Annotated in this window: 46 protein-coding genes and 1 other RNA gene (2 of these 47 cut by a window edge); 32 read left to right on the top strand and 15 right to left on the bottom strand. The window is 47.0% G+C overall.

Features of this window, described 5'->3' with window-relative positions:
- The 5 genes from ACSHX2_RS06710 to ACSHX2_RS06730 all read left to right on the top strand — a co-directional run.
- Nucleotides 1-3,673 carry the 3' portion of an Ig-like domain-containing protein gene (locus ACSHX2_RS06710; protein WP_435691825.1) on the top strand. 788 nt of this gene lie to the left of the window's left edge, so the window shows 3,673 of its 4,461 coding nt (coding positions 789-4,461); its start codon lies off the left edge, out of view; it ends in the stop codon at nucleotides 3,671-3,673.
- 485 nt (nucleotides 3,674-4,158) lie between these two features.
- Nucleotides 4,159-6,972 carry a hypothetical protein gene (locus ACSHX2_RS06715; protein ID WP_435691827.1) on the top strand — a complete coding sequence of 938 codons (2,814 nt, stop codon included), beginning with the start codon at nucleotides 4,159-4,161 and terminating at the stop codon, nucleotides 6,970-6,972.
- Between the two features lie 215 nt (nucleotides 6,973-7,187).
- On the top strand, nucleotides 7,188-9,368 hold the full coding sequence (locus ACSHX2_RS06720) for a right-handed parallel beta-helix repeat-containing protein (RefSeq protein ID WP_435691828.1): 2,181 nt from the start codon (nucleotides 7,188-7,190) through the stop codon (nucleotides 9,366-9,368).
- A 31-nt stretch (nucleotides 9,369-9,399) separates the two neighbouring features.
- Nucleotides 9,400-10,233 carry a 3-keto-disaccharide hydrolase gene (locus ACSHX2_RS06725; RefSeq protein WP_435691830.1) on the top strand — a complete coding sequence of 278 codons (834 nt, stop codon included), beginning with the start codon at nucleotides 9,400-9,402 and terminating at the stop codon, nucleotides 10,231-10,233.
- 42 nt (nucleotides 10,234-10,275) lie between these two features.
- The gene (locus ACSHX2_RS06730) at nucleotides 10,276-11,571 is read left to right on the top strand and encodes an alpha/beta hydrolase family protein (protein ID WP_435691832.1); all 1,296 of its coding nucleotides are present in this window, start codon (nucleotides 10,276-10,278) and stop codon (nucleotides 11,569-11,571) included.
- Between the two features lie 408 nt (nucleotides 11,572-11,979).
- On the opposite strand, the gene ssrA is transcribed toward ACSHX2_RS06730, so the two are convergent.
- Nucleotides 11,980-12,337: a transfer-messenger RNA gene (gene ssrA, locus ACSHX2_RS06735) on the bottom strand.
- Nucleotides 12,338-12,526: 189 nt separating this feature from the next.
- On the opposite strand from ssrA, the gene ACSHX2_RS06740 reads away from it, so the two are divergent.
- The gene (locus ACSHX2_RS06740; protein ID WP_435691834.1) at nucleotides 12,527-13,342 is read left to right on the top strand and encodes a 3-keto-disaccharide hydrolase; all 816 of its coding nucleotides are present in this window, start codon (nucleotides 12,527-12,529) and stop codon (nucleotides 13,340-13,342) included.
- A gap of 192 nt (nucleotides 13,343-13,534) precedes the next feature.
- Here the strand turns inward: ACSHX2_RS06740 and purT are convergent, their stop codons facing one another.
- Complete coding sequence (purT, locus tag ACSHX2_RS06745) at nucleotides 13,535-14,716, bottom strand: formate-dependent phosphoribosylglycinamide formyltransferase (protein WP_435691836.1); 1,182 nt, start codon at nucleotides 14,714-14,716, stop codon at nucleotides 13,535-13,537.
- Between the two features lie 151 nt (nucleotides 14,717-14,867).
- Here purT and ACSHX2_RS06750 point away from each other — a divergent pair, with 151 nt between their 5' ends.
- Entirely contained in the window at nucleotides 14,868-15,929 is a 1,062-nt protein-coding gene (locus ACSHX2_RS06750) for a ThuA domain-containing protein (protein ID WP_435691838.1), read from the top strand.
- Between the two features lie 300 nt (nucleotides 15,930-16,229).
- Here ACSHX2_RS06750 and ACSHX2_RS06755 read toward each other — a convergent pair whose 3' ends face one another.
- A complete protein-coding gene (locus tag ACSHX2_RS06755) occupies nucleotides 16,230-16,637 on the bottom strand; it encodes a Minf_1886 family protein (RefSeq protein ID WP_435691840.1) in 408 nt (135 codons plus the stop codon).
- A gap of 566 nt (nucleotides 16,638-17,203) precedes the next feature.
- On the opposite strand from ACSHX2_RS06755, the gene ACSHX2_RS06760 reads away from it, so the two are divergent.
- The 6 genes from ACSHX2_RS06760 to ACSHX2_RS06785 all read left to right on the top strand — a co-directional run bounded on the left by ACSHX2_RS06760 (nucleotide 17,204) and on the right by ACSHX2_RS06785 (nucleotide 24,268).
- Complete coding sequence (locus ACSHX2_RS06760; protein ID WP_435691841.1) at nucleotides 17,204-18,274, top strand: 6-phosphofructokinase; 1,071 nt, start codon at nucleotides 17,204-17,206, stop codon at nucleotides 18,272-18,274.
- 260 nt (nucleotides 18,275-18,534) lie between these two features.
- On the top strand, nucleotides 18,535-20,220 hold the full coding sequence (gene rpsA, locus ACSHX2_RS06765) for a 30S ribosomal protein S1 (protein ID WP_435691843.1): 1,686 nt from the start codon (nucleotides 18,535-18,537) through the stop codon (nucleotides 20,218-20,220).
- Nucleotides 20,221-20,319: 99 nt separating this feature from the next.
- The gene (gene tilS, locus ACSHX2_RS06770) at nucleotides 20,320-21,306 is read left to right on the top strand and encodes a tRNA lysidine(34) synthetase TilS (RefSeq protein WP_435691845.1); all 987 of its coding nucleotides are present in this window, start codon (nucleotides 20,320-20,322) and stop codon (nucleotides 21,304-21,306) included.
- A 121-nt stretch (nucleotides 21,307-21,427) separates the two neighbouring features.
- On the top strand, nucleotides 21,428-22,135 hold the full coding sequence (locus tag ACSHX2_RS06775; RefSeq protein ID WP_435691847.1) for a peroxiredoxin-like family protein: 708 nt from the start codon (nucleotides 21,428-21,430) through the stop codon (nucleotides 22,133-22,135).
- Between the two features lie 66 nt (nucleotides 22,136-22,201).
- Nucleotides 22,202-22,825 (top strand): acyloxyacyl hydrolase, encoded by a 624-nt coding sequence (locus ACSHX2_RS06780; protein WP_435691849.1) that lies wholly within the window; start codon nucleotides 22,202-22,204, stop codon nucleotides 22,823-22,825.
- A gap of 27 nt (nucleotides 22,826-22,852) precedes the next feature.
- Nucleotides 22,853-24,268, top strand: a complete 1,416-nt coding sequence (locus tag ACSHX2_RS06785; protein WP_435691851.1) for a class I adenylate-forming enzyme family protein — start codon at nucleotides 22,853-22,855, stop codon at nucleotides 24,266-24,268.
- A 4-nt stretch (nucleotides 24,269-24,272) separates the two neighbouring features.
- On the opposite strand, the gene ACSHX2_RS06790 is transcribed toward ACSHX2_RS06785, so the two are convergent.
- On the bottom strand, nucleotides 24,273-25,010 hold the full coding sequence (locus ACSHX2_RS06790) for a LolA family protein (RefSeq protein WP_435691853.1): 738 nt from the start codon (nucleotides 25,008-25,010) through the stop codon (nucleotides 24,273-24,275).
- Between the two features lie 94 nt (nucleotides 25,011-25,104).
- Between ACSHX2_RS06790 and ACSHX2_RS06795 the strand changes: the two genes are divergently transcribed.
- Nucleotides 25,105-27,432, top strand: a complete 2,328-nt coding sequence (locus ACSHX2_RS06795; protein ID WP_435691855.1) for an MMPL family transporter — start codon at nucleotides 25,105-25,107, stop codon at nucleotides 27,430-27,432.
- On the opposite strand, the gene ACSHX2_RS06800 is transcribed toward ACSHX2_RS06795, so the two are convergent.
- Nucleotides 27,352-28,941 carry an NAD(P)/FAD-dependent oxidoreductase gene (locus ACSHX2_RS06800; protein ID WP_435691857.1) on the bottom strand — a complete coding sequence of 530 codons (1,590 nt, stop codon included), beginning with the start codon at nucleotides 28,939-28,941 and terminating at the stop codon, nucleotides 27,352-27,354. The genes ACSHX2_RS06795 and ACSHX2_RS06800 overlap by 81 nt on opposite strands.
- Between ACSHX2_RS06800 and ACSHX2_RS06805 the strand changes: the two genes are divergently transcribed.
- Together ACSHX2_RS06805 and ACSHX2_RS06810 are read left to right on the top strand one after the other, a co-directional pair.
- On the top strand, nucleotides 28,916-29,977 hold the full coding sequence (locus ACSHX2_RS06805; RefSeq protein WP_435691859.1) for a hypothetical protein: 1,062 nt from the start codon (nucleotides 28,916-28,918) through the stop codon (nucleotides 29,975-29,977). The genes ACSHX2_RS06800 and ACSHX2_RS06805 overlap by 26 nt on opposite strands.
- Nucleotides 29,974-30,738, top strand: a complete 765-nt coding sequence (locus ACSHX2_RS06810; RefSeq protein WP_435691860.1) for a polysaccharide deacetylase family protein — start codon at nucleotides 29,974-29,976, stop codon at nucleotides 30,736-30,738. The genes ACSHX2_RS06805 and ACSHX2_RS06810 overlap by 4 nt, the downstream gene beginning before the upstream one ends.
- On the opposite strand, the gene ACSHX2_RS06815 is transcribed toward ACSHX2_RS06810, so the two are convergent.
- The 3 genes from ACSHX2_RS06815 to ACSHX2_RS06825 all read right to left on the bottom strand — a co-directional run bounded on the left by ACSHX2_RS06815 (nucleotide 30,698) and on the right by ACSHX2_RS06825 (nucleotide 32,655).
- Complete coding sequence (locus tag ACSHX2_RS06815) at nucleotides 30,698-31,363, bottom strand: class I SAM-dependent methyltransferase (protein WP_435691862.1); 666 nt, start codon at nucleotides 31,361-31,363, stop codon at nucleotides 30,698-30,700. The genes ACSHX2_RS06810 and ACSHX2_RS06815 overlap by 41 nt on opposite strands.
- A 4-nt stretch (nucleotides 31,364-31,367) precedes the next feature.
- Nucleotides 31,368-32,150: a glycosyltransferase family 2 protein gene (locus tag ACSHX2_RS06820; RefSeq protein WP_435691864.1), complete on the bottom strand. Its 783-nt coding sequence runs from the start codon at nucleotides 32,148-32,150 to the stop codon at nucleotides 31,368-31,370.
- 136 nt (nucleotides 32,151-32,286) lie between these two features.
- Nucleotides 32,287-32,655, bottom strand: coding sequence for a hypothetical protein (locus ACSHX2_RS06825; protein ID WP_435691866.1), 369 nt, complete (start codon nucleotides 32,653-32,655; stop codon nucleotides 32,287-32,289).
- Nucleotides 32,656-32,827: 172 nt separating this feature from the next.
- Between ACSHX2_RS06825 and ACSHX2_RS06830 the strand changes: the two genes are divergently transcribed.
- A complete protein-coding gene (locus ACSHX2_RS06830) occupies nucleotides 32,828-33,280 on the top strand; it encodes a 3-hydroxyacyl-ACP dehydratase FabZ family protein (protein ID WP_435691868.1) in 453 nt (150 codons plus the stop codon).
- A gap of 9 nt (nucleotides 33,281-33,289) precedes the next feature.
- Here ACSHX2_RS06830 and ACSHX2_RS06835 read toward each other — a convergent pair whose 3' ends face one another.
- Entirely contained in the window at nucleotides 33,290-34,495 is a 1,206-nt protein-coding gene (locus ACSHX2_RS06835) for an AMP-binding protein (RefSeq protein WP_435691869.1), read from the bottom strand.
- A gap of 96 nt (nucleotides 34,496-34,591) precedes the next feature.
- On the opposite strand from ACSHX2_RS06835, the gene ACSHX2_RS06840 reads away from it, so the two are divergent.
- The 9 genes from ACSHX2_RS06840 (at nucleotide 34,592) to ACSHX2_RS06880 (ending at nucleotide 42,934) form a co-directional block, all read left to right on the top strand.
- The gene (locus ACSHX2_RS06840) at nucleotides 34,592-35,845 is read left to right on the top strand and encodes a beta-ketoacyl-[acyl-carrier-protein] synthase family protein (protein ID WP_435691871.1); all 1,254 of its coding nucleotides are present in this window, start codon (nucleotides 34,592-34,594) and stop codon (nucleotides 35,843-35,845) included.
- Nucleotides 35,846-35,857: 12 nt separating this feature from the next.
- Nucleotides 35,858-36,910: a beta-ketoacyl synthase N-terminal-like domain-containing protein gene (locus tag ACSHX2_RS06845; protein ID WP_435691873.1), complete on the top strand. Its 1,053-nt coding sequence runs from the start codon at nucleotides 35,858-35,860 to the stop codon at nucleotides 36,908-36,910.
- Nucleotides 36,903-37,640: an SDR family oxidoreductase gene (locus tag ACSHX2_RS06850; RefSeq protein ID WP_435691875.1), complete on the top strand. Its 738-nt coding sequence runs from the start codon at nucleotides 36,903-36,905 to the stop codon at nucleotides 37,638-37,640. The genes ACSHX2_RS06845 and ACSHX2_RS06850 overlap by 8 nt, the downstream gene beginning before the upstream one ends.
- Before the next feature lie 10 nt (nucleotides 37,641-37,650).
- Nucleotides 37,651-37,917 carry an acyl carrier protein gene (locus ACSHX2_RS06855; protein WP_435691877.1) on the top strand — a complete coding sequence of 89 codons (267 nt, stop codon included), beginning with the start codon at nucleotides 37,651-37,653 and terminating at the stop codon, nucleotides 37,915-37,917.
- 36 nt (nucleotides 37,918-37,953) lie between these two features.
- Nucleotides 37,954-38,955, top strand: coding sequence for a lysylphosphatidylglycerol synthase transmembrane domain-containing protein (locus tag ACSHX2_RS06860; RefSeq protein ID WP_435691879.1), 1,002 nt, complete (start codon nucleotides 37,954-37,956; stop codon nucleotides 38,953-38,955).
- 24 nt (nucleotides 38,956-38,979) lie between these two features.
- On the top strand, nucleotides 38,980-39,246 hold the full coding sequence (locus ACSHX2_RS06865; protein ID WP_435691881.1) for an acyl carrier protein: 267 nt from the start codon (nucleotides 38,980-38,982) through the stop codon (nucleotides 39,244-39,246).
- On the top strand, nucleotides 39,230-40,552 hold the full coding sequence (locus tag ACSHX2_RS06870) for an FAD-dependent oxidoreductase (protein WP_435691883.1): 1,323 nt from the start codon (nucleotides 39,230-39,232) through the stop codon (nucleotides 40,550-40,552). Before ACSHX2_RS06865 ends, ACSHX2_RS06870 begins: the two co-directional genes overlap by 17 nt.
- A 142-nt stretch (nucleotides 40,553-40,694) precedes the next feature.
- Entirely contained in the window at nucleotides 40,695-41,405 is a 711-nt protein-coding gene (locus ACSHX2_RS06875; RefSeq protein WP_435691885.1) for a YebC/PmpR family DNA-binding transcriptional regulator, read from the top strand.
- Nucleotides 41,406-41,584: 179 nt separating this feature from the next.
- Nucleotides 41,585-42,934 (top strand): AI-2E family transporter, encoded by a 1,350-nt coding sequence (locus tag ACSHX2_RS06880; protein ID WP_435691887.1) that lies wholly within the window; start codon nucleotides 41,585-41,587, stop codon nucleotides 42,932-42,934.
- A gap of 61 nt (nucleotides 42,935-42,995) precedes the next feature.
- Here the strand turns inward: ACSHX2_RS06880 and ACSHX2_RS06885 are convergent, their stop codons facing one another.
- Both ACSHX2_RS06885 and lepA read right to left on the bottom strand, forming a co-directional pair.
- Nucleotides 42,996-43,676: a phospholipase D-like domain-containing protein gene (locus ACSHX2_RS06885; protein WP_435691889.1), complete on the bottom strand. Its 681-nt coding sequence runs from the start codon at nucleotides 43,674-43,676 to the stop codon at nucleotides 42,996-42,998.
- A gap of 43 nt (nucleotides 43,677-43,719) precedes the next feature.
- On the bottom strand, nucleotides 43,720-45,519 hold the full coding sequence (gene lepA, locus ACSHX2_RS06890) for a translation elongation factor 4 (protein WP_435691891.1): 1,800 nt from the start codon (nucleotides 45,517-45,519) through the stop codon (nucleotides 43,720-43,722).
- A 194-nt stretch (nucleotides 45,520-45,713) separates the two neighbouring features.
- On the opposite strand from lepA, the gene ACSHX2_RS06895 reads away from it, so the two are divergent.
- Nucleotides 45,714-46,334, top strand: a complete 621-nt coding sequence (locus ACSHX2_RS06895) for a hypothetical protein (protein WP_435691893.1) — start codon at nucleotides 45,714-45,716, stop codon at nucleotides 46,332-46,334.
- 53 nt (nucleotides 46,335-46,387) lie between these two features.
- Here the strand turns inward: ACSHX2_RS06895 and asd are convergent, their stop codons facing one another.
- Entirely contained in the window at nucleotides 46,388-47,275 is an 888-nt protein-coding gene (asd, locus tag ACSHX2_RS06900) for an archaetidylserine decarboxylase (RefSeq protein ID WP_435691895.1), read from the bottom strand.
- A 34-nt stretch (nucleotides 47,276-47,309) separates the two neighbouring features.
- On the opposite strand from asd, the gene ACSHX2_RS06905 reads away from it, so the two are divergent.
- The 4 genes from ACSHX2_RS06905 to ACSHX2_RS06920 all read left to right on the top strand — a co-directional run bounded on the left by ACSHX2_RS06905 (nucleotide 47,310) and on the right by ACSHX2_RS06920 (nucleotide 52,518).
- Nucleotides 47,310-47,924, top strand: a complete 615-nt coding sequence (locus ACSHX2_RS06905) for a hypothetical protein (protein WP_435691896.1) — start codon at nucleotides 47,310-47,312, stop codon at nucleotides 47,922-47,924.
- A 4-nt stretch (nucleotides 47,925-47,928) separates the two neighbouring features.
- On the top strand, nucleotides 47,929-49,134 hold the full coding sequence (locus ACSHX2_RS06910; RefSeq protein WP_435691898.1) for a cytochrome c biogenesis protein ResB: 1,206 nt from the start codon (nucleotides 47,929-47,931) through the stop codon (nucleotides 49,132-49,134).
- Entirely contained in the window at nucleotides 49,121-51,115 is a 1,995-nt protein-coding gene (locus ACSHX2_RS06915) for a cytochrome c biogenesis protein (RefSeq protein WP_435691900.1), read from the top strand. The genes ACSHX2_RS06910 and ACSHX2_RS06915 overlap by 14 nt, the downstream gene beginning before the upstream one ends.
- A gap of 191 nt (nucleotides 51,116-51,306) precedes the next feature.
- Complete coding sequence (locus ACSHX2_RS06920) at nucleotides 51,307-52,518, top strand: NnrS family protein (protein ID WP_435691902.1); 1,212 nt, start codon at nucleotides 51,307-51,309, stop codon at nucleotides 52,516-52,518.
- Between the two features lie 16 nt (nucleotides 52,519-52,534).
- On the opposite strand, the gene ACSHX2_RS06925 is transcribed toward ACSHX2_RS06920, so the two are convergent.
- The 3 genes from ACSHX2_RS06925 to ACSHX2_RS06935 are packed head-to-tail and all read right to left on the bottom strand — an operon-like array spanning nucleotide 52,535 to nucleotide 56,288.
- Nucleotides 52,535-53,896, bottom strand: coding sequence for a DUF2851 family protein (locus ACSHX2_RS06925; RefSeq protein WP_435691904.1), 1,362 nt, complete (start codon nucleotides 53,894-53,896; stop codon nucleotides 52,535-52,537).
- Nucleotides 53,897-53,920: 24 nt separating this feature from the next.
- Nucleotides 53,921-55,498 (bottom strand): TIGR03790 family protein, encoded by a 1,578-nt coding sequence (locus tag ACSHX2_RS06930; RefSeq protein ID WP_435691905.1) that lies wholly within the window; start codon nucleotides 55,496-55,498, stop codon nucleotides 53,921-53,923.
- Between the two features lie 13 nt (nucleotides 55,499-55,511).
- The gene (locus ACSHX2_RS06935) at nucleotides 55,512-56,288 is read right to left on the bottom strand and encodes an MBL fold metallo-hydrolase (protein WP_435691907.1); all 777 of its coding nucleotides are present in this window, start codon (nucleotides 56,286-56,288) and stop codon (nucleotides 55,512-55,514) included.
- Between the two features lie 108 nt (nucleotides 56,289-56,396).
- On the opposite strand from ACSHX2_RS06935, the gene recN reads away from it, so the two are divergent.
- Nucleotides 56,397-57,671, top strand: partial view of a DNA repair protein RecN gene (gene recN, locus ACSHX2_RS06940; protein ID WP_435691909.1) — the 5' portion only. 369 nt of this gene lie beyond the right edge of the window; 1,275 of the gene's 1,644 nt are visible here — the first part of the coding sequence; its start codon is at nucleotides 56,397-56,399; its stop codon lies beyond the right edge, outside the window.

The following is a 57,671-nucleotide window of genomic DNA, read 5'->3' on the forward strand; positions in this document are numbered from 1 at the left end:
TATATCAAGCGCTCCGTTTAATAACCAAGTCCCTTATCTATACCGCGGAACCAGCACGGAGGAAGGCATTAGTGAGCGCCTGAATACCATCATCAATGAAACGATGGAAGCGGAGCTCAGAGAGGTTACTTACATTAACCGTTTTCAGAAGGGCTGGGATGATGGCGTCAATACCAGCTCTGCAGCCTCGAGTGCGTTTAATCAATTCCCTAATGGATACGCTTTTATGTATGTGAGGTGGTCTTATATCGATGCTCAGGAGGTAATCGACACGCATAATCAGACCAATATGCTGCCGATAGTCTTTGAACGAATCGACTATTCTTACGGCTCAAAAGGAACCGCATCAACGACCGCGGTATTAAGTAATTGTTTTGATACAGCTTTTTACTCAGGGTCACTTTCCTATGGTGATGACGGTTGGGCTGTTATTCCATTTTGCCCAGCCCTGGGTCGATTGGCTGAAATTGAACCAGATATAGTGACCTCTTCTGACGGGGTTCACATGACTGACCCTCTGTATTATATGACAGCAGCGATGATGCTAACGTCATCATTGGGCTCTGATCTCGATGTTCCGAGCAGTATTCAGTCGGATAGCCAATTGGTTAATGCGTTTAACACAGGAAAAACATACATTGCCCAAAGCGCATTCTTGTCCGGAACGGGATCTCACGTACCAGATAGTAATTTGATAATTGAGACGGATTCTTTGCCAGATTTGCCGCCGAGTGGCAGCTACGGTTATCAACTTCTTGCGACGGGCGGAGTCGGTGGACTCCTTTGGGAGCTGCTGCCTGAAACAACATTGCCTGCTGGCCTGAGTTTGTCTGTAAACGGTTTACTGCACGGAACGGTCACTGAAACAGGTACATGGAGCGTCGCTCTTAAAGTAACGGATAGCCAGGGCTCTTTCCGTCAAGTTGGATTTACGCTTGCGAGTGGCATTGTTGAAGCTTCTGACATTACCGTACAACTATCGAGTTATGATCCTGCACTTATTTCACTTCCTAATGATGGTTCGGGTGTTTCTACCTACGCCTATTCCGCTCCGGTGAATGGGGCTCTGACAGGAACTGGCTATGATTTGACTTACACTCCGAATGCTGGAATCACTAGCGATGGCTTCAGCTATACGATTACTTCGGGGGGAGTCACTTCGGATTCAAAGACAGTGACGATTCAGGTGGTATTGCCAGATGGGCAGGCTGTCGGTGCGCCCGACGCCGATGATACGACTGTGCAGCTAGATGAAGACGGCTCTATCGAAATCCCTCTGACTGGATTTGATGCTGAGGGAGACTTTCTTATGGGGGATCTCGTTTCTCAACCAACCAATGGAAGAATCACTTCGCTCGTGGGGAATGTGGCGTCCTATAAACCGGATGCAAATTACTATGGTCTGGACAGCTTTACGTTTAAGATGAATGACGGAGCATTAGATAGTGCGACCGCCGAGGTCACTATCACAGTGAATCCAGTGAATGATGCGACTCCGCTAGCCACTGCTATCTCGGAATCAGTGGGCATCAATGAGTCTGTGGCAGTAACTCTGAGTGCTACGGACGTTGATAATGATAGCATAACGTATACAGTCGTCTCAGAACCTACTTATGGTGAGCTGAGTGGGACGGTGCCGAATCTCACTTATACGCCGAATACAGACTACACGGGCAACGATAATTTTACTTATGTTGCAAATGATGGCTATGGAGACAGTGAACTCGCGACGATTGCGGTCTCGGTTTTTGAGATCCCTGAAATTCAAGTAGTTGGTAGCGGTGATGGGTATGACCTGACAGGCTCGGAGGTGAGTGACTTCCGCTCGACGGGCACAGCGAAAACGTTTGATGCGGATGGTGACGATAGTTACGGCAGCACCGGATATTTCTTCGCTGGGATTGGTGACACTGCTAATGTCAACAATCAGGACTTTAGCCGTAATTCACAAGATGGACCTAGTTGGGTTACCGAGTATGCTGCTGGATCTCATTTTGCTTCGATTGCGGAATACAATACATACGATTCCATTGATAACCCAACTTTGACTCCCGCGGCGACGGTCGATGACTGGGCACGTTCTGCGATCTGTGTCGCATCTGCAGGTGAAGTGGGGGAGTGGCGTGAGACCTTGACCTTCACCGTGGATGGGACTGTTCCACCGAGTTTTCGCTTAGGCGTCATGGCTGGCAATGAACACTCTAGCGATGGCAGGTATGACCCCGCAGGCTTAAGGCTTTCCTTCGAAGGTTTGGTTTCTGCTGAAGTCACCAATTTACCTGCAGAACTGGGCATGGTATTCTTTGATGTCACGCTGCCAGCTGATTCCAATGGAACATTTTCGGTTGAGGTACAAACGCGCAGCAAGGGTCCGACAATTACTGGAATTGTATTTGATGTAGACCATAAGCTGTATTTTGCAGACCCACCGGTTGGCGACGTGAACGCGGTTAATGCTGCCTATAGCGGTTCACTGGCAGGCTCTGCGTCAGATGTGGATGGTGATGGGACCTTGATCTACTCCGTACAGGAAGGCCCAAGTTGGCTGACCGTAGCTTCTGATGGCTCGATGAGCGGGACACCTGCGGGTTCCGACTTGGGTATCAATTATTGGACACTCCAGGTAGCGAATGGCAGTGGAGAAGTAGCCACCACTCCTTTCCAAATTACGGTCGTCGACTCCCTACTCATCGGTTACGATTTCGATTCAGATGCAGCCGACTTGACAGCGGTTAGCGTGGTTCCTACTGGAGTCAGCGCCAGTTCAATTACCTCTCCGATGGGGATCTCCTTTATCACGAGTATCGGCGATAACAGTGGAGCTGATGCGCTCGGTATCGACTTCGGTAGCAGTGGTACGCTGGGCTCTATTGGCATTAGTGTAGCTGCTGCAACGACGACGACTTTCGAGGATGCTGTCGCTGGTGATGACTATATGGCATTCACTTTAAGCCCTGATGAGGGCGTTATTCTGGATCTGAGAGCGATTACATTGAAGGCAACCAAGAAAGCAGAGACTTCTGTTGATGAATACGCTCTCACAGATGCTTTGGGCAATCTCATTGGTAGCCCGGGTGCAATCACCACATTGGTTGGACTAGCCGGCGAATACGAGAGCGTGGTCTTCAGTTTCGCTGGTAGTTCCTATGAAGCCATTACTGAGGCCACAGAATTTCGAATCTATGCATGGGGGCGTGGGACTAGTAATACTAGCTCTACTCTTGCAGCGCTTGATAAAATCACTGTTTACGGAAGTCTTTATTCTGATTCGGAGTATTCAATCTGGGCCTCTGGCTACGGTTTGGGTGGTGATGATGCACTGGCAGTAGCTGACACCGAGAACGGCGGAGCTGGAGATGGCTACTCCAACTTACTTGAATTCGCTCTCGGCATGGACCCTACAGTGAATGATGCTGGTGTGAGTGAATCGAATTATACTGAAGAGGATGCAGGAACTGAGTATTTTGTCTATGAGTACGAACGTCGTACTGACTACTTAGAACTGGGTCTCACTTACTCCTTGATCGTGACGCCTGATCTCCTCACTCCTTCAGGAGAAGTGCCGAACGATGTCGAGATCGGCACAGCGGTTGATGACTACGAGACAGTCAAAACACGCTTTGAGATGACTGATTCAGCGAAGTTCATTCAGCTACAGGTCGAAATGGAGTGAGGGGTGAGTTAATTCCTCATAGCGAATATCAATTCTAGGCACGAAGTGAGTGTCTCATTGAGCCTTTGTTGGGGCTCAATTTATGTATAGGGGTTGCCAATTAAGGTGTACTTCAGTTTGCCTTTGGTTTTGAGAAAGTGATCAAACAGATCGAGGCGGTGAACCCTGAATAGTGTGGTTTTATTAAAGTTTGCCGGAAAAAATCTAGCTGATTGATGTGCCGCTCGGGCGTGAATTCTTCCCTTTACATGGTGTGAGAAGGGGGTATTTTACATGACTATTAAAAATTCATGATGTTGCGGGCTCGCCCGTTGCTAAAGATTTTTTATGTAACTCACTGTATATGAGTATCAAATAGTCTTAGGGTTTGGTGCTGGACAGGATACAATGAGTTTTTCTGAAGAAATCTGCAGAAGCCATATTTATGGTTTCGACAGCTTGTGTAATAGCTCACAAGGATCGATTTTTTCTACCACACACACACAATGAAGACTTATTTTAAGACTTGCCTCGCGCTTTGCGCATGGGCTGTCCCCACTTTTGTTCAAGCTCAGGACCTCTCAAACGATATCTTATTCGTTTCTGTAGGGGAGAGTTCAGATAATTATTCTGATGCTGCGAATCACCTCGAAAGTTTACTTGCTGGAACTGTCGCCTATAGCGATGTCCAAGTTGATACTGTTCAAAACTCAACTATCGAGACGTTAGCCGATGGTTACTATGATCAAAATTCTGCGGATGTAGCATTGCGCGCTAAAGTGGTAGAGGGATACAGGCACGTTATTTTGACACCCACAATTCATACGGTACCTACTGGGACTGTTGAATATTCGGAGTACAACGGAGGGCCGACGAATATTTATGACGATGCTCCCTACGATAATGGTTATTTCGCGCCGGAAGTGTTTTACGAGGGCTGTACCCAGTTCTCGTCTCTCATTTTAAACTCTGGAACAACGATTCCGATGATCTTCTTGCCGAACAATGCAGACCAAGATTTCAGTGAGATAGGGGAAGTGATGTACCGTGTGGCGAATGGGGTCGATATGGAGTTGATTCCAGGCTCGTATGCTGTGGAGTCTGATGGTGCTACAACAGCCGCTGAAGAACAGTATCTCTACGCTTGTACGATGTTCAGCAAGATTACCGGTCTCAATGCTGGGACATCAAGTTACAGCCCATCAGGCATCACTACCGCACGGGCCGTAAGTTTAGCTGAGACGGCCGCGGCGACAGTGAATCTTCATGCATCCACTGTGCATTACGATACAAGTTACGAAAATGATGGTGCAGTGGTGTACCGGAGCCTCGATGTTACTGAGGAGCCTTTTAACGATGTGGTCCGCTATATGTATAAAGGTTCTAGTACGCATGACTGGACGAGTGATGCTCTAGATTTGATCATCAATAGTAATGTAGATACGACGGCTGCGAGTCGTAAGTTAGGTACACGAAATGGAGTCTACTCCACAGGTGTGCGATATTGGCATCCTGATGATCTAGATCCTGATAATGCTGGTTATCAAGGCTTCAAATTTGCTTTAGAGCCCGATGAAGCGGCTTTTATGTATGTGTCAGGCTCTTGGTCTGGAGCTGATGCGCAGGATGTAATCGATCTAACTCAGTCAAACATGATCCCGATGGCGTTTGACTGGATTAAATCCTTTGCAATTGGAGGGGAAAGTGGAACTGCAGCCACACTTGATGCGCTTGATTACCATAGTTGCTCAGAATTGTATTTCAACTATGCGGAACGCGGATGGAAACTGATTCCTTTGACGATTGGTATGGGGCGTTTGAATGAGGCTACAGAGGATTTTTCAGCTTCTGAAGATGCTTTGCACTGTTCAGATTTATTGGTGTATATGAATGCATACATGATGTTGAGTTCCTCCTTGGGGACTCAGTTCCCTTTGCCAGCTGAAATCACTGCAGATGATATTCATCGTGGTTCTCACACGACAGAAGCGATTCATGAAGCCTGTTTGATAGGTCATGATGTGATCAAAGAACTCGCATTTTTGTCTGAGACTGGGGCACACGTTCCAGAGAGTGACTTGGAGGTCGAGACCAGCGCCTTGCCAGAAGTTCCGCTTGATTCATTTTTTAGTTACCAACTTTCGGCAAGCGGGGGTGATGGAAATTATAGTTGGGAATGGATTGCCGATACAGATCTTCCGGAAGGTCTCACACTTTCGAGTGACGGTGTTCTTTCTGGAACAGTGACTACTGATGAAGTATCAAGAAACGCTGTGTTTAGGGTGACCGACGGCGTGGGAGCGATGAAGAAAATTTCCTCACGTTTAGCCATCGAGTTGCCTCAGGGAGATATCAGTCAGAATACTGCGATCACACCTGCTGCTAATACTGACTATGGTACAGATACCGTTGCGACGATGTACACTGCTACTCTGACGGCTCCAGATGGCTTGGCGACATTCCGATTAGCTGTTGATTTAGTTCCTATGGCTGGGGCTTCGATCGTTAGTGACTCTAGTTCTCATTGGGGTATCAAATCAGGCACGGCTGCTGCTGCATGGGATAACACATTTGATGGTAGTCTCGGTGAGTCTGTAGATTCTGTCTCGAACATCCGAGTTGTAGATTTTTCAGCTAATGGCAGCGAGTTAACTTCTACTGATTTCACAGGTTTCAGCTTCAAGGCCCTTGAGGTATTGTCTGGTAATCATTCGAAAGATCGAGTCAAGGTTACGATAGATGCTTTATCGAATGTGAGCCAGATGAGCGCATCCCCTGAGAGTGTTGACCTACAAGCATTAGCTTCTACCTCTTCTGTAACAAACTTTAAAGTTGAGACGGGGAATGCAAATTCTTCGAACCGTTGGGCGCTCGGAGATATAGAAGTAGATTATACGATCCAAATGCCTTATGCAGATTATGACGAGTGGGTCGCCAAGTATGGGCTTTCTGGTGATAGCGCGTTAGCGACTGCAGATGTCGAAAATGGGAGCACTGGTGACGGTTACTCGAATCTTTTGGAGTTCGCGCTGGGCATGAATCCTACTCAGTCTGATGCGGGGACTCGCGAGGCGAAGTACACTGAGCTGGACGGAGAGAATTCCTATTTTGTGTATGAGTACGAACGCCGTACAGATTACTTGGAGAAAGGATTGAGCTATTCACTCATTGTCACTGAAGATTTGGCGACTCCTTCTGTAGAAGTTCCCTTTGATGTTGAAGTGGATGCGGCAGTCGATGGTTTTGAAACGATAAGGTCACGCTTCCCGATCGATGTGGAAGCCAAGTTTATTCAGCTAAAAGTTCAGCGTGATGAGTGATCATTTCTAACGATTAGGCAATTTTCAGATATCTTAGCAGCCTCTATGGGACAATTGCATAGAGGCTGTTTTTTGTGGGCTGAATTGCGTGCTATTTCGGTAATTGAGAACTTCTTGATTGAGAACTGCAATCTTCGCTCCACTATACGTGCCGTTTCCCCACTTGGAGAGTTTTCTCTCACGGGTGGTGAGGCTATAAATTAAGGAAAGAAAAAGTGTCTAAAAATTTTCGAACGATCATACTCTGTAAAAGTTTTCTCTGTGGGGCTCTCACAGCGGCAACGTATTATGTGTCGCCTGGGGGCAACGATGCGCACTCAGGAACTTCAGAACAAAAGCCATTGAAGATGGTGCAGTCAGCAGTCGATAGAATGGACTCTGGCGACACCTTGATTGTGCTAGATGGCACCTACACGGGTACTCTGAAGTTGAAGTCAGGTGTCACGATCAAAGCGAAGAACCCTCGGAAGGTCATTTTCAGTGGCGCTGAGCCATTGTCGAAGGGCTTTGAGAAGCACAAGGGAAACATCTATAAAATCAACATAGGTTTCGATCCTAAGCAGTTGTTCTACAAGAACGAACCGATGACTTGGGCGCGCTGGCCGAATATGCAATGGTCGGAGAATTGGGACGCGAGCAAGAAGTGGGCGAAATCGGCTTCAGGATCTGGGCCCGGTAAGCTGAAGAGTGAGGCATTCGCAGGAATGAAGGATTTAGACCTCGTTGGTGGCCATTGCTTTCTTCGTTATTCGAAGGGAAATAGCTGTTACAGCCGACCGATTAAATCATTCGATGGTGAGACGATGGTGTGGGATGATAGCGATTTTTATTCTGTATTCTTCACTAGTGAAGATGGTCGACGAGGTTCTCCAGCGGCGATTAGTAAGGGGAAAGCGAAGCCTAATGTGAGAGCGAAATTTTTCCTAGCAGGATCTTTAGATTTGCTTGATAGCGAAGGTGAATGGTTTGCCAAAGATGGAACCTTGTATTTTTACGCTCCAGCTGGGGTTGCGCCAAATCCATCTGATGTGTTAGTGAAAACTGCTGACTATTCGATTCTGAATGAGGAGCCTCTGAAGGATGTGCGTGTGTCAGGAATCGATTTCTTCGCAACTTCAGTGAAGCTGGCTAATCCTGAGAACCAGAAAATCATATTTGATGATGCTCAATTTAGTTATATCGGCTCAGAGCCACTGTTCCTAAACAATCCAGTAGGCATAAGAAACGCGAAGCCGATCTATGTCGAGGGGGCGATGATCGGATTTAACCGATGTCTCTTTGCTGGTGGGCATAACTCTGGATTGGAGCTGACCGGGTCCGATCTTATTGTGCAGAATTCAGTTTTTGCGGAGAATAATCGACACGCCAATTTCCAGAGTGTGGCATTGAATATACATGCGAAGGGGACTTTCAAGATCACGCATAATACGTTTTTTAACAATTGCTCAGATGCGATTAGAGTTGGTTTTTCTGATGATGCAGATACGCGCGGTAGAGAACCTGAAATCTCATACAACAACATCTGCAATGCGGGTGTTTTCAATAGTGATGTTTCTGGCGTTTACATGCCGAACCTGTCCCAGCACTGGACCTCATTTCATCACAACTGGGTGCACAATGTGAAAGGTAATGGAGTCCGACTCGATCAGGCAGGAGAGAAACTCACGGTGCATCATAATGTGTTTTGGTCTTCGAAGCGTGGGATGAATATCGAAGGTTTCGGCAACTTTAATATCTATAATAACACTTCGGTCATGAACCATGAGCCCTGCATGCTCACACGGAATGTCGTTTCCAAGCGTAAGGGGACTGGGGATGCAGTGGTGAGTAATGATACGAGCTTTCCGCCGATTAAGGACTGGAATGTACTCAACAACCTCGTCAGCAAGTTTGTGGATAGAATAGGTCCGAGTGAGGACGGTCCCTACACGCAGTCAAAGAATGAAGGGAAGCTCCACGCAGAACGGGCAAAAAATAAATCGATCGCGGTAGTGGATAGAGGAGCGATTCAGTCGAATATGACTGGCTTTAAAAATACCATCTTCAAGAATGGGAGCTTGGACGGTCTAGATCTTATTCCACAGGATGCTGTGGTACAAAATGGAGCTAGTCCGACCCCTAAGTTAGAGGCGGAACATGTCAAAGGGCTCGATCGTTTCAGAGGTGCCTATGAATACAAGAGTGAGGGCTGGTCAACTGGAAGTGACTGGATGCCTGATGGCATTACAGTGCCCACCACGATGGCTCAGTCAGAAATGTTTGCCAAAGAGTTCCGCGGGAAGTCGCTTGTTCCTAGCAGCGCAGTAGGATCCTTGCCCCGAGGACTACTCAGCTCTGAGCGCTTCCGAGCTGAAGAGGTTACTGTGATCCCGAATGGGAGAAAGAAGAAAAAGTAAGAGATAAAACCCCATTGTTAGATTCTATAAGATGAAAGCCCTATTATTCATAACATCCGCACTTATGGTCGGTGAGTGCCTGTCTGAAACTACTCCACAGGAAAAAAGCGAGGACGGTTATGTCTCGCTTTTCAATGGTGAAAACCTAGATGGTTGGTATCTCAAAATCCGTAGTGGCGATGAGGAAATGGCTCAGAAAGTTTTCTCTGTAGAAGATGGAATGGTACGTGTCTTTGGAGCGTCGTTTCCTGAGAGGTATAAAGTCGACACCGGCGAGAATGACACGCATGGCATGATGTACACGGAGAAAAAGTTTAGCCGTTACATTTTTCAATTTGAATACAAGTGGGGGACGCGAATCGCGAATAACTTTGCGAGGTGGCAATACGACGCGGGTTGTTTCTACCACGTCACTGATGATGAGATTTGGCCAACTGGTATAGAATATCAAGTTCGCTATGACCACATGCAGCAGCGTAACCATACTGGTGATCTGATTCGCCCGAAAGGAGTCGCCTACCAATGGATTTGTAATGCCGAAGGCACCGCTTTTCTCCATCCCTCGAAAGGCGGAAAGCCAGCCAAGGGAGCTGGCTGGGAGCACGCCGGGGAGCCCACGAAAAATTTCCAAGCGCTCAATGATAAATGGAATCGCTGTGAGATTATCGTGATGGGGGATCAATACACGGTTCATAAACTCAATGGTGAGGTGATTAACATAGCCGTCGATCTTAGCCCTGGCGAAGGTGTGATTGGATTACAGGCGGAAACGGCTGAAATATTTTATCGGAATATCCGTATTAAGGAGCTCAGCGCATTTATCCCAATGGAAGATTTTCTGACTCCAGAAGTGACGGAGGAATAACTGTGGGCTCCGAGCGGATTAAAAATTTATAGAAATAGCACCATGTCGAAGAGTAAGAATTCAAAAACTAAGCCTAATATTCTAATGCCAGTATTGAGTATTACCTTGTTGAGGCGTGTTACCTTAGGGATGTTCTTATCTCTACCGCTGATTGCTTCTGCTGAATTACCAGATGCGAGTAAGCCTCTGATCGAGCAGTTAGATAAACAGGTTTTTGAGGTGCCTGAGACATATTCTCACAGCTCTCATGATGTAGGTGAGGTGAAGGCTATTTTCTACGATAGCATCGACTTCCAAGGAAAACCGAAGCGTACCTTCGCCTACTTAGGTATTCCTAAAAGTGACAAGCCCTTACCTGCGATGGTGTTAGTCCATGGTGGTGGCGGTACTGCTTTTCATAAGTGGGTGAAGATCTGGAATGACCGTGGCTATGCTGCGATCGCCATGGATCTTGAAGGACATCTTCCTGAGAATCTGGCGACTGGTGGTGGGCGATTGAGCCATCCCCACAGTGGACCTTCACGCGTAGGCCGTTTTGGTGATGCTGAAAAGCCGATGACGGAGCAATGGATGTACCACGCGGTGTCAGATATCATGATCGCGCATACGCTATTGGCGTCGTTTCCAGAAGTAGATGCTGACAAGATAGGTGTCACAGGAATCTCTTGGGGTGGAATTCTAAGTAGTCTTATTTCAGGTGTGGATGCACGCTATAAATGTGCGATGCCTGTTTACGGTTGTGGTTATTTGTATGAATCACATGGGCACTTCAAAAGTGTTAGTGGCGATGCGCAGAAGTTTTGGGATCCAGCACGCCATTTTGCGAAAGGTAAGGTGCCAACTCTATGGGTCAATGGTGATACCGATGGGCATTTTTCAGTCAATAGTACCTCGCATTGTTATCAAACCACCGCGGACCACGCCTTCCTGAGTATTCATCCAGGGTTGCCACATGGTCACGGTGCTGGATGGGATCCGAAGCGAGTGTCAGAGATTTATTCCTTTGCGGATCATTATCTTAAAGGTGAAGGATCAGCGCCGGCGCGTATTACCAAGCAGCCAAGTGGGAGAACGGTCGAGCTGATTTATGAGTCAGAAGAGCCAATCAAAAGCGCGATGGTTTACTATCTAGACGAGCCTATCACTTATCGTAAACCAGCCAATAAGCCTGACGCGAAACATTCTGGGCCAGGGACGTGGAAGCAGCTAGAAGCTAAAGTAGATGCAGAGAAAATGACGGTCAGCGTAACGCTACCAGAGAGCTGTATGACTTACTACGTGAACTTGAGAGACGCGGCTGGCCGCATTAGTTCGAGCGAAGTGATTGAGGTGGAGTAATCGGCTATACTGTCTGATTTTATGCACCACCGCACAGCCTGTTGGATTGTGCGCATAGTGATCTTGAGTAAAGCCAATCCAGGTCTGTTGGGGGGGAGTTGATACTACGGACCGAATGGCCATTATAGGTAGCTTGGATTTCAGCTGGTAGGGATCGACTGTCCCCAGTCGTCCGGCGGAATTGATGCATCATCCAACATTCTAGGTGCGAACATTGGCATCATGTAACTACACGGAAATCGCCCACCTCTATAGCTTTTTAAGGTGTGTGCACAGCCGGACGACTGGGGACAGTCGGTCCCTGCCTAGAATGAGGGTGAGTTGGTCATTTTAGGACTAACATTTAAGCTATAAACAATGCAGCCTTCGTCAAAGCTACGGCTTGTGGGCCGGAGCCTTGGCGAAGGCTGGTGGAGGCGAGGGGAGTTGAACCCCTGTCCTAAATGCCTTTAAGGCAAGCGTCTACATGTTTAGCTGTCAGAATTTTTTTAGGAATGAGCTTGTCCGTCAGCCACCGTCTCAATCCGATTTTCCTGTTAAGTTTCGCTTTTCTGACCCGGAAACCCGATCATCAAGCTAGTCTGCATTAGTTTCGCGGCTGACCTTAGTAGACATGGGATCAGCGGCGTTGCTGTCAATTAAGCAGCAAGTGCGAGCTCGTTAGAGTCTGCAATTATTTGTTTTGAACGGCTTTTAAAGAGGCCAACCGATCAACCTCTACATGCAGCAAGTCCTTCCAACATCCAGTCGAAACCAAAACGCCCCCACGTTGTTAAAAGCGTGAGCCTTTGTCTTCGCTGAAACCTTTTGGGCAGCAGCAGTGGATAAGTCGCACAGGAATGTGGGAATGGCAACTGAAAAAATTAGGTCAATTTGCGTTAGATGTGTTACGAAATCGATGAGTTGAGGCTTTAGGGATGGCATCAGCGCAGGTGTTGACATAGTAAGTCACTGTATGAAATTTATTACTTTACTTGGTGCCTCAGTGGTTTGTTCAGTAACGACTCTCTCTGCTGAAGAGGGTTTTGTTCCATTATTTAATGGTGAAAATCTGGAGGGGTGGAGCTCAGCACGCAGCACTGGTGAGGGGGATACCGGTCCGTTTTCTGTAAACAAAGAGGAAAAAGTGATTCATGTCTATGCTGGTTGTGAAGCTGGTTCTAAGCAGAAAACAGATGTGCTCGTGACGGATAAAGCTTATAGCCATTATATTCTAAAACTAGAATACAAGTGGGCTGGAAATCGTTTCGCTCCACGTCCTGATTGGGATCGTGATTCAGGCCTACTCTTTCATGTACACGGTGACTTGACTAAGGTCTGGCCTCTTTCACTAGAGATGCAGATTGGTGAGTCTCCTGGTGATAAGCCAAATGGGAAGAAGACAGCTGGACGTTTTCACTCTGGGGATCTCTTTGTATTAGGGAAAAACTTGAATGCAGATACGCCGGTTACAGATAAGTACCCTGACCCAAGAGATAAGTACTACGATCCTAATTCTGAGCCAGTGACTGGCAGATCCGTGATGGCTCGTACTGGTACTGAGAAGCCAATGGGGGAATGGAATAAAATGGAGATCCAAGTTCATGGTAATGAGAAAGCGGTGTTTATTCTTAACGGCGAGACTGTATTAAAGACGTATAATTTCACCCAGAAAAATGGTCAGGGTGAAAAAGAGCCTTTAGATAAAGGTCACATCGGTTTCCAAGCTGAGTGGGCCGAGATCCTTTTCCGCAATATCGAAATCAAGGAGCTGCCAGTAGAGGCTAAATAGTTTTATTGCGCAATACGTGGTAGATCGGTGGTACTTTACCACTGATTTCACTAATTCTACGAATGGGGGGGTGACCACGAAATTTCCGAAATTTTCGAAAATGTAGGAGCGTGCTTAGCGTGTGACTTAGGTGTTACACGCCAAGCTAATTCTAGTGTTGGCCTCTTATTATAGAGCTGATCTGAGCAAGCGCTAGAGAGTAATCTCTAGCTTATCTGCTGCACGCTCGGCTTTGGCCCGGGCTGCTTCTACGTTCAAGTCGCGAGCGAGGACAACAGCCATGCGGCGGTGTCCGTTCACTTCTTGTTTACCGAAGAGTCTAATGTCTGTTCCAGCTTCAGCGAGTACGTTTTCTAGATTACCAAACTGCACATTGCTCGAGGTGCCTTCTACAACGATGGCGTGAGACGCGGATGGTCCGCGGAAATCGATCTGCGGGATTGGTAGTCCGAGAATAGCTCTAGCGTGGAGTGCGAACTCGGAGAGATCTTGAGAAATGAGTGTCACCATGCCGGTGTCGTGTGGACGAGGGGAAACCTCTGAGAAGATGACTTCATCACCTTTGACGAAGAATTCGACGCCGAAGAGCCCGTAGCCACCGAGAGCGCTGGTCACTTTGGCCGCCATTTCTTGGGCAGATTCTAGAGCTGCATTGCTCATGGCTTGTGGTTGCCACGACTGACGGTAGTCGCCATCGACTTGTTGGTGGCCAATCGGTTCAAGGAAAGAAGTGCCGCCAACGTGACAGACAGTGAGGAGGGTGATTTCGTAATCGAAGTCTACGAATCCTTCGACAATGACTTTACCCTCACCAGCTCGGCCGCCTTCTTGGGCGTAGGTCCAGGCTGACTCGATGTCAGAACTTTGTTTAATAGTACTCTGACCGTGGCCAGAGGAACTCATGATGGGTTTACAGACACAAGGGATACCGATTTTTTCAACGGCTTGTAGGAATTCTTCTTTGCTGCCAGCAAATTGATAATTGGAGGTGGTGAGGCCTAGTTCTTCAGCGGCGAGACGGCGGATGCCTTCGCGGTTCATGGTTAGCTGTGTAGCTTTCGCCGTTGGGACGATATTGAAGCCTTCAGCTTCGAGCGCTGCAAGTGTGTCGGTAGCGATGGCTTCTACTTCAGGAACGATGTAGTGAGGTTTTTCGAGCTCGATCACGCGGCGTAGTTCAGGGCCATCGAGCATAGAAAAGGTGTAGCTGCGGTGCGCAACCTGCATGGCAGGGGAGTTTTCTTTGCTGTCGCAGGCGATGACTTCGACGCCGAGGCGCTGGAGTTCGATAACGACTTCTTTGCCTAATTCACCTGAGCCACAGAGTAAAACTTTGACTGCAGAATGTGTGAGTGGTGTCCCGATGCTTGCCATGCCGGGGATGCTGCATAGTTTGTTTTAAAATTACAATAATTGATCCAGCAATGTGTGCATTTCTGTCCGCTAGAAATTCCTTTTGTTAGCATCGGAGGATAAAACTTTACAGGATGTGTAGGATTCTTATCTTTACGACCGTTTAAAGACTATGATCAAAAAAATCGCAACTATAGCACTGTGTGCCACATCAACCCTTTCAGCTCAAATTGTGTATGAAGGTGAAACTGGTGCAGGTAAGGGGAAACATCTGGTTTTCGTAGCATCTGACCATGAATACAGAGCTGAGGAGACTCTTCCTGCTTTGGCTCGTATCCTTGCGAAAAACCACGGGTTTAAGTGTACGGTTCTTTTCGGTACGGATGAAGAAGGTTTTATTAAACCTGGTGCTTCAAACATCGAAGGCCTTGAAGCGTTAGAAACTGCTGACGGAGCTATTTTCTTTGTACGTTTCCTCGATCTTCCTGATGATCAGATGAAGCATATTGCTAACTACTTGGACAATGGTGGTCCAGTAGTGGGTCTCCGTACTTCTTCCCATGGCTTTAAAATTCCAGCAGGTAAGACATATTCTCACTTTAATTTCCAAGCAAAGGATGAAGGTTTTGAAGGTGGTTTTGGCCAGACGTACCTAGGTAATTCTTGGGAAGGTCACTATGGTAGAAACCATGTGCAAGGATCCCGCATCCAAATCATTCCTGAGAAGAAAGATCACGCTATCCTTAAAGGAGTAGAGGATAATGCATTCTGCCACGCAGGTGGTTATAAAAGTGTTGTGCGTGAGGGCATGGAGCCACTTACGATGACACAGCCATTGACATCGATGGACCCAGATGGTGAAGCTGATCCTAAAATGCCACCAATGGCATCTACATGGACATTCAGCTATACGGATAAAGACGGTAATCCAAATCGTGCATTCCATTCCACACAGGGAGCTTCTCAAGATATCCTCGATGACAACTACCGTCGTATGGTCGTTAACGGAGTCTACTGGTCAATTGGTCTTGAAGACGCAATTGAAGCAGACAGCGATGTGAGCTTCGTCGGTCCATACAAGCCAACACTGTTCTTCACTGGTGGTGGAGTGCAAGGTGTGAAGCCGGCTGATCTTGCGAGTTATGATTCATTGATCGGTTCTGAGACTCCGATCGAGCGCCCAGCAAGAAAAGCTAAGGCGAAGAAAAAGCCTAAGGCAGCTGCAGAAGGCTAGTAAGCTTCAGTGCTAACGTAACTAATTTATATAACCGATGAGGAGTGATCCTTATCGGTTATTTTTTTAGGTTTATGTAGAGTTCCGCTGGCTCGTTATACCACTCTGCGATTCAAAAGAGACTAATGCTGGAGTGATTTCCTGGTCAATCAAGGCGTGACGAAAGAGCGGTGCGAGCACCGTGACTGAGGAATAACGCAGATTCAACAGGATAGCGCCCAGCCTTCACTTCTTCCGAAACGCGCTATTCCCCAAGCTTCAGTATAATCACATTTGTCTCTTTTGGAACTCAGTTTGGTATTATTCCGGAGCTGAGTTAGCTAGAGACTTGGGTAAATAGGGGGCTACAAAGACCTCATTGAAGTCATAGGCTTCGCTAAAGTCATCTCGTCTATCACTGTCTTGCTTACCAAACATGCCTTCTTGAATCAGAAGAAACACCATATCACCGACATGGCTACAGTTATGGATGCCCCATTCAGCAAGAAGCGTGGACGCCATTGGTCCGTACTCTTCAAGAGCTAGATTGCGAAAACCGTCGAGTAGTTCCTTTGCTGTCACATGCTGAGACATATCGGGGTCGTGCTTAGTGTGCTCTGTGACTGTGTAGTCGAGAGCTTGCTTAAGAAAGCTATAGCCATCCGGAGAGAAGCGTGAGTCACGTTTCAGTATATTTTGCAGGGCTTGGTCAAAATGCATCGATTGCATAGAAGTAAGAGTGACGAAATGCGAATCTACTGACAAGTGAAAGCGGAATAAATGAGGATTTAATGCCACTTGTGAATAGATTCAGAGTAATTCCCAAAGCATTGTGAATAACTTGGGGAATACCTCAAAAATAATGGATGAAATCTCATTTTTTACCGCTTAGTGTGATCTGAAGTGAGAGGTGATAAAACAGGCTCTGTGATTGCTTAGGTAGTGATTTTCTAGGACTTAGGAACTTTAAGTTTAAGTGTTGTTAAATTATTGGGGGATTCATCACTTTGTTTGGCTTTAGTGAGTTGTGGAGTTGTTTTTCATTATTGGGTGCTAACTCACAGCTTATTCACATTAAATAAGTGTTATTGTTAGGTTGAAATTCATTCATGGCTATGCAACCCCAAACAGGGCTTGATTTAGAGGTTTGTATAAATGTTGGGGGGCGTTGTGAATAACTTGGTAAGAAGTGGTGAAACTTGTTGGAAAACAGGCGGTTTTGTCAGTGTTTGTTGGGGTTGTATTGAGTTTCAGATTTTTTTTGCACAGTGGGTACTCTTTGCTATGGTGCGCGCATGCGCATCGGAATTCTGAATAGCGGGGGAGACTGCCCAGGCCTCAACGCAGTGATCCACGGAGTTGTGGGAGCTGCATCTAAGTTAGGTTGGGAAGTCGTTGGTTTCCGTGACGGGTTTGAAGGGCTCTTGCCTGACGGTGAGCATGTGCTTCTGAATCCAGCTGACACAGTGGGAATCATGAAGTTAGGCGGAACGATACTGGGGACCACGAATAAGAATTCTTTCGCTGCTAAAGTGGGTACAAATAATCTTAAGGACGTGGCTGGACGGGTCATTGAGATGACCAAGCAAACTTTAGCGGACTTACGAGTAGAGGCTCTAATTGTTGTGGGGGGAGATGGTTCGTTGGGGACTGCCTTACATTTGTTCCGTGCTGGCATTCCTATTATTGGTGTGCCGAAGACGATTGATAACGACCTACAGGCTACCGCGATGACTTTCGGGTTTGATAGCGCTGTTTCTTGTGTGGTGGATGCTCTCGATAGATTGCACACCACGGCAGTGAGTCATAAGCGGGTGATGGTGGTAGAGGTGATGGGGCGTTCCGCCGGGTGGATTGCTCTGTGGGGTGGAATAGCTGGTGGCGCGAATGTTATCCTCATTCCTGAGATTCAATTTAGTTTAGAAAAGGTGGCGGAGCGCGTCATCGAAAGAGAGAATAACGGGCATCACAGTACAATGATTGTGGTGGCTGAGGGGTGTAAGATGCCAGATGGCGAGGTAGTTACCAAAGAAGATGGAGGATACGGGCCTCGCTTTGGTGGTATTGGTGAGGTTCTGGCTAAGCGCGTCGGTGAAACGACAGGTAAGGAAGTCCGAGCGTGTACTCTTGGTCACCTCCAGCGCGGTGGTGAGCCTACCAGTCTTGATCGGATCCTTGGAGCTAGATTCGGTGTGAAAGCCGTAGAGCTTGTGCGCGACGGGCATTTTGGGAGCATGGTGAGCTATCAAGCGTATCACGTAGGCTCTGTTCCGATCGAAGCGGCTGTGCATAAATTACGCTCAGTGGATGCCGATGGCGAGGTGGTGACGACAGCAAGATCGATCGGGATTAGTCTAGGAGATTGATCTCTTTTAGTGAGGAGCTCTATCTGAATTTCCTTAAATGGGCAGAATTGGCGATAATTCGTATAAAAAGTGCATATTAACGAGAAGAATGCGTATATTCTACTTGCTATAGGGCGGAGTATTTCTATTTTCCCCATCCCTCCTCGTGAGGGCACTGATCATCATCATCCGGCGAGTCGGTTGTTGGAGCCCCGGTTCCGACTCGTTTTTCTGGGGCAATAAGGCTGATGATGAATCAAATAACATAAACAAAACAAAAAATGAGCATTAATGCTGAACTCTCGGACCTTATTGATTCTAAGTTCCGTGAATTTAAAGAAGGTACCATTGTTAATGGTACTATCATCGATATCCGTCCACAAGTTGTTCTCGTGGACATCGGCTACAAGTCCGAAGGCGCTATCCCATCTGCAGAATTCGAAGACGAAGAAATCGAAGTAGGTGATGGTGTAGAAGTTCTCCTCATGAAGCTTGAGGATGACAACGGCATGGTCGTACTCTCCAAGGAAAAGGCTGCACACAAGCAGAACTGGGAGAAGATCGTCAAAGTTTACGAAGACGGTGGTCTTGTTAAAGGCAAGGTCAAGAGCGTGGTCAAAGGTGGCCTTATGGTCAACGTTGGCGTGGAAGCATTCCTTCCTGGTTCACAAGTCGACATCATCCCACCAAAAGATCTCTCTGAGTACGTTGGTAAGATTTTCGAATTCAAGATCGTTAAAGTTAATGACGAGCGTAAGAACATCGTTCTTTCCCGTCGTGAAGTTATCGAAGCTGAGCGTGCAGAAATGCGCCAACAGTTCCTTCAGACAGTCACTATCGGTGACAAGGTTGAAGGTCTCGTTAAGAACATCACTGACTTCGGTGCGTTCGTTGACCTTCAGGGCATGGACGGACTCCTTCACATCACAGACATGAGCTGGGGTCGTATCTCTCACCCATCTGAGATGCTTCACATCGGTCAGTCACTCGAAGTTCAGATCCTCGACGTTGATCGTGAGAAAGAGCGTGTTTCCCTCGGTATCAAGCAAATGCAAGATAACCCATGGGCAGACATCGAAGCTAAGTTCCCAATCAGCCAGAATGTTAAAGGCAAGGTTACTAAGCTCCTTCCTTACGGTGCATTCATCGAACTTGAGCGCGGCGTAGAAGGTCTTGTACACGTTTCTGAACTCTCTTGGGTCAAGCGTATCACTCGTCCATCCGACGTTCTCGAAATCGGTCAGGAAATCGAAGCCGTTGTTCTCGGTATCTCTATCGAAGAGCAGAAGATCTCTCTCGGTGTTCGTCAGCTTGACGAAAACCCATGGGACGCAATCGAAGCACGTTACCCAATCGGTCAGCGCATCACAGGCGCTGTGCGTAACCTCACTACTTACGGTGCATTCGTAGGTCTTGAAGAAGGTATCGACGGCATGATCCACGTATCCGACCTTTCTTGGACACGTAAGATCAACCACCCATCTGAAGTCCTCAAGAAGGGCGACGAAGTGGAAGCAGTTGTTCTTTCCATCGATAAGGAAAACCAGCGTGTTTCCCTCGGTGTTAAGCAAGCTGAAAACGATCCATGGTCCGACATTGACGATAAGTTCAAGGTTGGCGATCTCGTTAAAGGTCAAGTTGCTAAGATCGCATCCTTCGGTGCATTTGTTAACCTACAGGACGACATCGACGGCCTCATCCACATCTCTCAGCTTTCTGAAGAGCACGTTGAGCGCGTCAAGGACGTACTTAAGGTTGGTGACGACGTGGAAGCACGCGTTATCAAGGTGGACAAAGTCGAGCGTCGTATCGGTCTTTCTATCAAAGCAGTCGAGTACTCCGAAGACGAACTCAGAAAAGAGTCCCAGTCCTTCGAGACACTCAAGCCTTCCAGCGAAATGGTTGGTCTCGAGCACGCATTCAACCTTGCCTCAACAGGCGAGGAATGGAGCCCATCCGAAGACTAATTCTTTCTCTAGAGAATCAATCACAAAGCGTTCTGGGTCAGCCCAGAGCGCTTTTTTGTTTATTCAGTTGGCAGTTTCCAATAGGTATTCATTCTTCGTTTGTCTAATTTTTACTCTTTTGTGATCGAAACAATCCAACACCAGCTAGAGCGCATTGATCCTAACCAGGCTTGGTTAGTAGGAGTCTCAGGTGGTCGGGATTCTGTATGTTTGTTAGATGTTCTTGTTAGGGCTAATTTTAGTAGGTTGGTCGTAGTGCACGTGAACCACAACTTGCGGGGCGAGGAATCTGCAGGAGATGCTCAATTTGTGGAACAGCTGGCGAGCCAATACGGTTTGGCTTTTTACTCTGAGTCTATCGACGTGCAGCAGCTAGCGGATGCTCAGCAGAAAGGACTAGAGCTTGCAGCGAGAGAAGTGAGGCATACGGTTTTTGCTCGGGCTCAAGCTAAGTTTTCTGCTGCAGGAGTTCTATTAGGTCACCATGCTGATGATCAAGCTGAGACGGTTTTGTTCAACCTCTTGCGTGGATCAAACGGATTGAAGGGGATGAGCTTTGAGAACTCGATAGAGGTGGATGGGGGGATGCTTCGAATTGTACGTCTATTGTTAGATGTTCGACGTGAAGAGATTGATACTTATATTGAAGCGCATGGTGTCTCGTATCGCGAAGACGCGTCGAATGCTGAGGGGTTTACCGCACGCAACCGGATTCGTAATGAGGTCATGCCTTTACTAAAAGATGTGATGCAGCGTGAAGTCGTACCGAACGTGAATGCCGCTGCCGAGGTGAGCATGGAGTTATCGGATTACTTCGCTAGTGAAATTGATTTCGAGACACTACTTGATCCACAGGGGAGGATTTTTCTGCCTGCTTTCAAGGCGATGAATCCGGTGCTGCAACAGTCAGCATTATTTCAATATCTTGTGTCTCAGGAGATTCCTGAGTTGAGCCGTTCGCTTATTTTGGAATGTCTCAAGCTGTGTGATTTGGACTCATCAGCGAAAGTTAATCTACCGGGTGGCCAATGGCTACGGCGCAAAGAGCAGCGCATCTTTGTGCAAAGGTCTAAGTCTGCGGAATAGGGGGGAACAATAGTGAGTCTCTGCGAATATTTCGCGCACTCGATCCTCATACCTAAGTTAGGCCCTCTCAATGTTTGAGAGTTCAGGGAGTGACATTTTCTAATACACAAAATTTAAAACTATGAAATCTACTCTATTAACACTCTTTCTGACGTCGCTTATGGTGTCGCATAGCTATAGTGAAACACTGCGTGAACAACTGGCTGCACGCGAAGGCGCGGGGTCGAAGAAGGTTAATCCAGAGGTGAAAGCTGAATTCGCCAAAGGCATTGAAGCCGTGAAGGATTCTAACGTGGTCGAGACAGCCAAGCAGATCGGGGACAAGGCTCCTGATTTTATGCTAAAAAATGCAACTGGCGAGAGCGTGAACCTTGCTGCTGAACTAAAAAAGGGTCCAGTTGTGCTCACTTGGTACCGCGGTGGTTGGTGTCCGTATTGTAATATTGCTATGGCGGCGATGCAAAAGGAGCTTCCTAATATTAAGAAAGCTGGAGGTTCGCTCATCGCCCTCACTCCTGAGCTTCCGGATAAGACTCTGACCACGAAAGAAAAGAACGAGCTGACTTTTGAGGTGCTCACCGACTTAAATAATCAAGTTGCTGAGGAGTATGGCTTAGTGTTCAATCTTACTCCAGGAGTTGAAAAACTTTATGGAAACTTCTTCGACCTAGAGAAATACAACGGAACAGAAGCTGGCACTGACAAACTCCCTCTTGCGGCAACTTATATTGTCGATCAATCCGGAACTATTGTCTGGGCATTTCTCCATCACGATTACCACATGAGAGCTGAGCCCAAGGATATCGTCGATGCGCTCAATAACCTTTAAACGGCGATCAACTCTAGGCTGACCAAAATTTAGTAAGCTCTTGCCAAAGGAGAGAGGCTTTCATAGATGTCTAACATGAATTTGCGTCCTTCAAACTGGTATAATCTCATGGCAGCAAGTGGTGGAATTTTCTATTTGTATTTGTCTGCTGTGGCGGTTGCATCAGAGATAGAGGATAGGCCTTGGGAACAGCATGCTGTAGACTTTGAGTCTGGATTGATTTGGAATGTTCGTTCGAATACACCGATTTCCTATAGGATTGTTCCTAATCAAGTTTCGTGGCGTAGCCCTTCAATTTTCAAGATCGATTTTTGCAACGATTCTAAGATTGTTCTGCGTAATCAGGTTTCCTTGTTAGGAAACTGGATAGAGCATGGGCCGGAAGATTATTATTTTGGTTTTTCTGGAGCGCCTTCGTTTGAGTGGTGGTCAGCCACTGATAAATGGTCGATTTATACTTCCATCGGTGGGGGGGCAGGCGTGACTAATAGTACGGATGTCGTAGGCGGACAGGGGCAAGATTTTACATTTAACTGGTTTGTTAAGACCGGCGTGCGCTACCAGATAAACCCTAAGATAGGTGTGTTTGGAGGTGCTCTTTTTCAGCATATGTCGAATCAAGGGCAGACAGATCCAAACCCTGGGATCGATGCCTTGGGTGTAACTATGGGTGTGAGCTATTCCTTTTAGACTAGATCTATTGCTGCTTGTAATTGCATGAATATAGTCGGAAACATACGGGCGAAAGACTACGGAGCTGCGGTTGCGATTCGTGATGAGGATTTAGAAATTTCTTATGATGAGTTATTCGTCTTGGTGGATGAAATTCGTGAGAGCTTGGTGAGCTCAGCAGCCTTCTCTAACCACCAATTACCACGCGTAGGGGTACGGTTTCCTAATGGTCTGGGCTATATATTATTGGCTTTGGCTGTGATTGACCTTGGAGCTTGCTTTGTCCCTATTCCGGATGAGCTGTCTGAGCGTGAAGTAGAAAAGCTGATAGGTGATACAGCGTTGCATGCGATGATTGAACCAGCTTCAGAGGCCGGGGATATTCCATTGCCGTTAGGCTTAGGCGCTGCAGATATAACTGTCTTAGATGGTTCTAGGAGTTCTTTCCCAGAAGATGAATTTGAGGCGTTGAATCCGGCATTTATTCGCTTCAGCTCAGGCACAACATCCAGCGCGAAAGGGGTGGTTTTATCTCATCGTTCTTTGTTAGATCGTCTTGAAGCAGCTAACCAGGGACTCGGTATGAAGCCTGGTGAGACGGTGTTGTGGACCTTACCAATGGCTCACCACTTTGCGGTTTCAATCATGTTGTACCTGTATCACGGAGCGACGACTGTGCTGGAGACATCGAAGGATGCTGATGAGGTCTACCTTGCCGTTAGGAGGTCTGGTGCGAGTGTCATCTACGGGAGCCCCTTTCATTTTGCTCAGTTGGCTCAGAGCAAGATTGCTGAGGCTTTACCCAAATTACGATTGGCGGTCTCTACTGCGGCGGCTCTTAGTGAAGACGTGGCGAAAGCATTTTTTGAGAGATTTAATTTACCGATCACCCAAGCCTTGGGGATTATAGAAGTGGGGCTGCCAATTATGAATACGCAACACGCATTAGATCGACCAACTGCATTGGGACAGGTTCAGCAGGCGTATTCCTATAAGATTAAGTTTAGTGGTGATGATACGCAGGTGGGTGAGTTGTTGCTCCGCGGACCTGGGATGTTTGATGCCTACCTTTTACCGTGGAAGAGACGTGATGAAATCACTGAGGATGGTTGGTTTTCGACGGGTGATCTAGTTGAAGAGTTAGAGGGCCAGACTTTGGTGATGCGAGGGAGGAGTAAGAGTGTGATTAATGTGGCTGGGATGAAAGTGTTTCCCGAAGAAGTGGAAGCTGTACTCAACGAACTACCCGCAGTAAAGCGATCTAGAGTGTTTGGTGTTGAGCATCCTATGATGGGTGCGTATCCGTGCGCGGAAATTATATTGGAGGCAGAGCATTCGACTCCTCCAATGAGAGAGCTTCGTGCTTTTTGTGAAAGCCGGTTGGCTTCTTATAAAATACCTGTAAGGCTCAAAAGTGTGGAGAGCATTGATCTTACTGCGAGCGGTAAGGTGAAGCGTTAATGAATCAATTCTCCCAAGAATATTCCGCCTTATTGAAAGAGAAAATCTGAGGTGGGAGAGGGGCATTAATTTTCGGTTTTGAGAATGTAGTGGTGACGACTGAACCATCTTTTTGAGTCCATTCGATACGTTCAGTGAATGAGCTTTCCGTGTTGATCTGCAACACCAACTGCTTGATGGCTCGTTTGAGCTTAATAGGCTTCGGAGTGAAGGCAGCAGCGTAATGGCTATTCTTTTTTGTTGCTCCTGTGATTCTTAAAACCTTGGACATTGCTTCTATTGAAGCTCCGTCGCCCATGCCTAACATCATAAGTAGTGGTTTTACTTTGTTATCCGTTGGCGGAAAAGATTGTGCTGATTTATCTTTTTCATTGAGTAAGTACACTGCGGTTCCGTCATAGATGGCCGTGCTGGCTATGGGCTCACCGAGTTGCCAGCGGAATGCTTTCCCTGGCTGTAGCCAGAGTTTTCCTTTGGTGTGTACTGGCTCGTTGAGTGCAGCCATTTTTTTTGTCTGTTGGATTTCAACGATAACAGATCGGAACTGTGCCTGCTTAGCGAGAGCAATGCGGAAAGGCTCGAGATCTGGCTCAGCTCTGAGGGCGCAAGTGAGTATGAGGAAAAGGGAAAGCGATCTGAAGAGCTTTTGCATGGTCGGAGGATAGAATTGGTTCTGTGGTGATTCAACTGTAATGCTGCCTTCCGCAAGGATTTGGGCACTGGTGCTATCGGGAGTTGCCAATTTGTTGATGTTATTTAGCTTGTCGGGGATGATTCGCAAATCGTTGGCAGTTCTATTTTTGTTGGGGGTGATATTGTTTTCAATCCTGGGCGTAATGCGTTTGAGATTTGAGACCGATATTTTAGAGGTTCTCCCACGGAAGATCGCATCAGTATCGGCTCTCAAGAGCTTTAATAAACATTTTGCAGAAGAGCGTCAGGTGGTGGTGCTGCTACATTCTTCCGAGGGAGAGGTAGATGAAGATTATGCTGCTGATCTAGCAGAATATTTACGTGAGGTGTGGCCGAATTCTGAAGTGAATTTTCAATCACCATTTGAGGAAGACCCCCAGCTTCTGGCGAGCTCTGTGGCTAGGATATGGAGTTATGCTGAACCCAGTCAGGTAGATGAGCTCGTGCGTAAGTTGATGGATGAGGTACGGTTCGAGAAGCATCTGTCGAGAGTTAAGGAGGATATTGAATCATCATTCGATCAGGAACTCGCAATGACTCGGGCGTATGATCCAATGGGTTTTCTAGACCACCCTTCATTGGAGTCTTTGATGAAAAGTGAGATGAGCTTTGTCAGCGATAATGGCCAATACCGCATGCTATTAATTCGTAAAAAGGCTGAAAGCGATGTGGGGTATAAATCAGACAAAGCATGGATCGCAGATATTCGCTCTCATGTTAGAACATGGAACCAAGAGTCTGAGGCCGAGCTCGACTTCGCACTGACAGGGGGGCCAGTGTTTAACGCTGAGATAGGCTCAGGTATGGAGAAGGACATGAGTGGGACGGTTGCTTTGACCTCCTTTTTGATCGCTGCTTTATTTTTGTTTGTTCAGAGGGATTTAAAGCAACTGTTGTTACTGAGCTTTTTATTAGGGCTGACCTTTCTCATCACGCTGGGGATAGGTGGTTGGATTTTTGGTACTCTCAATTTAGTGAGTGTTGGGTTCACTGCTATCTTACTAGGCTTAGTGATCGACTACGCGGTGGTGATTATACGTGAATCTGCCCACATCTCTCAGTCTACGGAAAGTTTAAGGAAGTCGATAACGCCAAGTATTTTGTGGTCCTCGGTGAGTACAGCTCTGGTGTTTGGCGTCTTGGTTTTGAGTACTTTTACAGGCGTACAACAGCTCGGAGCATTGGTTATGATCGGCTTACTGTCAGGAGCTCTGGTGATGTTAGTGCTGACACCTTGTTTTTTAGCGAAATTTCCAGTGCAGGCTGCTAGTCGGGCGATGACGCCGCCATTTCTTTCCTCTTCAAAAGCGTGGGCTACGCTGACTGTGTTTTTGTTGGTGTCGATTGTGGCATTCACTCTCAAAGGAAGGCCAGAGGTGAGTTTTGATTTAAAGATGGTGGAGCCTGAATCTAGCGAAGCGGCATCTACGTTTGCAGTAATCACGGAGGAGTTTTCGGCGTGGTCTGAGAGAAATGCCATTTTACTAAGCTCAGCAGGCTCTGTGGAGAAGCTGAAAGATCAGGTGGCTGAGGCTGAAACTGAGCTATCGAGCCTGAAAGACGCAGGGGTGATAGAGGAGCAGTATTGGCCAGTTGGCTTAATCCCTAGTAGCTCAAGTTTTAAGCATAATGAAGAGCGGCTGCAGGCGCTTCTGGCAAGGCAACAGCTGTTGATAGAATCGGCTAAGGAAGCCGGTTTTAGTGAGAGTGGTCTAGCTCTGGATCACAGTGTTTTAAGGGCTTTCGAGCGATTGTATAGCTCTTCAGAATCATTATTAGAAGCGAGCGCCGCAGATCCTCTAGTAGGCACATTTTTCGATGTGGACGACCAGGGAGTGAGTTACTTTTCTGGGCGAATGTTACTGTCTGAAAAAATAACTCCTGAGAATGTTGGTGAGTTCGAATCGTTAGAAAAATCAGGTGTGAGTGTGACTGGTTGGTCGATGTTACAGACGGTTTTACTCCCTCATGTGCAGCGTGATTTCTATGTGATCTTTATCCCGGCTGCATTGATTTTACTGACCGCACTTTTTGTGGTGTTCCGTTCTGTAGGGGAGACGCTTATTTCGCTGCTCGTTCTAGTGACAGCTCTAGTGGGAATCAATGCTTTAGTCGTCGTGACTGGGCAGTCGTGGAATTTTCTGAGCGGGATGGCTATCCCTCTAGTGGTAGGAGCTGGGATTGATTACAGTATTCACCTGATCTTTGCTTTACGACGTCTGAATGGGGATTTGAGCGCAGTTTGGAATGGAGTGGGGAAAGCTATTTGCTTCTGTGGTTGCTCTACCGCGATTGGTTTTAGCTCCTTAGCCTTTGCTTCCAACAAGATGCTACAGAGCATGGGAGTGCTCTGTAGTGTTGGGGTGCTATTGACGATGCTGTTGAGCCTACTAGTTATCCCTGGTTTGTGGAAGTGGAGTCATCGTCGAGGGGGAAATGTCGTCGAGGGAGACGGGCTTCACGAAGGTTAGGCTAATCTCAGCTCTGAACCAAACGAGGATACCATGAATCAAGTGGCCTATGGCTCTGTGTGCGGGAGTGAAGCTGTCTGAAATCAGGTAGCTTCTATTCAGGTTGTAGTTACCATACTTTCCTGCGCGTATTTTTTTCTTAGCGAGTGTGACGAGCCTTTTATTATAAAATGTCATGAAGAGCGCGACAGCTCCACCGATCTTACCATTGAATGGCATGTGGCTAAATTCACGATCTTGATCAGAATATACTAGGTTCACGGGGCCTAAAAAGTAGCTGGAAATATCTAGCAAGTAGGCTGATAGCATCAATTGTGCATCTCCTAGGTACCAATATTTATTATGATAAATGGAAGTGAACCAGAGTCGAATACAGCGCTCGTATTCGTAATTTCGCTGCTCAATTTCTTTTTTGATACATTTTCCTGAGTAGAAATCACGTAAGAGCGCGTAGGATGAATAGACAGTGTGAGAGCAGAAATCGAGACCTTGGCTATAGAGTGGATCGAGGAAGCCCGCGGCATCTCCAACAATCAACCAGCCATCACCAGCAACCTCTTCTGAGTAATACGAAAGCCCTTTGTAGTAGTTGTTGTCATTGGGAACTGCTTCGGCATTTTCAAACATGACCTTGCCGACCGGATGCTTCAAAAGGTGAGTGAGGATCCGCTCTGACATCGAGCCATCTGATGGCGGAGTGAAGAGCCTTTGGTCCCAAGTGAGGCCGATGCTTACTTCGCCAGTATCCAGAGGGATGATCCATGCCCACCAGCCAAATCCCATAAGGTGGTTGGTGGAGAAGCCTCGTTCAGAGAATACGCCATTACTGGCTTCTACCATAAGAGCGCTGCTTTCGATTGAGTCGAGGTGCCTGACGTTGGTGAAGCGTGACCACATCGAGCAAGTAGGGTGCTCAGTTGTGTTAGAACGCCATGTTTTGCGCAACTTGGAGATGAGCGAGGCTTTGCCAGAGGCATCGATTACCCAGTCAGCAGTGACCTCATGGAGCGTATCATCTGTTTTTGATTTGTAGGAAATTTTGTTTTTGCCAACACCATTGAGTTCGATGTTTTTGATCGTGGCTGGACGCACGATTTCACAGCCCAAAGTGGCAGCATTTTCGAGTAGCTCTGTATCCAGCCGCGCTCTGTTGAGCTGGAAGGTGGGAAGCTTCCCCTGGCTTTTAGGGCCGACTTCGGTTGAGCGGCCTGGGGAGTCAGCTGCATCACGATGAAACCACATGCGGAGGCCATGTTTGTAGACATGTTTCTGGAGGTGTTGTCCGACTCTGAGTACGCGTGTGAGAAAGCAGGCTGCGACCTCAGAAGTGCTTTCACCGACTTTACGGCTAAAGACTTCAGACCTCTCTACAATGAGTACTTTGAGGTCTGGAAAACGGCGCTTAATGAGAACTGCAGTGGATGAGCCGGAATAGGCTCCACCAATAACAACCAAGTCGTAGTCGGAGGCTCGATCAATACCATTGTCGATCATTCCGGGTTTATTCATATTACAGGGTTGCATGGTTGAAAGAGTAAGTTTATTCGGTATGTTTGGCGCGTCTCTTGGCGCAGTTAAGAACTGCGGTTATGAATACGAAGTTATGTCGGTAGATCAAGATAGTTATTCCTCCCGTATGAGTCTTTTTGGTGATCTACCAACGAGGTCGATGCTTTGGGTGGTTAAGTCTTTCCCAAGGATGCCGTATTTCATTGAAGCTTTTCTGCTATACTCGAGCGTTGCTATTATTTTCTGTTTAGCGAGGGAGCAACGGCGAGCCATTCGAGCAAACCTGAGACACATTCATCAAGATTTGAGTGTCGTTGAAAGCTATTGGGGGGCATATTGCGTTCTTAAAAACTTTGGCTGGGCTTATATAGATAGTATGCGCGCCAAGTTTGGGCAGAAATCAATTACTTGGGAGCTGGAGGGCGAAGAGGTTTTCCAAGAGATACGAGATTCGAAGAAGGCTGCGATTCTGTTCACAACGCACACTGGGAATTATGATCTAGCAGCGTGTTTGTTCGCTTCGTCCTTTGGCCGGACATTGCATACGGTTCGAGTTCCGGAGAGGACGGAAAGCCTACAAAAACTCAGGAAAAAGGAATTTGAAGAACAAATGGATAAATACCCATTCTTCAAAGTTCATTACAATACTTCTGATAACTTGCTCGGGATTGAGCTGGCTAAGTTACTTTCGGATGGCGAGCTGATCGCTCTGCAGTGTGATCGTGTTTTTGGCGATGTGGTAGAATTAGAGCTACCAGTTGAGGAGACTGAATGGTCCTTGAGAGTTCCAAAAGGGCCGATGACCTTAGCGTGTTTTGCAAAATGCCCGTGCTACCCACTGTATGTTGTGCGTGATCGACACCGACATTATCGGGTGATCTTTGAACCGGCTTTAGAGCTGGAGATGAATCCAAATCAAAGAAGAGCGAAGGAGTTAGATTACGCTAAACCTTGGCTACAAAGGCTGAGACGTTTTCTCCGTTGCCATTCACATGAATGGTTTGTTTTCGAAAACGCGTTCACTAAAAAGAAATGATTTGGAGTGATTTAGTGAAGAGCATTGCCATTATAAGCCTTCTGTTTGCGGGCGTTTGGTGGATGGTGAGTGGTCAATTTTTACTGGGCATAGGCCTGCACGGCTTAGTAGTCGCGCCCTTGCTATGGGGGACGCTGAACCCTAATTCACGCCTTTTCGGAGCAATTCAGACACGCACTGGGAGTAAAGATCTATGGCTCACACTAGATGATGGACCAGACCCTGTAAGCACTCCAGTTATTTTAAAACTGCTCGAAGAGTATGGCGTGAAAGCGACTTTTTTTGTGATAGGAGAAAAGGTAGAAAAACACCCCGATCTACTTCAAGCAATCTATGAAAGTGGGCATAGCATAGGAAACCACACGTGGAGTCATCCACAGGAGAGTTTTTGGTGCAAAGGTCCAGTGCGGACCTTTCGTGAGATCGTAAGTTGCCAGCGCAGTATTCGCTCGATACTAGGTGTCGAACCGATTTTCTTTAGAGCTCCAGTGGGGCATTCTAATGTGTTTGTGCACGCGGTGTTAAGGCGTGCCAATATGCGCCTGATGGGGTGGAGCTCAAGGGGCTTCGATGGCGTCACGCATAATGTGAGCGATGTGGCAAAAAGAATAACAGGAACAATGGAGCCTGGAGCGATTGTTCTTCTTCACGAAGGCTCTGAAAATGCAAAAGAGTTGGTCGAGATTGCCCTGATTCACGCCAAAAACCAGGATTGGAAATTTACGGTTCCTGGCGAGTGGCAACAATCAGGTAATTGTTGAAAGGGGTGTTCCCCCAGAAGGGTTTGATGTCCACCGTGAATCCTTTTTTTTCTAAATGTTCATGGAAGAACTCAGCCGTCGGGTAATGCTTCGGAGCTGCTTTCATCCAGAAAGTAATTTTGGCAAATAAGTCAGCAAGCCAAGTTACAAAGAATCTCACATTATTTTCTTTCAGGCCACTGCGAATGATCAGTTTGCCATTAGAGCGTACGCGTTGAGCCGCATCGTTGAGTAATTGAGATTGGTCCTTAGATTCAAGAAATTGTAGAATATCTAGGATTGTCACATCGCCCTGATGTTCCGGAAGAGAGGTTCGTGCGTCACCTTGAGAAAGAGAAATGTTGGCATAGCTTCCGCGCTGGATGAGTTGTTTACCTGTCTCAATTTTACGATCATCGAAGTCAATACCTAGAACAGGAGTGTCCAGTCCACGCTCACGGAGATAGAAGGCTAGTAGACCGATTCCACAACCGATGTCTAACAGTCCATAATTTCTTTGGTCTAACTCACTATACACTCCCTCGTAAAGAGGGTCCGTTTTTATCTTGGAGTGGGTGTAATGTTTGTCCCATCTCTTCGTACAGAGCGATGAAATATGTTTCGCGATTTCTGAGAGATTCCTCATAGATTTAAAGGTTCAATGACTTGAGGGGATTGCCCTTCGTCAGAGTTCGGTAAAGAAGTAGAGGTGAGCGTAGGATGAAGCCAAACAAAAGGCGTAAATACATCCACGTGAGTAAAATATTGTCCCGAAGGTATTTGAACTGGCTCACGCCCCCTTCCTCAGCGGTGAGGTAGCGGACGGGGGTTTTTATGTTGATAACGGGGATGCCTAGCCAACAAAGTCGCACGGCAACTTCGGGGTCAAAATCAAAACGACGCGCACCAAATGTAGAGTTAAAAACCTTGTGGAGTGGGGCTAACGGGTAGAGGCGCATGCCGAAGAGTGAATCGTTGATGCCCCACCATAATGTGTCGAGATTGGCCCACCAGTTTGAGATTTTCCGGCCTCTCAGACGCACCAATGGAGCGGAATCATCAAACACTGGATCGCCTAAGATTAAAGCTTCAGGGTAGCTGTTAGCAGTATCTATAAATTTCTTGATATGGCTGCTAGGATGCTGACCATCAGCATCCATTGTTAGCGCGTGAGTGAATCCCTGCTCGAGCGCGGCTTGGATACCGACCAAAACGGCTGAGCCCTTACCTTGGTTTTCTGGAAGTCGGATGACACGGAGACCTTGGGACTCTGACCATTGTTCAGCATTGGTATCACTCCCATCAGTGCTACCATCAATAACCAGAAAGATTTCCTGCCAAACCAAGCATGCCTCACGGACAGTTTTCTCAAGAATTGCTCCAGTGTTGTACGATGGAATGAGGATGCAGGCTTTCATAAAAGGAGTTTCCACTTCTCTACTTTTCAAAATCAGCAAAGCAAACAATAAAAAGAGATATAGTGGGGAAGCGACTAGGTTACTGGATAGTTCCAGCCTCTCTCATTTTTGTGAAAAGCGTGTGCACGACGGTGTCGACTTCAGGGTAAGGCTAAGTAGAGAGTTGGGTGTAGTGGGCTGTTGAGAGTGTCGTATTTCTGTTGTTGTCGACAACCTTAATGTCGAGCTCTCTTATGAGCGTGACTAGATCCCAGCCCCATTCGTCTCGATAATGAAGCGTTGTGCCGCTTGGTTGTGCAGAGGTGTTGTCTTCTAAGTTAATGACTCGGAAGCCCGAGTTTGTGAGTTCTTTTTTGACGGCATTGTGCACTTCTTGGCTATCTAGCTCTCTGTCACATACGAGGTGGATCGTTTTAGTTTGGCTCGCCGAGATTGGAGTTCCACTAGCGGTAACTTGGTGGCCACAACTTGCCATAAGTAGGCATAAAGTGCCAGATACGATAAGTTTGATGTGTTTCATGATTGTATGAAGAGAGGGGGGGCTCGGATGAGGATACTGTGAGGGGAGATATTAAGTGTGACCAGCAGTTTTTCGGTTAGGAGTAAAAATTGCATTTCCCCCCTTGTGTCATCAAATGCTTGCTAAACATTTGATTGGTTATGAGACTTGTCTAAATTCTTTGATTTCACTCATGAAAGATTCACCAAATACCGTAGACCAAACAGAACTAGACTCTTTACCACATGGCCCAGAGTTTCGCTTTATCGATAAAGTAACGGAGCTTGATGGTGGGGTTTCAGCGAAAGGTGTTTATAGCATTTCCGGTGAGGAAGAGTTTTTAAAAGGTCATTTTCCAGAACAACCAATGTGGCCGGGGGTTATCATGATCGAGGCGATTGCTCAACTCGGGGGGGTGGCGGCTCAGTCGGATCCGAAGATTGAGCAGCTGAAAAACATGAGACTCACTGCGGTCAAAAATGCTAAGGTTGTAAGCTCAGCTGAGCCTGGAGCTATTTTAGAAATTTCGGTAAAAGTGGAAGGTCGCATGGGCACGTTGATCCAAATTTCTGGTACTGTGTCAGAACAAGGAGAGGATGGATTGAGGCTGTTAGCCAAGGCAATGGTCGTTCTGAGTGGCTCTTAAAGGAGCCTTTTAGATCAACTCCCAGTGGCGTGGCATTTCCCAGCTTTCGAGCTTTGTGTAGGCCCAGTTTTTAAGATCTTTGATTGAAGTGGATTGATCAAGTTTCGCGCGAACGGCAACTTCTTCGAACCTTTCTGAATCACGGCTACGAATCCTTTGAACCTCGATTTTTTTGACACCTGGCATGGCTTCGCAAACGCGTTGTACTTTGGTAGGACTTACTTTCCTGCCAGCCACATTGATGGAAAGTCCAACGTGGTCATCCCAGTAAAGATGGCTATTTTCGAGATCACCAATATCCATCGTTAGATAAGAAGCTTGTGTGAACTCGTCAGCTGCGAGGCAGACGTCAGCGTCTAGAGCAACAGCATCGCTGGAGACGCGGATTCGGTTTCCTTGGGAGAGATCGACGCTGACACCAGGGAGGACTTTTCCGAGTAATCGAGAGTCAGTCCGCGGCTCGGAGGAAGGGTCAAAGGCAATGGCTCCGGTTTCGCTGGTGCCGTAGAAGTTATGGATTTTCAGATGGAGGTCGTTCCAAATATCGGTTTCTAGATCTAAGGAGAGTGGTGAGCCCGCACAGAGAGCTAAACTAATTGATGAGGGCTTGAGGGATTTTGTGAGCCACCAAGTCTTCCATAGCGTGGGGACGCCAGGTAAAAAAACAGGATCATTTCTTTCAAGGCTCTGTTGGATGAACATCGGCATTGGAGAAGAAAGGACTTCTATGGGGATACCTCCAAGTAGCAGGGGAAGGGCTAGGCATCCGAAGCCGTAAGAGTGGGCTAAAGAAATGGCAGCAATTCCCTTTCTGCTAGGAATGAGTCCTAGAGCTTCGATATTCCTATGCGCTTCGGCTAGAATTTGATCAGCGCCTAGAAATAGGCTGCGTTCTAATCCTGTTGCACCGCAAGTTTGTTTGATGATCGCGGTGCCAGCTGGCAAGGGACTTAGGATTGGGAGGGCTTTGCTAGAGGATGTTTCTAGTAAGATGACGGGGATATTGCTTTTCCATCCAGCTAAGACAGTTGCTAGAAAATCGGGTCTATCAGCATAAGCTAAGAGAGTTTCATCCTGATTCCTCGAGGCTGTAGACGCTATGGATTTAGCTTGTTGATCGAGCTCACGAAATGTGCACGTCTTAAGGTCTGGGTATACCAGAGCTAGGTTGTTAGCATGTTTTTCGAGGATATTTAACCATTGAGTATGCAACATTTGACACGCTTGCTACCACTTCTTATGGTCTTTGCCAAGGGCTGGCAACAACCTCAATTAAGATTGAAGATTACCTAGCCTATTTTTTATCATTCTATGTCTGATCCGTCATCTCAACGCCCTAACAACTCGCGAGTGTTTATTACTGGAATCGGAATGATTTCTCCTATGGGGAAAACGTTAGAAGATCATCTGAGGTCCGTGAAAGCCGGTAGCACTCATTTTAGAGAAGTGGATTTTTTTGACGTATCGCGTCAACGTGTGAAGACTGCCGCTTTGGTCGATTTACCAGAGAGCTTAGGAGAGCATCATTTGAGCGAAAAGGAATTGGGCCGGTTAGACCGCGGTACTAAGCTGATGCTGTATGCTACTGGAGAGGCTCTGAATCAGGCTGGTCTGTCCGACATTGACCCGCACACTCCGATGGTGGTGGGTACCTCTGCTGGAGCGATGCCAATAGGAGAAGCTTATTTTAAGGCTGCTTCGATCGAACCATTGAGCAGAAGGGGACAGGTTTCACGAGTGGAGCACTATCAACCGCAAAAAGGAATGGCGATGATTCAACGCGCATTTGACTTTCGAGCTCAGACTCAAATCATCTCAAACGCGTGCGCTTCAGGCGCGAACGCCATTGGCCATGCTTATCAATTAATCAAATCAGGACAACGGCCAGTGGCCTTAGCCGGTGGTTATGACGGTCTTTCCGAAATGGTGTTTTCAGGGTTCAATTCTTTACAGGCTTTGAGCCTGTCTGGTATTCCACGCCCATTTGATGCTAAGCGTGAGGGGCTAGCTCTAGGAGAAGGAGCTGCTATGTTTGTGCTAGAGACTGAAGAATCCATGTTAGAGCGCGGAGCCACACCACTTGCTGAGATTATTGGTTATGGGATGGCAACAGATTTACATCATTTGACGCAGCCACACCCTGAAGGTAAAGCGGCGATCAGCTCTATGAAGTCCGCGTGTAAAGATGCAAAAGTGGAACCATCAGAAATCCAATATATCAATTCCCACGGGACAGGAACTCCGCTAAACGATGTGGCTGAGGCTAATGCTATCAGTACGTGGGCCGGTGCTGATGCTGAAAAAATGATGGTGAGTTCCACCAAGTCAGCGATGGGTCACGCCCTAGGTGGAGCAGGAGCTATCGAAGCGGGGCTTTGCCTCATGGCTCTGCGTGAACAGGTTGTCCCAGCTAGCTTGAATGTGAGGACATTGGATTCAGCGTGCCGATTTGATCTCGTGACAGAACCACGCTCCGCTCAATTAGACACAGTGTTGACTAACTCCTTTGGTTTTGGCGGCTGTAATGCCACCTTGATACTGCGCAAAATCAACTCACCTTCTTAAGGAATTATTATTATGACGGAATGTCAAAAACCTATCTTTGTTCATGGCTACGGCAGTGTTTCTGCGGCAGGCACTAGTGCGGCGGAGCTTTACGACGCATGTGCTCAGCAAAAAAATCTTGGAACTGGGAGTCTAGAGCGAACAACCGGAGAGCAAAATTTTTCTTACAATGTCCGACCAGTTGATATGGTTGCATTGAAAAAAGTAGCCCCGAAGCACGCGCGATTACGCCGAGCGAGCAAGATCACTAAATTTGCGGTGACCGCAGCTTTTCAGGCATTAGGTGAAGAGAGGATGGAGCGTATACGAAGTGGAGAGTTGAGGCTCGGTATCGTAGTTTCCTTTTTCAATGGCTGTGTGGATTATTCTAATAGGTTTTACACTGAAGTGTTAGAAGAACCAGCTTTTGCAAGCCCTATCCTTTTTCCTGAGACGGTCTTTAATGCTCCCGCGGGCCATATAGCGAGCTATCTAGGATCTGATGGTCCAGCCTACACTTTAATCGGCGATGCCTCGACTTGGTTCTCTGCTATTCGAGTGGCGAACGATTGGTTGAACCAGGATCAAGTGGATGGTTGTTTGGTGATTTGCGCTGAAGAGCTGGATTGGCTAACAAGTGAAGCGCTGACTTATTATTCACCTGATTTGGTTGCAACGGAGGGTGGATCGGCAGTCTATCTGGAGAATAATCCTTCAGAGATTAAACTAGAGCGTCTGCTAGGACCATTTGACTACACTTCTACAGAGGAAAGGAAGGTGGCGATCAGTGATTCCATTGGGATTATAAATAGTGAAGCTGTGGATTCAGCGAATATTATACTCGTAGATGGACTGACGCAGGCACGGAACTTGGATAAAGATGAGCACTCAGCTCTCCAAGCTTGGGAGAGTGACCGAATGAGTCCACTTTCGACTCTGGGGTTTGGAATGGGGGCTAGTTGCGGTTTTCAAACGATTGCCGCTTTAGAGGCTCTAAAACAGGGTTATGAAAACTCTATTGTCATCGCTAGCGGTAGTAATCAACACGCATTCTCTACACTTTTCACTTCTATAAAAAATGAGTAAATCAGTATCTTGTATCCTCATCACCGGAGCCAACGGCGGGCTAGGGCTCGGTATCGCGAAATATTTTTTGGAGCATGACAGTTCCTGTTTTGTTTACTTGGGGGTGCGTACGAATCGTGATCACGCTGAGTCCGTGGTCTCGGATTATCCAGATCGCTGTGCAACGTTGACTCTAGATGTGACTTCTGAAAGCGCGTGGAAACAAGCGGTTACAGAAGTGGAGGCTAGTGGCAGGAAGGTGACAGTCTTAGTAAATAATGCAGGGAACCACGATGACCACCTGTTGGCTACGATGCCAAAGTCGTCATGGGATCAAGTGATAGATACCAATCTGAATGCGGCCTTCATGGGGTCTCAAGCCGTGATTCGAGGCATGATGACAGAGCGCTTCGGGCGTATTATCAATATCGCTTCGCTGAGTGCTTTACTAGCTCCGATGGGACAGACAAACTATGCGGCAGCGAAGGCTGGGGTAGTGGCGATGACGCAGAGTTTGGCAAAAGAAGTGGCGAGAATGGGTATTACAGTCAATGCATTGTGCCCGGGCTATATAGAGACCAGTGCTCTCGACCACATGAGTGCAGACCAAGCGAAGGCTCTCAAAAAATCTATTCCTATGCGTAGATTTGGAAGAGCTAGTGAGGTAGCTAGCGCTGTATTTTTCCTTGCAAATGCAGATGCTGCTTATATCACCGGATCAACGCTGAAAATTGACGGCGGCATTTTTTAAGATTCATCTCATGACTAGTTCCTCAGATTTACACCACCAGATTAAAGAAGTCCTCGTTGAGGAGTTAATGCTTGATGAAACAGTAGAAGAAATTTCTGACGCTATGGCATTAATGGGGCCTGATAGTCTGGGTCTTGACTCTGTGGATGCGCTGCAGTTAGTCGTGGCAATTGAAAAGCACTTTGGACTCAAGATGTCTGATGCCGAAGCCGCAAAAGGAGTGTTGCAGTCAGTCAATACTATCGCAGAGGCTATTACTGCATCAAAAGGGGCGTAATGGCCTATAGATGCCCATGGATGTGAGGCTATGAAGATGAAGTCACATCTCAAGACGACTAGTATCTACTTGTTAAAGGTTCTGGCAGCCATTGCCTTTCTCTATTGGGCTTTTAGCGGAGTAGAGAATAAAGGTGTACTGTTAGAAAACTTCCAAGGAGCGCTGAATTCACCTGGATGGTTAATTTTAGGTTTAGTCTTTGCAGGAGTAGCCGTCTTAGCGAGCTCTTTGCGTTTATATATATTACTTAAAGCTCAAGGGTTGAACGTGTCCTACGGGCATCTTTGTAAACTAGGCTTTTTCGCATCTTTTTTTAATATTGCGTCTTTGGGGACTGCTGCAGGAGATGCTGTAAAAATGCTCGGTGTGATGCGCCGGAACCCTAACAAAAAAATGGCGATAACGATGATCACAATGATGGATCATTTGGTTGGTTTTGTCTCAGGGAGTATCATTTTTCTTATTTTTGCCTGGGGCGGAGGAATCATAGATCAAGTAGAGAACACGCTGATCCGTCAGGCTTTAATCTATGCGACAGTGTTCCAGCTGCTGGGGCTCTTTTTAGTTATTTTGATGTTTGGTACGAGCTCTGAGAAACGCTTCAAACTCTTCCAAGCTAAATTACCGAGGATTGCTAATAATGAGCACGTGAAGTCGACGGCCAACACTGTCCATGTTTTCCAAGCACAGTGGAGAGCTGCCTTACTCGCTTTATGTGTTTCAATTGCTCTATCTATCAGCTTCTTTATGGCATTCTATGTGGGGTTACGGACAGTGGGAGAGCAAGTAGCAGTGGGTACGGTACTCACGGCGATGCCTGTAGTGGATGTTGTGAGTTCTCTACCTATTTCGATCTCTGGTTTAGGAGTGAGAGAGAAGACGTTTGAATTCTTCCTAGCTGAACTTGCTGGCGTTCCCGCGGCTACCGCTGTCTCAGCCTCATTGATTGGATTTTTGTTCCATGTGTTCTGGGGATTAGTAGGAGGTTGTTTATTTGTATTTCAGCGTCCAGAATTCTTAAGAAAGAAATCCACCTAGTTTGAATATAAATTACTGATCATCATGTCTTCAAATCTGAATGTAGTACTCAAATTACGAGAGTTAGTTTCCGAGCAGCTGATTCCTATTGAACCCTCTTTCTCCGATGATGGAGATTTGTATCAAGAGGGATTGGACTCAATGGCTCTGATGCAGCTCATTTTCTTGATAGAGCAGGAGTTTGATATCCGCTTAGACGCTTCAGACTTAGGACGTGAGAATTTCCAATCATTTTCATCGATAGCTACATTAGTAGTTAACAAAAAGGGATGCGATGGATCAGAGAGCTAATACTCTTGATTTGGTCGATGTCGTAGTGGTGGGGGCTGGTAGCGCTGGTGTTTGCGCCGCGCTGGCTGCAGCTAGAATGGGGAGTAAAGTTATGCTGATAGAAAGGTCTCAGCAGCTTGGAGGTATGGGTAGTTTAGCATTTGTTCATACCTTTTGTGGTCTCTATATGCCCGATATCTCGGAGCCGCCAAAGTTGGCTAATCGAGGGCTCCCGGAAGAAATAGAAAAAGCAATGCGGGAGCGTACTCAGCAATCTGGGCCGGTAAAAATGGGAAGAGTGTATGTCCTTCCTCAGCAACCAGATGTGTTTGATTGCTTGTTAAAGGAACTGGTGGCCGGAGAATCTGAGTATTTAGATCTGCTTCTGAATACTGAGTGTCTGAGTGTGAGTCGAGATGAAGAAGGCTTATTTGTGGTTGGTATATCTTCGGCAAGGGGGAAGCAAACAGTACGCTGTCGTAGTCTTATTGATTGCTCTGCAGATGCGTTGTTAGCCGACTATTTAGGGGCGACTCGAGAGCGAGTGGAACCTGAACGGATACAGAGGCCAGCCTTTATTTTTGCGTTAAGAAATGTAGGAGAGGAAGCTTCTACTGAGGGGTTTAAGATGCGCTTGGCTTTGGATATTGTTCATGCTGTCAGAGCTGGTGAGCTTCCTTCTATAGCGATGGGAACGTCGATCAGGCAATCTCCGTCCCAGGGTGAATATTTCGTGAGTCTCGATCTCGAAACCTCAGAGGGTACGTGGGATCCTTCAGATGTAGGTAATAGGGGAGAAATTAGGGAGGTGGGTGAGCAATTAGCTCAGAGTTTACGCAGGTTTTTCCAGGGAAAGTACCATTGCTTTAAAGACGTTTCCGAGCCGAGGTTTGCCCCAGAAATAGGGGTGAGAGAGTCTTACCGTTGGTCGGGTGAGTACACTCTAACTGAGGATGATTTACTGGAAGGTAAGGCGTTTAAAGATACTGTTGCTTACGCTACTTGGCCAGTCGAACTGCGGGAGGATGCCAAAGGACCTAAGTTTAAATTCCCTAAGACGTCTAAAGTTCCGCAAATTCCTCTTCGTTCGCTAACGAGTAATGAAATTCCTGGAGTTTATTTTGCCGGTCGTTGTCTATCAGCGACCCATGAATCCTTGGCGTCAGTCAGAGTTATGGGGACTTGCTTTGCAACCGGTCAGGCTGCCGGAATGGCCGCTGCAATGTATTCAGAAGGTGTAACAGATAGAGTTGTCCAAGTAGATAGGATCCAAAAAAAGCTTAAAATTGTATCAAATCATATTGAGCCAGTGCACCCACCTAAGTGAGTGTGAGTATACTCGGTAAATCAGCTGTGCATGCCTCAACTGCCAAGTTTCATGGATTCTTTGGCTTATACGCTTGAAATTCGAAGCTGAAAACGCCAGCAATGAGTCACACAATTTGTTCATTTAACTATTTATAAAAATCATGGGACGCGCATTTGAAATCAGAAGAGGAGCAAAAGAGAAACGCTGGGGCAAGATGTCCAAGTTGTTTCCTAAATTAGGTAAATCCATCACGATGGCAGCAAAAGAGGGTGGTGATGATCCTGAGATGAATGCCAAGCTCCGCGCTGCGATAGCTACGGCGAGGGCGGAGAACATGCCTAAAGACAACATCGATAAGGCGATTGCACGTGCAACAGCGAAAGATGCAGTTTCTTATACCGAGATCAACTACGAGGGTAAAGGCCCACATGGTGTTCTTATTTGGGTAGAATGTGCTACTGATAATAACACGCGAACATTTTCTAACATCCGCACAGTTTTCAATAAAAACGGTGGAGGACTACTCCCAACTGGCGGGCTCGAATTCATGTTCACCCGCAAATCTGTGGTGAAGTTTAAGAAGCCAGAGGATAAAGATTTAGAAGAAATTGAGCTGGAGCTTATTGATCACGGTCTCGAGGAAATGGAAGACTTGGGCGAAGAAGTCGTTGTGCTCGGTGACTTCACGAGTTTTGGTTCGCTATCTAAGGCTGTGGAAGAATTGGGCTTAGAGCTTACTAAAGCTGCTCCTGAGCGCATCGCAAATAATTCCGCTGAATTTAGCGAGGAGCAGATTACTGAAATCGAAGTGTTAATCGATAAGCTTGAAGATGATGAAGATGTGCAGAATGTTTTCACTAACATCGCCTAAGATAGTTATACTAAATTTTCTAAAAGCACTCACTTCATGGTGGGTGCTTTTTTGTTAGTGGCACACAGAAATGTGCTGTGGATTTTTTTTACTGAGTTTGAATGTATCGATTGTTGTTTTCTTGGAATTAGCGTACTCTTACAGAGTTGCCACATTGAGTTGGCACCCCTAGTGAACTAATGAATCTAGCAACTAAAGAACCTGGAGTCCAAGCAGCGAAAGCTCTCGTTGTATTGGCGAGTCTTGTGCTTGTGATAGCAGGAGCGAAGGCTGCTACTGATTTTGTAGTTCCTATCTTGTTAGCATTTTTTATCGCGACGGTTTCTTTTCCTATTACTAGCTGGCTCCGAGAGCATCGGGTTCCACGTGGGCTCGCTGTATTTATAACAGTTTTAGTAGACTTTGCCTTCCTTGCTGGCGTGGTCCTTCTAGGGATTATGCTTGTAGGTGAGCTCCAGTCGAAGTGGGAAACAAAGTATTATGATATCACTAGAGACCGTGTAGAGCAGGCTGCGGATAGTACTTCAAACCTCATGGATAGTTGGGGGATGCTAACACAGGGCTCTACTGAAGAAACCAGTGAGCTCGCTGAAAGTGTTTCGGAGGCTCTGGTCATTCCCACTGCAGAAATAGTTAGTGAAGACGATAGTGATATTCTCGATGGAGCATTGGTCGAAGACTCTATCGCTATATCTAATGTGAGTGCTAGGAAGGGTATTGAGATTCTTACTAACGAGCTGCTTAAGTACCTTTCAGTAAATAAGGTGCTTCAGTTAGGTACCGACTTTTTAGGAAAGCTTGTTTCGTTTCTAGGTACCACATTTGTGGTGATGCTTCTCACTGTATTTATGCTGAGCGAGGCGCGTATGTTTGGGCGCCGTTTTAATGCTATTTGTGAGGCTAGAGGACCGAACCTCCAACGCTTGCTCAGTGCTACTAAGGACATTCAGCGTTATCTCGGAATAAAGACTTTGATTTCCCTTATGACGGGCTTTCTTGCTGGTGTTCTCTGTTGGGCTGTAGACCTCGAGTTTCCGCTGCTTTGGGGGATCTTGGCTTTTGCTCTGAACTATATCCCGGCTATTGGGTCGGTGATCGCTGGTATTCCACCAGTCCTGCTATCTCTCTTAGTGTACGGTGACTGGAAGCATGCAGTTATTGTAGCTGGCGGCTACTTGATGATTAATGGACTGTTAGGAAACTTTCTCGAGCCTACTTTGTTAGGTCGGCGTTTTGGTATATCTACTCTAGTAGTCGTGGTTTCCGTTATTTTCTGGGGCTGGATTTGGGGGCCGATTGGGATGCTTTTAGCGGTTCCTCTGACCATGCTGGTAAAAGTAGCTCTAGATAACAGTGCAGACTTTCGCTGGATTGCGGTAGCAATCAGTAAAGAGAATAAAAACGGGGCGGTTGGTTCCGAAGCCCAAATACTCAAGGACGCTGTGATTCAGTCTGCCGAGGCTGAAGGTAAGCGTCTGAAAATTTCGGAAGATACTACGAAGTTAAGCCAGATGTTCCCTAAGTCCTAGTTTCGGACGGAGTACGCTTAGTGAGCTGGACGACCTGCAGATTTTCAGTAACCGATGGTGGCTACTTCAGTGAACTCCATAGCCTTAGGAATTCATTCTGGAACTGACGGACTAGTTTTTTGTGGTTAGTAATTGTCACATTCTCATTGTTCTCAGTAGCTGCTGAGCGAGTCCAATTGTAGCTACCGTTGAGAAGTTTATTGTCATCAGCTATGGCAAATTTGTGATGCATATGCGCATCTGTACGGTCTGCTCTGCATGCGATACCTTTGTTTGCAAGGTAATCGAAGTCTGAACCGAGATCTTCAGATTTATCATTGTCGGAGATGATACGAACTTTCACTCCACGCGCATGGGCGTCGATAATCTTCTCTACGATGCGATTGTCCGTGATGGTGAAGACGCAGATATCTAATGTGCTTTGCGCTTCCCTGATGAATTGTTGAATGCGATGCAGGCAATTTTCGCCGGGGGAGAAATAGGCAGATGATTTTACTTCAGCTTCCTGTGAATAAATCAATTTGATGATCGATTGAAGCCAATCCATGGCGGCCATTTCACCAATTTCACCGATCGATTTCGCGGCGAGGCGAAAGGCGAGTTGCCGCACCTTTGCTTGCTCTGCTACATTTCCGTGAATTCCAGCTAAGAGCTCCTTGAGCTCTTTTCTTTCTGTGCGGGAAATAGAAAAGTCTTCGAGTGAATCTATGAGGACTTGTTCGATATGATGAACTTCGTTCACTAGAATCAAAGGTGGTTGTTAGAGGGCGATACGTGGTTTTCGCTTAGTCGTTCTTCAAGACGCGGATGAAGGCATCCTGGGGAATATTGACCTTACCAATTGCTTTCATCTTCGCCTTCCCTTTTTTCTGCTTCTCGAGAAGTTTACGTTTACGTGAGATGTCACCACCGTAACATTTCGCTGTTACGTTTTTACTCATTGCTGAGATGGATGCGCGGGCGATGATCTTGCCGCCAATAGCAGCCTGAATGGCAACGACAAAGAGTTGGCGAGGGATCACTTCTTTGAGTCTATCACAGAGTTTGCGGCCGTAGCCCTCAGCTTTGTCACGGTGTACGATAGTTGAAAAGGCATCAACCGGCTCTGAGGCGATCAATATATCCATTTTCACCATCTTTGCAGCGCGGTAGCCATTGTGCTCATAGTCCATGGAGCCGTAGCCCTTGGTCATTGATTTCAAGCGGTCGTTGAAGTCTACGAGGATTTCAGCTAAAGGAAGTGTGCAGGTAAGCATGACGCGGAAGTCATCAATGGTCTCTGTGTTTTCCATTTCACCACGTTTGTCCATGGCTAGCTTCATGAGGTCACCTATGTATTCACCTGGAGTCATGATGAAAACGCGTACCATAGGCTCACGGATTTCTTGAATCTGCTGAGCGTCAGGTAACATACATGGGTTGTCTACGATGACATCTTCACCATTGGTTTTGGTCACCTCGTAAATAACGGACGGATAGGTCGAGATGATGTCCATGTTGAACTCTCGACGAAGGCGCTCCTGAATAATTTCCATGTGCAGTAGGCCGAGGAAACCACAACGGAAACCGAAACCTAGAGCTACTGAGGACTCCGCCATGAAGGAGAATGCAGCGTCATTGATTTGTAGCTTAGCTACAGCGACCTTGAGAGCTTCAAAGTCAGATGTGTCGACAGGGTAGATACCTGAGAAAACCATTGGCTGGATTTCCTTGAAACCAGGAAGGGGTTCCGGGCAGGCTTTGTTCGACTCAGTCATGGTGTCACCGATTTTTACATCGTGTGCTGACTTCATGTTGGCAATGACGTAGCCAACATCACCTGCATGAAGTGATTCACGTTTGGTCATTAATGGAGTGAAGACTCCAACCTCTTTGATTTCGTAAGTATTCGCCGTGTGGAAGAGTTTGATTCTAGTTCCACGCTTCATGCTGCCAGAAATGACGCGAACGTAGGAAACGACACCACGGAAGTTATCATAAAGCGAGTCGAAGACAGATGCTCGGAGGAGGTCGTCATCGAATTCGTGAGAAGGTGCTGGGACACGTTCAACGATAGCTTCAAGAATTTCCTCAATACCTATACCTGTCTTCGCTGATGCTGGGATTGCTTCCGATGCAGGGATACAAATAATGTCCTCGAGCTGCTTGTGTACTCTAGGTAGATCACAGGAAGGAAGATCGATTTTGTTGATGACCGGAACAATGTGGAGTTCTTGCTCGTTGGCCAGATGGAGATTAGCCATAGTCTGGGCTTCTACACCTTGTGCGGCATCTACTATGAGAATAGCGCCTTCACATGCTGCAAGCGAGCGGGATACTTCATAGGAGAAGTCAACATGACCCGGTGTGTCTAGAAGGTTAAGCTGATAGGTTTTCCCATCTTTAGCTTTGTAGCTCATCGTGACCGGGTGGGACTTGATCGTGATACCACGCTCGCGCTCCAGGTCCATTGCATCAAGATGCTGCGCTTGATGATCACGCTGCGCAATTGTCTGAGTGAATTCCAGAAGGCGGTCAGAGAGTGTGGTCTTGCCGTGGTCGATGTGTGCGATGATCGAAAAGTTGCGTGTGAGCTCGATGGACATGGTGTGTGATCTCAGAGGTGAATGGAATCAACTGCAGCGTGTCAGTGAGTTCCAGATTTCTTTGTGGACGAAAGAGAAGCCAAGATGGGGTGATTTTACAGCAAAAAGTGAGAAAAACGAAAGCTTGTTGACCGATTCTGAGTCATCGGAGCTCAAGGGCTTGAAGGTGTTTGATGAAATGTTAAGACTGCGGTGTGAAATTCCCGAACACATTACTCGTTTCTGCCAGCTGTTTAATGGCTATAGCCTGTTCGCCAGCAGAGAGATTTTATCAGCCGCAAACAGCAGTTCCAGAAAAACCGTGGTCTGGAACTTCAGGTAAATGGGGGGGGTATAGTGAGCGTAAACTTAGTGACGATAAGCTTGAGATTCAGTTTACAGGGTATAATCAGCCTGCTCCGAGTGGCTGTGCGTACTTTTGTAAAGTAAGAGCCGCTGAGCGTAGTGTGCTTGATGGTCATTGGTATTTCTATGGTGCCGAGCCGAGTACGACTCAAAATATCCAAGAGAGTAATTTTCCTACACGGGTGATTCCAGGGCGCTATGAAGATGTGCCGACAGTGGAGTGGGTAAAGGGGCCTAATGGGCAAGCTGAGCCGATTAATGTTTTCCAGGCAGTGTGGATTCCTCCACAAACAATTCCAGCTCACGCTGAAGTGAATACAGTGAATAGCGCGAGAATGACCATCAACTATGAAGGTCACGGTAAAAAGCACGATGCAGCGGCAATTTTAAGAGCTGCTGAAGGAGGTGCTCAGAAGGTTGGTAAGGTGAAGATCGATCCTCAAGTCGAGGCCCAACTTAAAGCGCGCTAAAGACATTCAGCACATATGAAATACTTTGGGGCGATGGGGTAGATTTTAGGGGCTTAGAGAGAAGTTCCCATCATGTCCCCCATTTTTGCGTAGAGTTCTTGCTGCACAGCGCTGTGTTTGAGGAGGTCGTCCGCGAGCTGGACTTTGCCTTCTTGGAAAATGGTGATGGTGGTGGAGCCGCCGAAGGCGAAGTAGCCTTTTTCTGCTCCTTTAGATATTGGGGTGCCAGCCTTGTACGTTTGGAGGATGGAGCCGACACAAGTCGCACCGATTTCTAGAATGAGGACGCGACCAAGGTCTGGTGTGTCTAATACCGTGCAAGTACGCTTGTTTTCCCACATGTAGGCGAGGTTTTGGCGCAGAGCGATCGGAGAAACTGAGAAGAGCGGGCCATTGATCAAGCGCGTTTCAGAGGGCGTGCCATCACATGGGAAGTGAAACCGGTGGTAATCTACGGGGCAGAGGCGCGAGAGCACGAGGCTGCCATTTTTAAATTGTTCGTAGAGCTTGGCGTCGCCAATAAGTGCGTGTAGATCCCATTTTTGGCCTTTAAGGAACACACCGCTGACTTCTTCGGCGTTCTGGAAACCGAGATGGCGCCCATCTGCTGGAAACACAATATCGCTATCAGCGATCGGGCGGGCTGCGGGTTTGAGTTTGCGGTAGAAGAAATCGTTAAAGTGCCGGAAGCTCTCTGGCGTATCGAGGAAATCGTCTGCATCCATTTGATAGTCTAAGATAAATGGAGCGATCTTTTCTTTGGTTTTTGGCGCGTTCATGCGTTTGCCATACCAAGAGGAAAAGAAGGGACGTTTAACGAAGGCGTGCAGGGCAATTTTTCCAAGTGGATTTCCATAGGCCCATTTTAGGAAAGATTCTCCATAGACCTGCTCGGTTTCGATGCTATTTGTGTAGCGATTAAAGAAAGTAATGGGTTCCACGCCGCGTAGTGTGGGGGAGAGTTTAAGAAATGCAATGCAAGAACAAGACCAGATTTCAGAGAATGAGCATACCCGATTGCCCTTGCAAGTCGGTCGTTCCCGCATTATCGCCAAAGCAGTCATGAAGATCCGTAACATAGCCGTAGGGATGGCGTCGCTCCTTGTGCTTTCCTCCTGTCAGGAAAGCACCCAACCTATTGAGGTTACTGAGACACGTGAGATTTCTAATTATGATAACGAGGGCAATATCGGCGGTGTCATGCCAGCTGATTGGCGTCGCGTTCCAAGTACTAAGTTTCGTGACTACAACTGTAAATTCGGTGAAGACGGCGAAGTTTATTTGTCTATTGCAAATGGTGCTATCAAAGACAATGCCCAGCGCTGGATGAAGCAATTCGGTAGTGACAAGGAAGTGGTGGTGGCCGATCTAGAAACATTTGAGAGTTTCGATGAAGAGGGGGTGATTATCGAGGCAGAAGGAGCTTTCGCTGGGATGCGAGGGATCACGAAAGAGGATGCTGCGCTTTTGGGGATGATGGTGGAAACACGGGGGAATTTAATCACGGTGAAAATGGTCGCCAGTGCGGAGGAAGTAAAAGCGCAACGCGAAAACTTCTTCGCCTTCTGTAAAAGTTTAAAATGGAAATAAGCTGATGGCTAAAAAATCAACGAATCCTCTCGCACGCGTGTTCGCCTTTTTAGGCGGCTTTCATGTGGCAATTATCTGCATGGTCTTGTTGCTTATTCTGACTTGGCTTTCGACGCTCGAACAAACTGGTCCTGGTGGTCTTTATTGGACGCTGCGGAAGTACTTTAGCTTCGATGCCTATGTGGTGCGCCCGACTCTGAATGGTCACGACTTACCCATATTTTTACCTGGTGGTTACTGGGTTTGCGCCTTGTTCACCCTAAACCTGATTATCGGTGGGGTGTTTCGCATTCGTAAGGGTTGGAAGCATGCTCCTGTTTTAGTTTCACACTTCAGTATGGTAATGCTGATGGTGGGGGGGGCGATGACATACCACCAATCTCGTGAAGCCTACATGGAGCTAGAGATCGGTGATAAAGGTAACACGGCCTACAGTCTTACTGAGCTTTCTATTGAAGTTGCCGAAATCAAAGAGGGGGAAAAGCAGAACCCAACGGTGTTGAACTCAGATGTTCTCGCTGGAGTACGCGGGAAGCCGACGGAAAGTAGAGAGATTTTACTGCCTAATATGCCCTTTGATCTTGTGGTGAGTGATTACTTAATTCACGCGAAACTCTATCCAGTCCAAGGAAAGGTGCCTGAAGATGCTGTTATTATCGATGGCTATTATGCGATGGCTGAGACACCTACTGGCTTTGAGGAGAAAAACCTCTCAGCCTGTGTTGTAACGATTAAAGCAAAGCAAAGTGATGAAACTCACCAGCTTCTTCTCTATGAAGGTGTCGGTCACGACGTTACTGCTACGATCGATGGCAAGGTGTATGGCTTCAGAATTCATGGTGAAGTTTGGCCGCAGCCTTTTGACATCCGACTCGATGATTCGCGCGGTGAGAAGCACCCGGGCACAGGTTTGGCAATGACTTATGAGAGCGATGTTACCGCTCTCGATGAGAATGGTAAGGATGCCCTCAAGTTCAAAATCGAGATGAATAAGCCGCTTCGTTACAAAGGGCTTACGTATTACCAGACAACTTGGGATGTGCGAGATGGCACTACCTACTCTGGATTTACGATTAAAACGAACCCCTCTGACCAATGGCCGAAGTATGCCATCTATGTCAGTGGTGTTGCACTCTTCGTGCATTTTATTATTAAACTTTTCGGATTCGTTTCCGCAAGCATAGCAAGGAGCAAAAATGAGCAAAAGTAAGTTAGGACGCTGGGTCGGATTTGTCTTCGCCTTGTTGGTAGTCGTCGGTCTCTTGATGACTACGGCCAAGGATTCGATCATCAAAGGCCCACCCAATGTGGTGGAGGGATATGAAGCTTGGGACAGTGAGTTAGTTCAAGAGTTTGCTTCATTACCTGTACAGGACGGTGGACGCATTAAACCGATTTCTACTTGGGCTGGTTTTGAGCTTCTAGCTGTCAACGGTAAGCGCAAGGTGCGTTTCGAGTCTGGTGATGAGAAGTTTAAACTGACTCCAACGGAATGGATTCTGGATGCGATGTTCCGTGAGGAGTTAGCCAACGAAATGGCTGTGTTCCAAGTCGAAGATGCCAATGTGCTCGACCTCATTGGAGTGGATCATACAAATAAGAAGCGCCGAGATAGATACAGTTTTAAGGACTTTCAGCCTTATCTAGCTGAGCTTGATCGTCTACGAACTGATCTACTTACGAAAAAGCAAGAAGGTGTCGAGTTAGACATCATTGAAGATCAATTTATCGGACTGGATACCAATATAAGAAATTACATTGGATTAACTTCGCATTTCTCACCTGTGCGTTCGCGCATGGCGGATAAGGATAGTTCTCTTACTGATGAACTTCAGAAATTTTCTTCTTGGGTGAAGCGTTGGAATCAGCTCGCTCCACTATTCGCCAGCAGTGCGCAGCAATCACCTGATGGAGCAGACGGCCTAAAAGCTGTGGCAACAAACATAGCGATCCGGGTGGGAGACTCGGTGTATTCTGAAGTCGCTATGATGCCATCTCTGGATGACAAGAACTCAATTTGGCCAAAGCGTGATAACTGGCTGATGGAGTACATGCAGTTCAAGACGGATGCTGATGAAGATCAGTTAGAGTATCTCACAGAGATGGAGACCTTAGCACTTGCTTATGAAGAGGGCGGTCAAGCTGGTTTGTTAGAAGCAGTCAAAGCATACAAAATCAAGGTCTATGCTCTTATGGATGAGCGTGGCGAAGGGGCTACTCTCAAGGGCGAAATGGCGTACTACCGTATGGATTATTTCTACCGATCACTCACACCATTTGTATTGGGTTTTCTCGTAGTATCCTTTGGCTGGATCTCACCTGCGACCCGCTGGGGCCGTGTGTGTAACCGTATCGGATGGGTCTTGTTAGTCATCGGCACAGTTCTCGTTGTGGCTGGTATTATCCACAGAAGTATTTTGATGGGGCGCCCGCCAGTAGGAAACCTCTACGATACCATTCCTTTCATCACTGCGATTGCTATCATTGTCTTAGCATTCATCGAATGGGTGACGAAACGTGGTGTGTGTCTAGGTCTGGCATTTTTCCTAGCAGCCCTAGGAATGTTCCTGGCGATGTGGTATGAAGAGTCTAAGGGCGTGGACCCAATGAACCCGCTTATCGCTGTGTTACGCTCGAACTTCTGGTTAGCGACTCATGTGACCACGATCACGATCGGTTATGCGGGCGGTCTACTCACTGCCGGCTTGGCGCATGTGTATATTTTTGCACGCTTATTCAATATCGATGAAGGCGACAAATCGTTCCGTCGCTTCATGACACGTATCGTGTACGGCGGTGTGTGTTTCACTCTTTTCTTTAGTTTGGTCGGAACCATTCTCGGTGGTGTCTGGGCGAACGATTCCTGGGGCCGTTTCTGGGGCTGGGATCCAAAGGAAAATGGAGCGCTACTTATTGTGCTTTGGACCTTGATTATTCTGCATGCACGGATGGCTGGGTACATTAAAGAATGGGGAATCCACATTTGTGCTGTATTCGGAGCTATTTTAGTAACTTTCTCATGGTGGCATGTGAATTTCTTAAGCATTGGTCTCCACAACTATGGTTTCACTGCCGGTGACGGACTGAAAGCAATCTGGTCATTCTACGCGCTTGAAGTGCTAGTGATGGTTCTAGGAATCAGCTATGCGTGGTACGAAAACGCAAAAAAGAAACAGCTGAAGGCGTCCTAATCACTCTCTATATCATTTAAGTAGCTCATAATATGGGCTACTTTTTATTTGAAGCGGTAAAGGGTCGTAGGCCTTGTCGGTTTTCTGCGATGTAGCTAGGAGTTGAGCAATTTTTGTGTCGTTAGATACGAAATATGCACATAGCTGGAATTCTCTTTTTTGGCTGTGTTCGATGACATAGAACAAGAGTTGTGAGTACAAAGCTACAACTTGTCGCCGCCGAGCCCTATCGGCTGTTTTTTCCGATGGCGCTGTTGGCTGGAGTAGTGGGAGTCATGCTGTGGCCCTTGTTCTACTGGCAGTGTATTGAGTTTTACCCAGTACAGGCTCACACGCGATTAATGATTGAGGGGTTTGTCGGTGGTTACGCCATTGGCTTTCTAGGGACGGCGATGCCTAAAATGCTTTCTGCGCCGTCACTGAAATTATGGCAAGTGATGAGTTTGGTGTTGGGTTATTTCGGTTATTGCATCGCTCACGGTGCTGGAAGTAATCAGCTAGGTGACGGAATTTTTGCAGTTAGTCTGAGCTTCATGTTAGTTTGTTTCTGGACGCGATTTCAGAAACGCAAGTCTGCAACGGCTCCACAAATGGTACTGGCCGTCATGGGTATATTATGTGGAGTTTTTGGGGCTGCGTGGTGGGCGTTTTTTGTGCCATCAGAACACTTTTATGTGACTGTGTTTGCGCAGCGCTTGCTCTATCAGGCGTTCATTTTGTTACCCATTTTAGGAATAGGGAGCTTCTTCTTTCCAATGGTGCTGGGAGTGAAAAAGGAGGGAATAAAAAGTACTAAGGCTTGGCGAGTAAAAGCTGGAGAAAGTATTGTTGTCGGTGTTTTGATTCTTCTCACTTATTGGGTCGAGGTGCATGGACAGCAACGAGCTATGGCGTGGACACGATTTCTAGTTTGTTTCATCTGGCTGATTAAAGAAAGTGGCTGGCTTAAGCGCACTGGAACGAAGGGCGTGATGGCGTATTCACTGCGAGCGGGAATTGTTTGCCTGCTTGGTGGGATGGTCGCTATCGGCGTGCTAGACCAGCAACGAATCGCACTAGAGCACACGCTCTACATTGGCGGGTTCGGGCTCATCGCTATGATCGTGGGCACACGCGTCATTTATGGGCACAGTGGACAGGGGGGGGAGTTTCAGAGCTGGGGTAAGCTCCTCGTAGCAAGTACTGCGCTTTTATTGTTAGCAATGGCAACAAGGGTTTCAGCTGACTTCATGCCCGCTATACGAACGACGCACCACATCTACGCGGCCTTCTGCTGGGTATTGGTCAGCATTATTTGGGGATTTTCTGTGTTTCCTTTCATCCATCGTCGACCAATCACGGTAAAAGCTAAAGCTGCTGCGCCTGTGAAATCGGTGTTGGATATGAATTTTAGGAAGAAATGAGAATTGGAGAGTAAGACTAACTGAATTGTTTTAGCTGCTCTGGGAATGGGCAGTTTTCGCATTCAGTGACGTCTTCGAGACAGAAATCGTGATAAATTTGGAGCAGTGCTTGGTGCTGCCAAGCGTAGCGAAGCCACTTCTTTTTGTCGGGGCGCTGACCGAAGAGGCGAGTTGATGCCCGATTGACTGACTCACTGAGAGCAGGAGCGGGAAAGCTGAGATACTGATTCCACGCTCTATCATCTCCCTCCGCTATGCGAAGTGGGAGAAGGTGATTGATTAACAGGTCACGCACTCTGTCCTTGCCGATTAGGGAGAGTTTCTTGTCACTGCGTTTTGATGTGAGGGTGTAGTGATGAGACCAAAATGGATCAGTGAGCTGTCCGAGCCACTCCATGCAGCGATCGGACTGGGAACTGAGTTTACGGAAGGTCGGCCAGTGCTGTGCAATTAATGCGAGGGCTGCAAGTCGGCGCTGTGGGTGATTGATAGGTCGTATACCTGTGAAGCTCCATTTGATAGACCTTGCAGAGCTCAGTTCGTGTTGTTGGCGGTGCTGCCACCATGATTGCCATAATTCTTCTAACCATTGCTGCGAGTCGGCAGGGGCGTCTTTGTGAATATCTGGGTGTAAGAAGCCTGCTGTGCCGAACAAGAGGGCTGAACTGATTGGCGAATGCTGTTTAAGAAAATGAATGGGAAGCCTTTGAGCGAGTTGGCTCATTGCATTTTTATTAGGTCGATAGCCTAGGGTTTCAGCTATTGCGATCCACAGAGCTTGATCACTTCCGTGCACTTCTTGAATTCTGTTTAGCCGTCTAGCCTTTAGTTGACATCGATGTTTAGCTGCTTTTTTTAGCAGTGAATCTACAGAGTCATCTGAGAGCTGTTCGAGGGGTTGATAGCACCTTCCGATATGTGCTGTCGCGCTAGCGTGACGTGGGTGTTGCAGAGCTTCTCTAACAAGGTCGATAGGGATGACAACTTTGGTGATATCACTATGATTTTCAGTCCTAGAGAACTGGGTGGGAACAGAGTCATTTAAAACGACGTGCAGGATGACATCGTTGAATACTGGATTGGTGTCGTGGCCGTGTTGAACCCAATCGCTGGCGTGGGTGTCTAGTTCGATAGGGCCCGATGAGCTTATGCCGTCGATTTCTACGGAGCAATGTAGAAAGTCTGGACCAGCAGTACGATTCCAGAAACCAAATTGTCTTATACTAACTGCCTGTCCAGTGGTGCTGGTAAATTCGCGGCCGAACTGACCATTGAACCAGAGAGCTTGGAGGCTGAGCTCGTCGGGAAGTTCCAGTGGTGGAGCTTCAGCGAGGAGAGTGGGGAAGCTGTGATGTAAGAGTTGGGAGTAGCATTGCATTGGGAGTATTTAATAGGGCTACAGTTATTTTTGAGTGCTATCCGGCTTTCTAGGTTGTGCGGCTGGAGGCGGTGGCGGGTTGAGTATGTTCAGCATAGCTTTGACCGCCTTGGCAGCAGGTTCGTTTTCATTGCCAATTACGATCGATTCAAGAGCATCAACGGCCTGCGCCTTTTGGCCTTCGCTGCGGAATAGATTAGCGAGATGTAGTGTTGTGCGAATTTTGTCACTAGCATCTGGGTACTTACTTAAAGCTGGGTAGAAGAATGAAAGAGCACCTTTGTTGTCTTTCTTAGAAAGCTTCCATAGACCTAAGACTTCGTAAAATCGTGCATCATTTTTCTGAATAGCGGCAGTCTGTAGTCGGCGACTGATTTTTTCATCATCATCCTTCCATGCTCTGAATGCGAGGCTAATGGCGCGATAGGTTTTGTCCTCTTCTGCCACTTCACCAGAACTACTGATGTGCTTAAATGGTTGATATAGAGGGTCGCCAATAGAGACGTTCATCCATGAGAAAGCAGGGATGGACATAGTGGCTGCTTCGATGAAAGTGTAGCCTTCAATTAAGCGCTCGTTGAGAATATCAAAATGATGCGTGAGGTCGAGGTAGGGTTCATACACATTGCCTACCGTGGCTGCAGCGCCAGCGTTTAAGATGGGTCCTACCCAGTTTGTTTTGAGGTTGCGTAAGTTGCTGGCACTAAATGAGTGTAGGTGCATTGCCACAGCTCCTCTTTTGAATCTAAACTCAGGATCTAACAAGAAACCATTTTTGTGCGAGGTGTACCATCCATAGTAGAGTGCTGCATCACGCATTGGGTAATTTGTGAGATAGGTTTGTTTATTGCGATCAATGACGGTGGGAATCCCTTTTTCCCAATTGAATTGATAGATGTTCTCTAACCAATCATCGCCAATCTGATAGTTAGCTCCTTTCAGCGCTTGGTCGAGATAGCACATGCCCCAGAGTCCTTGTTTTTCTGTAGCGATAGCGTCATCGATGAGACGTTTGGCTATCTCTGGTGACGGACCATCGATACGGCCCACCATGACATAGGGGATGAATTTTTTATCGTTTGGGAAGCTGGTGTTCTGTTTGAAGTAAGGATTAGGTACTGCACCTTTTAGTGGTAAATTTTGGACGCCAAATGTGCTGAGTTCGGAATCAACAGCAGCTTTGTTAGAGCGTTCAATGATGTGGAGCTTATCACTTTCTTCTTTAGGGATGGCGACCTGTTGTATACCGAACGGTACGCCATAGACGCAGACAAGGAGGCGGATTTTGCTGTCAGTAGGGATAATGAATCCGTCGCTAGTTTTTTGAAGCTTCCACCAGCGGTTGTGGCTGAAGTGGCGACGTAATGGGCCTTCGATAGTTTTCTGATATTGCTCACGGCTGATATGACCAGAATTTGGAGTGTCGAGGCCAACGAGATTATCTAAGGGGATGTTCCTCTGTTTTGCATAATAGAATGCGAGTTCGGAAGACTCCTTCATATTACTATTGTAGAGAATAGCGATAGAGGTGGGGTCGATGCTTGGCTTGGCTATCGACCAAACTGAGCTGAGGACTAATAAAAGAATGCTTAGGTATTTCATATACAACGACGCGTTAGTCTAACTGAAGGGTATCGTAAGCGAAACGAATATTTGAAGGGAGTTTCGATTCTTCTGTTAAGTAGTCTGTTTCGTGTGAGATATGCGTCAGCCATGTTTGTTTTGGCTGAATGCGCTGTGCGATCTCAACCGATTCTTGGATCGACAGATGTGTGGGATGTGGCTCTGGTCGGAGTCCGTCGATGATAAAGTGATCAAGGCCAGTGAGGAGGGCTAGTGTACTTTCAGGGATTTCTTTGACGTCAGGAATGTAGGCTATGCTGGGTTGTCCGGGTTCATCGAAGCGGAATCCTATCGTTTCCACTGAGCCGTGGAGCACAGGAAGTGGAGTAATCTTGGTTTGGCCTAACATGAATGGTCGGGAGACCGGATTTGCAGCTGGCTTAATGTAACCTTTATAGACATTTTTAGGCGTGAATGCCCAAGCAAAGATTCGAGCGAGTTCATCGAGACATGCCTTACTAGAATACATGGGGAGTGGGGTATCTCGTCGCCAGCAGTATGCGCGGAGCTCATCAAAACCTGTAATGTGGTCAAGATGGCAGTGGGTGTAGAGGACGGCGTCAACCTTACGTAAATTATGACGGAGTGCTTGTTGGCGGAGGTCTGGGCCAGAGTCGATCAAGATAGAATGTGTGCTGGTCTGAATGTGTACAGATGCACGCATGCGATCGTTTTTAGGGTCATCAGAAGTACAGCTTGAGCAATCGCATCCGATCACGGGGATGCCTACAGAAGTCGATGTGCCAAGAAAGGTGAGAGTCGTTTTCAATACGTAGTCATCTTAGGTGTGAGAAGTGCCATTTGAAAAGGGTCATTTCGAAGTGATGTGCAGTTGCTAAGTCAATATCGGCTGTTTAGTCTGCTGCATCATCAAACTATGTTAACACATATCTCTATTAAAAATCTCGCTCTTGTAGATCAATTGAGCTGGCAGTTAGGTAAGGGCCTTATTGGAGTAACAGGGGAGACTGGTGCTGGTAAGTCAGTGATCGTTGGAGCTTTAAAGCTCGTGTTAGGTGAGCGTGCGACGAAGGGAATGATTCGTACTGGAGAGAGTTCCTGCACGGTAGAGGCTGTTTTTGAGTTAAAGAATGTAGGAGAGATCAACCGGATTCTTGAAGATGCCGGAATTGAAGCTTGTGATGGGAATCAGCTAATTATCCGGAGAGTTCTAGGTCAGAGCTCTAATAAACAATGGGTGAATAATAGCTCGGCCACAATTAACGTTTTAAAAAGTCTTGGTGAGCATCTGGTCGACCTGCATGGCCCACATGATCATCAATCCTTACTTTCGGTAGAGCGACAACTCGCGATGTTAGATGCCTATGCGTCTGTACAAAATGAGAGGGAAGCATACCGGGGAGTGTATGCCAAATGGCGGTCGAAGCGTTCTGAGCTTGAGAGCCTTCAGAAAAGTGAACAGGCGAACGAGCAGGAAATAGATCTGCTGCGTTTCCAGGTAAATGAAATAGATGAAGCGGAACTGAAACCCGCTGAAGAGTCTGAGATAGAAGAGCGCTATAAGAGGGCTTCTAATAGCACGCGTTTGGTTGAATGCTCAGGGCAGATTGCTGGTATTTTAGCACATGAAGTGAACGAGCGACTCAGCGAAGTGCAGAAACTCGCGAGAGAGTTAGAACATATTGACAGCGGTTCGGTAGAACTTCTCGGTGGTCTATACTCCGCGATTGTAGAGCTTCAGGAACTAGAGCGAAGCATGGCTGACTATAGTGAGTCACTAGATATCGATCCCTCTGAAGCATTGGCTTTAGAGAATAGAATTAACACTTTTGAAACACTGAAGCGTAAATATGGTCCAAGTCTTGAAGACGTGCTAGAGCATCACGCTAAGGCAAGTGAGCGCCTGGATACGATTGAGAACCGTGGAGATAAGATAGATGCACTCAAATCTGAGGTTCAGAGCCTAGCCGATAAGGTTCAAACTGCTGGAGCTAAGTTAGGAGCCAAGCGCAAGAAGTTTGCTCCTAAGCTGGCGAAAGAAATAGCGCATCATATCAAAGAGCTAGGCTTCAAGCAGGCCTCATTTGAGTTAGATATTGTGCCACATACAGAAGCGAGCGCCAATGGGTTAGAAGGTGTGGATTTCCAGTTTGGACCCAACCCTGGTGAGCCACTCAAGCCGCTGAGACAA

Source organism: Rubritalea sp. (assembly GCF_051252225.1).
Lineage (GTDB): Bacteria > Verrucomicrobiota > Verrucomicrobiia > Verrucomicrobiales > Akkermansiaceae > Rubritalea.

Coding starts and splice junctions, on each gene's coding strand:
- ACSHX2_RS06775 (WP_435691847.1), top strand. CDS start 21,428: ATGAAATCTACTCTATTAACACTCTTTCTGACGTCGCTTATGGTGTCG.
- ACSHX2_RS06910 (WP_435691898.1), top strand. CDS start 47,929: ATGGCTAAAAAATCAACGAATCCTCTCGCACGCGTGTTCGCCTTTTTA.
- rpsA (WP_435691843.1), top strand. CDS start 18,535: ATGAGCATTAATGCTGAACTCTCGGACCTTATTGATTCTAAGTTCCGT.
- ACSHX2_RS06840 (WP_435691871.1), top strand. CDS start 34,592: ATGTCTGATCCGTCATCTCAACGCCCTAACAACTCGCGAGTGTTTATT.
- lepA (WP_435691891.1), bottom strand. CDS start 45,519: ATGTCCATCGAGCTCACACGCAACTTTTCGATCATCGCACACATCGAC.
- ACSHX2_RS06810 (WP_435691860.1), top strand. CDS start 29,974: ATGATTTGGAGTGATTTAGTGAAGAGCATTGCCATTATAAGCCTTCTG.
- ACSHX2_RS06860 (WP_435691879.1), top strand. CDS start 37,954: ATGAAGTCACATCTCAAGACGACTAGTATCTACTTGTTAAAGGTTCTG.
- ACSHX2_RS06925 (WP_435691904.1), bottom strand. CDS start 53,896: ATGCAATGCTACTCCCAACTCTTACATCACAGCTTCCCCACTCTCCTC.
- ACSHX2_RS06865 (WP_435691881.1), top strand. CDS start 38,980: ATGTCTTCAAATCTGAATGTAGTACTCAAATTACGAGAGTTAGTTTCC.
- ACSHX2_RS06800 (WP_435691857.1), bottom strand. CDS start 28,941: ATGAATAAACCCGGAATGATCGACAATGGTATTGATCGAGCCTCCGAC.
- ACSHX2_RS06905 (WP_435691896.1), top strand. CDS start 47,310: ATGCAAGAACAAGACCAGATTTCAGAGAATGAGCATACCCGATTGCCC.
- ACSHX2_RS06930 (WP_435691905.1), bottom strand. CDS start 55,498: ATGAAATACCTAAGCATTCTTTTATTAGTCCTCAGCTCAGTTTGGTCG.
- ACSHX2_RS06815 (WP_435691862.1), bottom strand. CDS start 31,363: ATGAGGAATCTCTCAGAAATCGCGAAACATATTTCATCGCTCTGTACG.
- ACSHX2_RS06785 (WP_435691851.1), top strand. CDS start 22,853: ATGAATATAGTCGGAAACATACGGGCGAAAGACTACGGAGCTGCGGTT.
- ACSHX2_RS06845 (WP_435691873.1), top strand. CDS start 35,858: ATGACGGAATGTCAAAAACCTATCTTTGTTCATGGCTACGGCAGTGTT.
- ACSHX2_RS06795 (WP_435691855.1), top strand. CDS start 25,105: ATGCGTTTGAGATTTGAGACCGATATTTTAGAGGTTCTCCCACGGAAG.
- ACSHX2_RS06725 (WP_435691830.1), top strand. CDS start 9,400: ATGAAAGCCCTATTATTCATAACATCCGCACTTATGGTCGGTGAGTGC.
- ACSHX2_RS06715 (WP_435691827.1), top strand. CDS start 4,159: ATGAAGACTTATTTTAAGACTTGCCTCGCGCTTTGCGCATGGGCTGTC.
- ACSHX2_RS06835 (WP_435691869.1), bottom strand. CDS start 34,495: ATGTTGCATACTCAATGGTTAAATATCCTCGAAAAACATGCTAACAAC.
- ACSHX2_RS06875 (WP_435691885.1), top strand. CDS start 40,695: ATGGGACGCGCATTTGAAATCAGAAGAGGAGCAAAAGAGAAACGCTGG.
- ACSHX2_RS06780 (WP_435691849.1), top strand. CDS start 22,202: ATGTCTAACATGAATTTGCGTCCTTCAAACTGGTATAATCTCATGGCA.
- ACSHX2_RS06750 (WP_435691838.1), top strand. CDS start 14,868: ATGATCAAAAAAATCGCAACTATAGCACTGTGTGCCACATCAACCCTT.
- purT (WP_435691836.1), bottom strand. CDS start 14,716: ATGGCAAGCATCGGGACACCACTCACACATTCTGCAGTCAAAGTTTTA.
- ACSHX2_RS06850 (WP_435691875.1), top strand. CDS start 36,903: ATGAGTAAATCAGTATCTTGTATCCTCATCACCGGAGCCAACGGCGGG.
- ACSHX2_RS06915 (WP_435691900.1), top strand. CDS start 49,121: ATGAGCAAAAGTAAGTTAGGACGCTGGGTCGGATTTGTCTTCGCCTTG.
- ACSHX2_RS06760 (WP_435691841.1), top strand. CDS start 17,204: ATGCGCATCGGAATTCTGAATAGCGGGGGAGACTGCCCAGGCCTCAAC.
- ACSHX2_RS06825 (WP_435691866.1), bottom strand. CDS start 32,655: ATGAAACACATCAAACTTATCGTATCTGGCACTTTATGCCTACTTATG.
- ACSHX2_RS06880 (WP_435691887.1), top strand. CDS start 41,585: ATGAATCTAGCAACTAAAGAACCTGGAGTCCAAGCAGCGAAAGCTCTC.
- ACSHX2_RS06870 (WP_435691883.1), top strand. CDS start 39,230: ATGGATCAGAGAGCTAATACTCTTGATTTGGTCGATGTCGTAGTGGTG.
- ACSHX2_RS06855 (WP_435691877.1), top strand. CDS start 37,651: ATGACTAGTTCCTCAGATTTACACCACCAGATTAAAGAAGTCCTCGTT.
- ACSHX2_RS06740 (WP_435691834.1), top strand. CDS start 12,527: ATGAAATTTATTACTTTACTTGGTGCCTCAGTGGTTTGTTCAGTAACG.
- ACSHX2_RS06755 (WP_435691840.1), bottom strand. CDS start 16,637: ATGCAATCGATGCATTTTGACCAAGCCCTGCAAAATATACTGAAACGT.
- ACSHX2_RS06830 (WP_435691868.1), top strand. CDS start 32,828: ATGAAAGATTCACCAAATACCGTAGACCAAACAGAACTAGACTCTTTA.
- ACSHX2_RS06730 (WP_435691832.1), top strand. CDS start 10,276: ATGTCGAAGAGTAAGAATTCAAAAACTAAGCCTAATATTCTAATGCCA.